The sequence below is a fragment of the Kribbella sp. CWNU-51 genome (assembly GCF_054073265.1).
Window position 1 is genome coordinate 280,294 of the sequence record NZ_JBSXMZ010000009.1, and the last position, 46,430, is coordinate 326,723.

Here is a 46,430-nt window from a genome sequence, read left to right on the forward strand (position 1 = left end):
TCTGCGAGGTCGATCCGGCGTACCTCGAGTAGGGCGTCGGGGTGCTCGGCCAGGATCTCGGCCCGGGCGGCGTCACCCTTGGCAGGAGTCCGGACCGCCATGATCACGCGCGCGCCGGCGGCGGCGAGGCGCTTGGTGGCCTCCTTGCCGGTGCCGCTGTTGGCGCCGGTGACGACGGCGAGCTTGCCGGTCTGGTCGGGGACGTTGTACATGGTCTGCTCCTCGTAAAAGACTGGTGGTCTGTTATGTCCTCGACGGTATCAGACCGCCGGTTCGATAACAACAGACCGACGGTCTGTAGAATGTGAGGGTGACGACATTCCAGCGCGCGCGGAGCGCGGAGCAGCGGGCGGTCCGGCGGCGGGCGATCCTCGAGACGGCGGCGGCCATGCTGACCGAGATGCCGGTAGCGGACCTCAGCCTCAACGAGCTGAGCCGCCGCGTCGGCCTGGCGAAGTCGAACGTGCTGAACTACTTCGAGTCCCGCGAGGCGGTCCTACTTGAGCTCTCCAGCACGGAGCTCACGGCCTGGGTGGAGGATCTGGCGGCCGCGCTCGCCGGCGTCGCACCGACGGCGCCGGTCGACGAGCGGGCGGAGCGGCTGGTGTCGGCCGCGGTCAGCACGCTGGCCGCGCGACCGGTGTTCTGCGATTTGATCAGCGCACAGGCGTCGGTGCTCGAGCGGAACATCTCGACCGAGACCGCGCTGGCGTTCAAGCGGGCGGCCGCGATCGCTTTCGAGCGGATGATCGAGGTGGTCGTCGGGGCGCTACCGGAGCTCGGCGCGGAGGGATCGGGCCGCTTCATGGCCGCCGCGAGCATGCTCGCGGGCGCGATCTGGACCCACTCCCATCCCGTCCCGGCCGTCATCGCGGCCTACGATGCGGACCCCTCGCTCGGGACGATCCGGATGGAGTTCGAGCCGGCCCTCCGCGACAACCTCTGGCTCCTCCTCCGCGGTGCGCTCCCCCGGCTCACGCAGTGATGGTCAGCCACCGAGTCGTGGATTCGGGTCGGCTTCGGCTGGCGGTGCCGACCACGATCCACGACTCGGTGGACGATCCAGCAGTTACGGCAGGTAGTAGTTCGGGTTCGGGAGCTTGAAGGTGCGGTCGGCGAAGCCACCCTTGAGGTCGGAGAACTGGTCGCCGAAGTTCGCGACGATGTCGTAGCCGAGTGACTCGATGTGCGCGCGGGTGGCCGACTTGTAGTGGATCGTCGTACAGGAGCCGTTCGGGTCGCCGGCGCAGGCCTTCTTCAGGTAGTCCGGGTAGTCGGCGACGGCCGGCTTGGTGAACAGGCCGTCCTCACCGTTCCGCAGCGTGGTCGGCTTCGGGTAGCCGGCGTCGACGCCGATACCGTCCTCGGTCAGGTTGCCCAGGGTCGCCTGCTCCTGCGCGGCACCGCGCCCGGTCAGGAAGAAGATCGCATAGCCCTCGCGCTCGGCGGTCTTCACCAGGTCGACCATGCCCGGCACGGCGGGGAACCGCTGGTTCAGCACGAAATCCGCGTTGGTCGTCGGGTTGAACGCCCAGTTGCTGAAGATCTCGTAGTTCCACGTGGCCAGCGAGGTGTCGTCGACGTCCAGCAGGATCGCCTTGGTCGTCTTGGTGTGGTGCGGCGCGGAGATCCAGCGCTTCCCCGCGGCGGCGACCGAACTGGCCTCCTTGGCGTAGTTGCCGTCCGGCGCGAACGTGCCGCTGCCGAGCGGGTCGCCGTAGTAGTTGCGCAACTGCTGGCGCAACACGTCGATGTTGGTGACCTGCTTCTCACTCCGCGGCGTCGACGTCTGAATCGCCGGCTGCGGAGACGCGGCCCCGGCCGAGTACGCGACTCCGCCGACGACCGACGCCATCGCGACAGCCGCGACGCCGGTCAGAACCAGCCGACGGGACGGCCGGCGCCAGGAACGGATGACCATGGTGACCTCTCCAAGAACGGGAAACGTGCAAAAGCAAACTAACCCCGCCCCCGCCGGATCACCGCAACCCGCTCAACAAATCCAGGGGAATCCTCCGTACGACGTCACGCCTGTGGATAACCTCCGTCCGGCAATGCCCACTCGCTGTAAGCTCAAGTCAGAAGGAAGAACACGCGAGGTGCCCGCCGCAGCACGATCCGTTAGACCGGCTTCACGTAGCGGTGGCACGGGACCGGCAAGGTGCCGGTGTCGACGTTCGCCGGGTAGTCGAAGGGGCCGTTGTCGGTCCAGCCGCTGCGCTCGTAGAACCGGCGGGCCCGGGCGTTGCCGGTGGCGACTGCGAGCCACGCTTCGCTGTGTCCTCCTGCTTTCACCTGCCGCTCGGCTTCGCTGAGTAGCGTCCCGGCTACTCCGGATCCCCGGTGATCGCGCGACACGTAGACCTGCTCGACCTCCTCCCCCACCACCATCACGAACCCGGCGACCTCGTCACCGACGACCGCGACCGTGGTGTCGGTGATCCGATTCGCCGCCCGGGTCCAGAAGGACTCCTCGGTCCGGATCGCGACCAACTCGTCCGGCACGTGACCAAGGTGTCCATCGCCCCACCCGGCGTACCAGATCGCGGCGATGGCATCGACGTCATCGGCAACCGCGGGCCGCACGTTCACAGTCATGCAGTCAGAGTAAGCAGGATGGCCCCGCCGTCAGGCAGTCACGCTGACTACGAGCGAGGCGCACGCCATGGTTAGGAAGAAGACCGCGAGGAAGAACTGCGCGGTGTAATCCCCAGCACGCACATGCGTGTACAACGCGCAGACGAAGAAGAGCACCAACCCCACCGCGGCCGCGATGATCAGCCCAGGACGCTGCACCAGCAGACCGGCGAGAAGCCCGACCGCCCCAGCGGTCTTGAGTGTCCCGATCGGAAACGTCAACCAAGACTCCGGCACCCCGGCCTTCACCATCCCGGGGAGGATCGGTTGCCAGTGCAGCAAGGCCGCGATCCCAGAGAAGCCGTTCAGGCCAATAGTCACGGCGACAACGACAACAGCGAAGGCAGTCACGTCAGTTCACCGCCACCCGAGCGAGCTTGTCCGGATTCGTGATCGCGAAGATGCCGGTCACCTGATCACCCTCGACCTCCAGCACGATCACCGCGAACGGCGTGTCCCCCGACAGCAGCAACGCCGACGGATCGCCGTTCACGGCCCGGTACCGGATGCCCAGCGACGGCACCGGCCGCCGCCGCCCGTCGCCCACGATGAGCGGCGCGATCTTGTCCCGCCCCAGCACCGGCCGCAGCCCGGCCGCCCGGGCCTTGCCGCCACCATCGGCCCACAGCGTCACGTCCGGCGCGAGCACCTCCATCAATGCGTTCAGGTCCCCACCGACCACCGCGTCGATGAACCGCTGTGTCACCTCGAGCCGCACCTGTGGATCCGCGGTGTAGCGAGGCCGCCGCGCCTGCACGTGTTCCTTGGCCCGGTGCGCGAGTTGCCGTACGGCGACCGGCGTACGGTCGACGATCTCAGCGATCTCCGGATGCGCGTAGCCGAAGACCTCATGCAGGACGAATACCGCCCGCTCCAGCGGCGTCAGCGTCTCCAGAACGACCAGCATCGCCAGCGAAACCGCCTCGGCCCGCTCGACCGGATCGATCGGCGTGACCACGGGCTCCGGCAACCACGGCCCGACGTACTCCTCCTTGCGCCGGTTGATCGTCGTACGGCGAGCAAGCGCAGCGTTCACCGCGATCCGCACGAGATACGCGCGCGGGTTCTCGACACCGGACCGGCCGGACCACGCCAGCCAGGTCTCCTGCAACACATCCTCGGTATCCGCCACCGAACCGAGCACGTTGTAGACGATCGAGAACAACAACTCCCGATGCGCAACGAACTCCTCGGTCGAACTCACTTCAGCGTGTGCCTTCACACCCGGTATGAGCGTTCCGGCCGCGGAAGTGTGACATCACTCCGGGTCGTAGGCCAGGTTCGGTCGCAGCCAGCGCTCGACGTCCTGGACGGACATGCCCCGGCGTACGGCGTAGTCCTCGATCTGATCACGGCCGAGGCGGCCGACGCTGAAGTACCGGGCGGCCGGGCTGGCGAAGATCAGGCCGCTGACGGCCGCGGCCGGCGTCATCGCGAACGACTCGGTCAGGCCCAGGCCGAGCTTGTCCGCCTCCAGCAGGTCGAACAGCTCCTGCTTCTCGGAGTGATCCGGGCTGGCCGGGTACCCGAGCGCGGGCCGGATCCCACGGAAGCGCTCCGCGTGCAGATCCGCCAGCAAGGGCTGAGCGTCCGGCTCGAACCACGCCCGCCGCGCCTCCAGGTGGATCCACTCGGCGAAGGCCTCCGCCAGCCGGTCGGCCAGCGCCTTCACCATGATCGCCCGGTAGTCGTCGTTGCGTTCCTCGTACGACGCGGCCAGCGCCTCGGCACCGTGGATCGCGACCCCGAACCCGCCGAGGTGGTCACCCGACGGCGCGACGTAGTCGGCCAGGCAGCGGTTGTGCCGTCCGGCCGGCTTCTCGGTCTGCTGCCGCAGCATCGGGAACGACACGTCCAGCCCGTCCAGCAGGATGTCGTCACCTTCGCTGTGCGCCGGCCAGAACCCGTACACGCCCTCGGCCGTGAAGGAGCCGTTGGCAATGATCTCGTCGAGCAGGGTGTTCGCGTCGTCGAACAGTTCGCGCGCGACCGGCTGGTCCAGGATCGCCGGGTATTTGCCCTTCAGCTCCCACGCCAGGAACAGGAACTGCCAGTCGATCATCGTCCGCAACGTCTCGATGCTCGGCGTGACACGGCGCAGCCCGGTGAACGCTGGCACCGGGAGTTCGCCGTACTCGACGGGTTCGGCGTTGGCCCGGGCATCGGCGATCGTCAGCAACGGGCTGCGCTGCTTGTTAGCATGCTGTTCGCGCAACCGCTCCTGGTCAATACTGTTGCTCTTGGCAAGCGCTTCGGCCCGGTCCTCGTCGAGCAGGTCGGACACCACGCCGACCACCCGGGACGCGTCCAGCACATGCACGGTCGCCCGATCGTACGCCGGAGCGATCCGGACCGCGGTGTGTTGCTTCGACGTGGTCGCGCCGCCGATCAGCAGCGGGAGCTTGAGGCCGCGCCGCTGCATTTCGGTGGCCACGGCAACCATCTCGTCCAGCGACGGCGTGATCAGCCCGGACAGGCCGACCACGTCCGCGCCCTCGGCCACCGCGGTGTCCAGAATCCTTGCCGCCGGCACCATCACCCCGAGGTCGATCACCTCGTAGTTGTTGCAGCCGAGCACCACGCCGACGATGTTCTTGCCGATGTCGTGGACGTCGCCCTTGACCGTGGCCAGCACGACCTTGCCCTGACCGCGCACCATCTCGGCGCGTCCCTCCCGCCGGGCCTGCTCCTTCTCCGCCTCCATGAACGGCTCCAGGTAGGCGACCGAGCGCTTCATCACGCGAGCGCTCTTCACCACCTGCGGAAGGAACATCTTGCCGGCGCCGAACAGGTCGCCGACGATCTTCATCCCGTCCATCAGCGGGCCCTCGATCACCTCGAGCGGCCGCTTCCGGGTCAGCCGGGCCTCCTCGGTGTCGGCCTCGATGAAGTCCACGATGCCGTGCACGAGCGCGTGCGAGAGCCGCTCCTCGACGGTGCCCTCGCGCCAGGTCAGGTCGACCTCGCGCTGGGTGCCCTTGCCCTTCACGTTCTCGGCGAAGCTGACCAGGCGGTCGGTGGCGTCGTCGCGCCGGTCGAAGATGACGTCCTCGACGAGCTCCAGCAGGTCCGCCGGGATGTCCTGGTAGACCGCGAGCTGGCCGGCGTTGACGATGCCCATGTCCAGGCCGGCCTTGCCCGCGTGGTACAGGAAGGCCGAGTGCATCGCCTCTCGCACCACGTCGTTGCCGCGGAACGAGAAGGACAGGTTCGAGATACCGCCGCTGAGGTGGACGCCCGGGCAGCGCGCCTTGATCAACGGCAAGGCGTCGATGAAGTTCTTGGCGTAGCCGTTGTGCTCGGACATGCCGGTGGCGACGGCGAGCACGTTCGGGTCGAAGATGATGTCCTCGGGCGGGAAGCCGATCTTCTGCGTGAGCAGGTCGTACGCCCGGCCGCAGATCGCCACCTTGCGCTCGACCGTGTCGGCCTGGCCCTGCTCGTCGAACGCCATCACCACCGCGCCGGCGCCGTAGTCGCGGATCCGCCGGGCGCGCTCGAGGAACTCCTCCTCGCCCTCCTTCAGGCTGATCGAGTTGACCACGCCCTTGCCCTGCACGCATTTCAGCCCGGCCTCCAGCACCGACCACTTCGAGCTGTCGATCATGATCGGGATCCGGGCCACCTCGGGCTCGGTCGCGATCAGGTTCAGGAACGTGGTCATCGCCTGCTCGCTGTCCAGCAGGTCGGCGTCCATGTTCACGTCCAGCAGGTTCGCGCCGCCGCGGACCTGCTCCAGCGCCACGTCGACCGCGGCCTGATGGTTGTCGCCCTCGATCAGCCGGCGGAACTTCGCCGACCCGGTCACGTTGGTCCGCTCACCGATCATCACGAACCCGGTGTCCGGGGCGATCTTGAACGGCTCCAGGCCGGAGAACCTGGTGGTGTCATCAGCGGGTACGACGGTCCGCGGCGGCAGGTCCTGGACAGCCTGGGCGATCCGGTTGATGTGGGCGGGCGTCGTACCGCAGCAGCCGCCGACGATGTTCACGAGTCCTGACTCGACGAACTCCTCGAGCATCCCGGCCGTCTGCTCCGGCGTCTCGTCGTACCCACCGAAGGCGTTCGGGAGGCCGGCGTTCGGGTGCGAGGCGACGTACGTGTCGGCGAAGCGGGCCAGGTCGGCCACGTGTGGGCGCATCTCGGCGGCGCCGAGGGAACAGTTGACGCCGACGACGAGTGGCTTGGCGTGCTCGATCGAACTCCAGAACGCCTCGACCGTCTGACCCGACAGCGTCCGGCCACTCAGGTCGACGATCGTCACCGAGATCCACAACGGCAGGTGCGGCGCGACCTCGCGGGCCGCGGCGACGGCGGCCTTCGCGTTCAGGGTGTCGAAGATGGTCTCGATCAGGAGGAGGTCGACCCCGCCCTCGGCCAGCGCTGCGATCTGCTCGGCGTACGCGTCCCGGACCTGCTCGAAGGTCACCGCACGGTACGACGGGTCCTCGACGCGCGGGGACAACGACAGCGTGACGTTGAGCGGGCCGATCGAACCGGCCACGAACCTGCCGCCGACCTCGTCCGCGGCCTGGCGGGCCAGCCGGGCGCCGGCGATGTTCATCTCGCGCACGTAGTCCTGCAGGCCGTAGTCGGCCTGGCCGATGCTGGTCGCGGTGAAGGTGTTCGTGGTGGTGATGTCGGCACCGGCCGCCAGGTACTGCCGGTGGACGTCGAGGATGACGTCCGGCCGGGTCAGGTTCAGCAGGTCCGGGTCGCCGGTGAGTTCGTGGGTGTGGTCGCCGAAGCGGTCGCCGACGTAGTCCTCCGGCGTCAGCTTGGCGCCCTGGAGCATCGTCCCCCACGCACCGTCGAGCACCGCGACCCGCTGATCCAGCAGTTCCCGTAGCGCGGTTTCACTCATCTGCCGTCCCCTCCAGAAAAAGATTCCGGAGGCGCCCTTCGCAGTCGGTGCACCAGGTCGAGCGTGGCGGACCTGGGTCCGTTGCAGCGCCTCTCGTCCTGGTTGCCCTATGTTAACGGCGTCACACCTCTGGCCAAGCGCCGCGTCCACATACTAAGATGCCTGTTCAACCCGTGGCACGGTCAGTGGATGAGGGCCTGGAGGGCTGGAGCGTAGAGGTCGGCGATCGCTTCCGGGTCGGTGGTGGCGACGGGGCCGGTCTTGTTGACGGAGATGGCGGCACCGAGGCCGAGGAGCTGGGCGGTGATCAGTTCGGCGCGGAGGTCGGCATCGGCGCCGGTCAGGCGGGCGGCGAAGGCGCGCGTCACCTGGTCGCGGAAGTGCTCGCGGATCAGCGCGCGTTCGTCGCCGCTGCCGGCCGCGAAGATCACCCGGACAAGCAGGTCCAGCCCGTGGTCGCGACGGTAGTTCACCAGCGTGAGTACGGCGTGCCGCCCGAGCTCCGCGTCCGGCGCGGCGAGCAGGAGCTCGGCGGCCTCGCTGAAGTCGGCGACCTGCTCGAACAGTGATTCCTTGCTGCCGAAGTGCTTCACGATCAGCGCCGCGCTGACGTTCGCGTCGGCGGCGATCCCGCGCAGGGTGACCACGTCGTACGGCTGAAGGGCGAACGCCCGCCGGGCCGCCCGGAGGATCGCGGTCCGCCCCGGGTCCGTCACGTCGTACCGACCTCGACGGGAACCGGCGCGGGCCGCCGGGCCGGGATCAGCGACACCAGGCAGGCCGCCACCACGGCCGCGAGCCCGGCGATGACGAAGACGATCAGGTACGCCGACAACGCGGGCGCGACCTGGCCGGCCCTGCTGATCGTCACACCGGCGAGCACGATCGCGACGATCGTGCTGCAGATCGCGGAGCCGATCGTGCGCATCAGGGTGTTGAGGCCGTTCGCCGCGGCCGTTTCGGTCACCGGCACAGCATGCATGATCAGGGCCGGGAGTGCCGAGTACGCCACCGCGGTTCCAGCCGACACCACGGTTGCCCCGGCCACGATCCCCGCGACATTCCCGCTGGTGAACAGCCGGACGACGTACCCGGCCGCCATCAGCACCGACGCGATCGCCAGCGTGAACCGCGGCCCGCGGGCGGACGAGATCCGGGCCGACACCGGCGACAGCAGCACCATCGCGACACCACCGGGCAGCAGACACAGGCCGCTCACGACGATCGACTCGCCCAGCCCGTACCCGGTCCACGTCGGCTCCTGCACCAGCTGCGCGGTCGACAGCGAGTTGGCGTAGAACGAGAACCCGATCAGCAGCGCGGCCAGGTTGGTGAACAGTACGGCGGGACGCGCCGACACTCGCAGATCGACGAGCGGGCTGGTGGTCCGCAGCTCGTACCAGCCCCACAACGGGACGATGGCCGCGGCAGCGACGTACAGCCCGACGATCTCCGCCGTACCCCAGCTGCTGCCCTTCGAGACGGCGAGCAGCAGGCAGACGAGGAACGCGCTCAGCCCGAGGGCGCCGATGACGTCGAAGCGCCCGCTGGTCCGGACCGCGGACTCGGGCACGATCAGCAGCACCAGGACGATGTCGAGCAGCCCGAGACCGAGGGTGATCCAGAACATCGTGTGCCAGTTCGCGTACTGCACCACGAGCGTCGCGGCCGGGATCCCGAACGCCGCACCGACGCCGAGGGTCGAGCTCATCATCGCGATCGACGGGATCACCCGGCGCGGCGGCAACTCGTCGCGCAGGATGCTGATCCCGAGCGGTACGACGGCGACCGCGGCGCCCTGGAACGCGCGGCCGACGATCAGCACCGTCAGATCGTTGCTGCTTGCGCAGAGCAACGACCCGATCACCATCGAGGACAGGGCGATCAGCAGTACGCGGCGTTTGCCGTACATGTCGCCGGCTCGTCCGAGCAGGGGCGTGAACACGGCGCCGGTGAGCAACGTCACCGTGATCAGCCAGCTGACGTCGGCGGCCGAGCTGTTGGTGATCCCCGGCAACACGGGCAGCAGCGGTACGACGATGGTCTGGCTGATCGAGACGAGGACGCCGCAGAAGGCGAGCGCGGCCAGAATCAGGCGTGGATGAGCGGCAGGGCGAAGCGTCAAGCTGGGTTCCTCACGGCGTGAACAGCTGTTTACTCAGAGACCAGCGTAAACGAGCGTTCACCCCTGCCGGAAGTGGCCCAGGAAATCGTTCACCAACTGGACCACGATCGTCGTAGGTAAGCTGCCTACCGTGATCCCATGAGGATCTTCGTCGCCGGCGCCACCGGCGTGATCGGCCGCCGTCTCGTTCCCCAATTGGTTGCCCAGGGCCATGAAGTGACCGCCCTCACCCGCCGGGACCACGCGATCGCGGAGGGCGTCCGGACCGTCGTCGGGGATGCGTACGACGCTGCCGGGTTGCGCGAGGTGGTCGCGGCGGCCCGGCCGGAGGTGGTCTTCCACCAGCTGACCGACCTGTCCTCGCGGGACTTCGCCGCCAACAGCCGCATCCGGCGTGAGGGCACCCGCAACCTGATCGACGCGGCGCTCTTCGCCGGCGTGCGCCGCGTGATCTCCCAGAGCATCGCCTGGGCCTACGAGCCGGGCGACGCACCCGCGGTGGAATCAACACCGCTGGACCTGGATGCCGCGGACGACCGCCGCCGCGCAACAGTCCGAGCCGTCGCCACCCTGGAAGACATCACTGCCGAAGCCCCCGAATGGGTCGTCCTCCGCTACGGCACGCTCTACGGCCCCGACACCTGGTACACGAAGGGCGGCGCGATGGCAGACCTCGCCGCCACCGGCAATCTCCCCACCGGCCCTGACGTCACCAGCTTCCTCCACGTCCAGGACGCCGCGGACGCCGCCCTGGCCGCCCTCGACTGGCCATCCGGCCCGGTCAACCTCGTCGACAACGAGCCAGCCCCCGCCTCCACCTGGACCCCGCTCTTCGCGGAATCCATCGGCGCGCACCCTCCCACCACATCCTCTACATCTGCCGCGGAGGCGGCCGGCGCCGGTCGGACGCCGTGGGCTCGCGGCGCGTCCAACGCGCACGCTCGGACCGACCTCGGGTGGTCCCCGGTCTATCCGACCTGGCGTACCGGCTTCTTCTCCTGAACGTGCCGATCGGGCCCGGACACTCTCCTGGGGACAAGAGTGCCGGGCCCGATCGTTCGGTCCGCCCCAGCGGAGGGGTGCGCTGGTATCACCGGACCGGGTTCAGTTGTTGTCTGTCAATCAGCGAACCGGGCCTGTGATCAGCTCGATGGTCGCCTTGTGGGTCTGACCGGACTGGTCGACCCATCCGACCTCGACCTTGTCGCCGGGGTGCTGCTTGTTCAGGAGCGCCGACAGGGTGTCCGGCGAGTCCACGGCGTGACCGTCGAACGAGGTGATCACGTCACCGGCGGTGATGCCGGCGTCGTCCGCCTTGCCGTCCGCGACCACGTCGCCGACCACGGCGCCCGTCGTACCGGGGCTCGTCTCGACCGAGATCCCGAGCATCGCCGACGCTCCGATGTGCACGGTGTCCGACGCCTTGCCGTTCTCGATCTGCTGGGCGATGTTCAGCGCGTCGTTGATCGGGATCGCATAGCCCTCGGTCGTCGTCCCGCTGCCGTTGCCGGAACCGTTCCCGTTGCCGGAACCGTTGCCCGATCCGTCGCCGTTGCCGGATCCGTCGCCGAACCCGTTCCCATTGCCGGATCCGTCGCCGAACCCGTTCCCATTGCCGGATCCGTCGCCGAACCCGTTGCCATTGCCCGATCCGTCGCCGAAGCCGTTGCCGGAGCCGTCACCGAAGCCGGAGCCCGGGCCGAAGCCGGGGTTGCCGTCGCCGTTCCCGAGTCCGTTGCCATCCGCCGTCAGCGTCGCGGTGGCGGCGGAGCCGGTGGTGGCGGCGGTCTGGCCGAATTGGCCCTGCCCGCCGTTGTTGCTGCTGGATCCGGCGGTGTCGACGCCGATGACCTCGCCGGACGCGTTCGCCAGCGGACCACCGGAGTCGCCGGCCTGGATGTTCGCGTCGGTCTGGATCAGGCCGGTGAGGTGCTCCGGGTCCTGCCCGCCCTCGTCGGTCGCGGTGATCGCCTGGTTCAGTCCGGTCACCTGACCGGCCGCGAAGCTCGGCGTACCGCCGACGCCACCCGCGTTGCCGATCCCGACCACCTGATCCCCGAGCTTCACCTTGTCCGAGTTACCGGTCTTCGCGGTCTGCAGCCCGGACGCGTCCTTCAGCTTCAGTACGGCGATGTCGTGGGAGCCGTCGTACCCGACCACACTCGCGTTGTACGTCTTCCCGTTGCCGATGTCCGTCACTGTGATCGACGTCGCACCCGCGATCACGTGGTGGTTCGTCAGCACCTCGCCGTCGGAGCTGAGCACGATGCCGGTGCCGGCCGCCCGCGCACCTTGGTAGCCGAGCACGGTGTTCACGTCGACCAGGCCGGGCGTCACCTTCGCGGCGACCGAGGCGGCATCGAACTGCTGCTGCGACAGCTGGGAGGTGTTCCCGCCATTGTGCTGGTCGATGCCCCAGGCAACCGATCCGGCGACGAGCGCCGCGGCCAGTCCCAGTCCCACAGTCCCGAACAGCCGTCGCCGCCCACGCTTGCGCGCAGACTGCTGCGGACCGAACGGGTAGTACTGCTGAGGTCCGCCGTACGGTCCGTACCACGGACCCGCCTGCAGCGCACCGCCGTACTGCACACCACTCTGCTGCTGACCGCCCTGCTGCGGCGCACCCGCCTGCTGCGGACCGTTGTACTGCGGCCCCGCCGGCTGCGCGCCTGCCTGCTGCGGACCGGCGTACTGCGGTCCGGTGGGCTGTGCGCCAGGCTGCTGCGGAGTCGGCTGGGGCACACCACCCTGCTGTGGGCCAGCGTTCTGCGGCCCTGTCGGCTGCGCGCCGGATTGGTGTGCGGCGTGCTGCTGGTGTCCTGGATCCTGCACAGGCCCTTGTTCAGCGCCCTGCCGTCCCGTGCTGTCGTTCATTGCGGTTGCCCTCTCAGCCAGTTCCCTCTGCATTCGAGTAGACCTCGCAAGGCTGAGAACTCCATCGAGCCAGCCAATGAATCAGCTGAGAATCTTCCGGACCGCCATCACAACCGCCCGGCGCCGCACGGATTCGTTCGGTACGGCGGCGATGTACTCCGGGTTCATCGACGACCAACTGGTGGCGATCGCCTGGATCAGCGACAGCAGACTGACCGCGGTGAACTCCCGCGGCACCGCCCTCCGCCGCTGACCCCGCTGCAGCTCGTCGAGCCGGCTCTGGTTGACGGCGAGGATCGCTTCCAGCGACTGACCCTCCGGCCGCTCGAGCCGGTACCAGATCGACAGCCGCAGGTGATCGGGATGCGCCTCGAAGTAGTCGAACACCCGCCCCGCGTAAGCCGGCAGGTCTTCGGCGTCGAACCCCACCTCGTCCAGATAGGCGTCCACGGACGCGGTGAACACCGCGTCGAACAGCCCGTCCTTGTTGCCGAAGTACGCATAGAGCATCGCCTTGTTGCACTCGGCGACCTCGGCGATCCGGCTCACCCGTGCGCCCGCGATCCCGCGCGCGGCGAACTCCTCTGTGGCGGCGGCGAGGATCCGCGTCCTGGTCCGGTCGGCGTTCCGCTGCTGCATGCCGCCAGCTTAGCAACCAACCGGTTGGTTGATTTCCAACCAACCGGTTGGTTAGCTGGTCGTGTATCCAACCGTTTGGTTAGTTAGGAATCCATCATGAGCAAGATCTGGCTGATCACCGGCAGTTCCCGTGGACTCGGCCGCGCCCTCACCGAGGCAGTCCTGGCCGCCGGCGACCGCGTGGTCGCCACCGCGCGCAAGCCTGAGCAGCTCGACGACCTGGTCGAGCAGTACGGCGAACAGATCCGGGCGATCGCGCTTGATGTCACGGACGCCGGCGCCGCGCGGACCGCCGTACAGACCGCGCTGGACACGTTCGGCGGGCTTGATGTGGTCGCGAACAACGCCGGCTATGCGAACAGTGCGCCGATCGAGGAGACGACCGACGCTGACTTCCGGGCACAACTGGAGACGAATCTGTTCGGGGTCGTCAACGTCACGAAGGCTGCCCTTCCGGTGTTCCGGGAGCGGCGGGCCGGGCACTTTCTGCAGTTCTCGTCGATCGGTGGGCGGGTTGGTGGGACGCCGGGGATGGGGGCGTATCAGACCGCGAAGTTCGCCGTCGAAGGGTTCTCGGAGGTGCTGAGCAACGAGGTGAAGCCGTTCGGGGTGAAGGTGACGATCATCGAGCCGGGGGCGTTCCGGACCGACTGGGGCGGTTCGTCGATGACGATCGCTCCGGTACTCCCTGACTACGACTCGACCGTCGGCGCGATGAACCGCTACCGCCTCGAAACCGACGGCAAACAGGCCGGCGATCCGGCCAAGGCCGCCCTGGCCATCCTCGAGATCGCCGACCTGGACGCGCCCCCGCTGCGCCTCCTCCTCGGCAAGGACGCCCTCGAACACGCGGGCCGCGCCTCCCACTCCCGAGCCGAAGAAGCCGCAACCTGGGCGCCGCTCACCACCTCCACCGACTTCGACTGACCAGTGCGTCAGCGCAGGTCGCGGAAGAACTCGCGGACGTCGCTGACCAGCAGATCAGGCTCCTCGAGGGCGGCGAAGTGACCGCCGTGGTCGACGTCGGTCCAGCGGGTGATGGTGTTGTCCTGTTCGGCGTAGCGGCGGATGCAGACGTCGTGGGCGAAGGCCAGGACCGCGGTCGGCACGCCGGAGTTCTCGAGCCGGGTGCCCCACGGCTCCGTCTGGGCGTAGCCGACGTACGCCGCTGAGCCCGCGGTCCCCGTGAGCCAGTAGATCATCGCGTTGGTGAGCAGCCGGTCCTTGCTGATGATTGCCTCAGGCAAGGTTTCGAGGGGGTACGTCCAGGCGCGGAACTTGTCCATGATCCAGGCCAGCTGACCGACCGGGGAGTCGACCAGGCCGTAGGCCACCGTCTGCGGCCTGGTGGACTGGATCGAGATGTAGCCGAACTCCTTCTGCAGGAATCCGCCGATCCGCGCGATCCGGTCCTGCTCGAGCGGTGTGAGCGTCACGAGCTCCTCCTCCGGCAACGGGAACGGTGGCAGCGAAGGCCCACCGTTGGTGTGGACCCCGACGACCCGGTCCCGGGCCGCACGCGCCACCGCCGGCGACACGGCCCCACCGATGTCACCGCCCTGGACGCCGTACCGCTCGTAGCCGAGCTGATCCATCAACACCGCCCAGACCTGACCGATCCGCTCCCGGCTCCAGCCGCTGTCCGACACCGGCCCGGAGAATCCGAACCCGGGCAGTGACGGGATCACCAGATGGAACGCATCCGCGGCGTCACCGCCGTGCGCGACCGGATCGGTGAGCGGACCGATCAGATCGAGGAACTCGACGATCGAGCCCGGCCACCCGTGCGTCAGCACCAGCGGCAAGGCGTCCGCCTCGGGCGACTTCACGTGCAGGAAGTGGATCCGCTGACCGTCGATCTCGGTGGTGAACTGCGGATACGCGTTGAGCTCCGCCTCCGCGGCCCGCCAGTCGTACTTGGTCCGCCAGTAGTCGACCAACTCGGCCAACCAGGAGACCGGTACGCCGGTGTCCCAGTCGTCACCGGGCAGCGGTGCGGGGAGGCGGGTGGCGGCCAGCCTGGCCGCCAGGTCGTCGAGGGCGCTCTGCGGGATGTCGATGCTGTAGGGCTTGATCATGTCTCGATTCTTTCACCTGGTTAGGACAGCTTCGGTCCTAACCAAGTGAAAGAATCGAGTCATGCTGGAAACCTCCGCGAGACTCCTCAAACTGCTGTCGCTCCTGCAGTCGCCGCGAGACTGGAGCGGCGCCGCGCTCGCCGCCGAGCTCGGCGTCGGGGTCCGCACGGTCCGCCGGGATGTCGAGAAGCTGCGCAACCTCGGCTACCCGGTCGACGCCCTGCCAGGAGTAGCCGGCTACCGGCTCGGGGCCGGAGCCGCGCTGCCGCCGCTGCTCCTGGACGACGAGGAGGCGGTGGCCGTCGCGATCGGCTTGCGCGCGGCCGCGACCGGCTCCGTGGCCGGGATCGAGGAGTCGTCCGTCCGGGCGCTGACCAAGCTCGAGCAGGTCCTGCCGTCCCGGCTGCGGCACCGGATCAAGCTCCTCCAGGCGGTCGCCGTCACCCCGTCCGGTAGCCCGCCGGTCGATCCGGACGTCCTCCTCACAACAGCCGCGGCGTCGCGCGATCACCAGCGCCTGCGCTTCGACTACCGCAACCACGACGGTACGGCGACAACCCGTACGACGGAGCCGCATCGGCTCGTGCACACGGGCCGGCGCTGGTACCTGGTCGCGTGGGACCTGGACCGCTCCGACTGGCGCACGTTCCGGCTCGACCGGCTGGAGCCGCGGATCCCGACCGGGCCGCGCTTCACTCCGCGCGAGGTGCCGGACCTGGGCACCACCGCTCGTGGCATCGCCTCCGGTGGCTACCGGTACCAGGCCCGCTTCCTCGTCCAGGCGCCGGCCGAGCAGGTGGCGGATCGGTTCGCGCCCAGCGTCGCGACGGTGACTCCGGTCGACGCGACGACGACTCTCGTCGAGGCAGGCGCCAACTCCCTCGACGAGTTGGCTCTTCATCTCGGCCTGCTCGGACACCCGTTCGAGGTCCAGTCGCCACCCGAGCTGATCGAGCACGTCCAAGGCCTGGCGACGCGCTTGGCCGCCTCGGTCGCGCCGCTATGAGCAGTAGCGCGAACAATCTGCTCATCTCGCGGGGCTGGAGTCTCCCGCGGAGGTGAACGCCCTGATCGACGATTTTCTCGCCGACCAGGGCGGTTACTGACGATCAGTGGTTGCTGACGACGGCCCCGGTCTTCGGGTCCAGGATCAGCTTCTTGTTACTCGGGTGCTGCCGGAAGTCGAACATGCCGGTCAGGCTGCCGGCACGCTGGTCGAACGAGTGGTCGCCGATCCGGCCGGTCCGCCAGTTGTCCTCGATGAACTTCAGGACCGAGCTCTGGTCGGTCAGCGAGTGGTCGACGTGGTTGCTCTTCGCGTACGGCGAGATCACCAGCAGCGGAAGGCGCGGGCCGTAGCCGCAGCGGTCGGCGTACCCGCCGGACACCGGGGCCTTGCCACACGTTGCCGCCTGGTCGAGCGCCGCGTCCTTGGAGCCGTTCACGGTCGGCGACTTCTGGTGGTCGTACCAGCCGTCGGAGTCGTCGTAGGCCAGGACGACCGCGGTCGACGCCCACTCCTTGGACTTCTGCAGCTGGTTGATCTCCTTGACCACAAAGGCCTGCTCGTCCAGCGGGTCGGAGTAGCCGGCGTGGCCGTCCTGGTACTCACCGGCCTTCAGGAAGCTGACCGCCGGCAGGTTGTTCGCCGCGACGGCCGCGTCGAAGTCCGACGTGTCGTACTGATGGTTGGCCTGGTCGGTGTATCCGATGGCCTTCACCGAGCTCGGCGGCAGGTGCTTCGGGTTCGCCGTCGACTTGTAGTACTCGAACGGCTCGTGGTGCGGGCTGTAGTCCAGCGCCGCGATGCCGCCGACGTTGGCGTGCTGCGCGCCGCAGACGGCCTTGCCGTTGGCGGAACCGGTCGGCTTGAAGCCGCCCTGGAACCAGCCCCAGGTGACATGGCGCTGGTTGAGCAGGTCGCCGATGTTCTGGCCGTGCATCACGGCCAGGTTGTTCGCCGACTTGCCGTTGCCGTTGGAGCAGTCGTCGTAGTACGGGTCGGGGTCGTTGGTGATGGTGCCGATCCCGTCCTTGTCCGGCGACTGCACTGCGTAGGCGTCAGTGGTGGGCTGGCCGGTCTTCGGGTCGACGGCCTGCCCGCCGTGGGTCTGCCCGGAGATCAGGTTCAGCGCGCCCGGGGTCGACGGGCCGTACACCGTGTCGAACGAGTTGTCGCTCAGCGCGTAGTGCTGGGCGTAGTTCCACATCGCGGTGACGGTGTTGCCGTCGTAGTAGTCCATCACCAGGCCCGGCTCGCCGAACAGCACGGGCTGGCCGGTGCACTTGTCCGTCTCGGTGTTCTCGACGAACTTGTCCATCTTGCCGCCGTTGACGGCCTTCTGCTCCGGGCCGTAGCCGTGGTTCTGGTCGCAGGTCAGCGCCTGCGAGGGCGCCAGCCGCTTCGGGTCGTAGGCGTTCGGGTTGTTGGTCAGCAACTGCTTCGACAGGCCGTTCACCTTGGGCGTGTGCCGATCCGCCGTGAACGGCGTGCCGTTCTCGTTGGTGGCCTTCGGGTACGTGCCGAAGTAGTGGTCGAACGAGATGTTCTCGCCGAAGATCACCACCACATGCTGGATCGGCGTGGTCGGGCGGACCACCTTGTACGAATAGGCGGCGTTGGCCACCTGATGGGTGTCGCCGCCGCTACAGCCGGCCAGCAACAAACCCGTCGCGGCCACAGCGGCCGTGGCTGCGACACGGAGTCTTGCACGCATGCCTTCTCCTTCTGAGTGACTCATGCAAGCAACGACCGCCCAAGGTGGTCGTTGCCGTCCCGTACACCGGGAAGCGCAAAGAAGTAGCCGCCGCCGACCGGCCGGATGTAGTCGACGAGGGGCTCGTCGATCAGCCGGGTCTGCACGGCCTCGAACTGCCGGGCGATGTCCTGCTGGTAGGCGCAGAACAACAGCCCCAGGTCCAGGTCCCCGACCGAGTCGGTGCCCTTGTCGTAGTTGTAGCCGCGGCGCAGGAACTGGCTGGCCGCGGTCTCCGCGGTGCGCGGGTTCGCGACGCGGATGTGGCTGGTCAGCGGGATCGCCCCGCCGGTCGGGTCGGCCGGGTAGTCGGGGAGATCGGTCTCGCTGTTGCCGTCCAGCGGTGCGCCGGAGTCCCGCCGCCGTCCGAACATGTTCTCCTGCTCGCCGACCGACACCCGGTCCCAGAACTCGACCAGCATCCGGATCTGGCGCAGCACCTGGTAGCTGCCGCCCGCGGTCCACGCCGGCTCGCTGTTGCCTGTGTCCTTGCCCACCCACACGAGCTTGTCGTGGTCGGCCGACGCCGGCTTGACGATGCCGTCCTTGAAGCCCATCAGGTTGCGCTGGGCGCCGGACGGCCGCGGCGGGTTCTGGAAGCCGTCGACGCGCCAGCGCAGCTGCATCGCGCCGCGGGTGTGCCGGGCGATGTCGCGCAGTGCGTGCAGCACGGTGTCGGTCTCCGACGCGCAGAGCTGCAGGCTCAGATCCCCGTGGCACTGGCTGTCGTCCAGGCTGTCGTTGGGGAACTCCTTCATCGCCGTCAGCTTCGCCGGCTTGCGGTCCTTGATGCCGTACCGGTCGTCGAACAGCGACGCGCCGACGCCGACCGTGACCGTGAGGTCGTCGCCGGGCATGTCCGGGCCGAGTACGCCGGAGTCGGCCGGCGGGGCGGTGATGCCCAGCGGTGGCAGCGCGCCACCAGCGGTCAGCAGCCGGGCCCGGTCGGTCAGCGTCTTGAACAGCTCGGTGAGCTCGCCCTTGTCCGCCGCGATCACGTCGAACGACGCGAAGATGGCCTGCTTCTGTGGGTCGGTGGTGATGCCGGCCTGGTGCACGCCGTGGAACGCCACGGACGTCGACGTCGCCGCGTCGGCGGACACCGAGAGCCCGGTCACCGCCGCCGCGCCCGCGCCGGCCAGCGCCCCGCGCAGGAAGGACCGACGCCCGACGCCACTCATGAGCTCCTCCGGACTTCGCAGATGGCGGCGACGGGGGCGAGCAGTTCCAGCAGTTGGCCGACCGCGCCGTTGAGCTGTTCCCGGGTGGTCCGGTCCAACTGGTCGACCGGGGTGTTCTGATGCGCGGTCAGCAACGCGCGCACCCGGCCTTCCCACTTCTGCACCTGGGCCAGGTCGGGGTAACGCGGCTTGAGCACCGGGTTGAGGATGGCGAGCACCTTCGCCGTGCCATCCAGGTTGGCCAGCGCGGTCTTCTGCGACGTACCGCTGCCCTGGTCGTTCTCGCCGGTCAGCTCGAACTGGAGGGCGTTCTCCATGACCTCGTGGGCGCGCAGCCCGAGATCGTTCGGGTCCACCTGGTCGTTGGGCAGGTCATGCTGCAAACCGTGCACGTCGACGGCCAGCTGGTCCGCAATCGGCTTCAGCCCGGCGACGGAAGCGTTGTGCCACAGGCCCTTCTCCAGCGGATGGAAGCCGGCATCGGATCCGTCGATCTTGTCGGCGAAGTCGCCGAACGCGTCGTAGGCCGCGCCGAGCGAGTTGTACGCCAGGTGCGCGGGCAGCCAGTCGGCCCGGGCGGCATCCAGGTTGCCCGCGTCCACATCGCGGCGCAGCTTGTCCGTCTTCGCGGCCAGGTCGGCGACGCCGGCAGCGACCCCGGCCTCATACTGCTTCACCAGCGGCAACATGTCGTTCTTGGTGACGGCGACCGCGGCCGGGCCACCCTTCGCGTCGCCCGCAACAGTGACACTCGGGCCGGTGATGGCCTCGGTGTCCTCGATCAGGCAGCGGATCGCGTACCGGCCGGCGCCGAGCTGCACGTCCATCGGCGCACTCGTGTTCGGGCCCAGGCCCTCCACCTCGCCGTACACCTTGTTGCTGGTGACCTCGACGAGGTCGACCTCGGCGGCCGCGTCGCCGGTGTTGTGCACGATGATCGTCTGCCGACCGGTCGTCGGGTCGGTCCAGCCCTGGCCGCACTGGCTGCGGGACACGGTGATCTGGGGCGGGCCACTGGCCGCGTCGGCGGCGCCGGCCCAGGGCCGCCACACCGCAACCGCCACCAACGCGCCAACACCGACCAGTGCGATCGCCGCCGGCAGCGGACGGGGAGTGCGCACGACTGGTCGCTCCTGATGATCGGCGATTTACATTCGTGGGTGATGTTAATTGGGCTGTGACGGAACTCAAGCACTGTTGGCCCACTCGTCACGCACTGTTCGCCTTAGCGGCGGGACGGGACCGGGGTGCGGGTCAGGTCGGCGGCTACGACGATCTCGCCGGAGAACTCGGCGGCGGCTTCTTCGTGGAAGCGTTCAGGTTCGAGGTAGCGCTGGGAGAAGTGGGTGAGGACGAGTTTGCGGACGCCGCATTCCTGGGCGACGCGGGCCGCCTGGCGGGCGGTCAGATGACCGAAGCGGCGGGCCAACTCGGACTCCGGCGACAGGTAGGTGGACTCGATCACGAGCAGGTCGGCGCCGGCTGCCAGGCGGAGCACGTTCTCGCACAGCCGGGTATCCATGACGAAGGCGAACCGCTGACCTGGACGAGGTTCGCTGACGTCCTCGATCCGCACCGTCCGGCCGTCGGTCTCGAGCGAGCCGGCCTGCTGGAGCCGACCGATGGCCGGACCAACGATGCCGAGGGCAGCGAGTTTGTCCGGCAGCATCCGGCGACCGTCGGGCTCGATCACCTGGTAGCCGAAGGACTCGATCGGGTGTTCCAGCCGACGTGCCCACAGCTGACCGAAGGAGCCGACGGAGAGCAGACCGTCCTCCTCGACCGGCTCCTCGACCAACTCGGCTCGCTCGAAGAAGGACGCGGCGTACCGCAGGCGGGTGAAGTATTTCTGACCCGACGCCGGATAGTGCGCCCAGACGGGATGCGGTACGTCGTCCAGCGACAGGCGCTGCACGATCCCAGGTACTCCGAGGCAGTGGTCGCCGTGGAAGTGCGTCACGCACAGCCGGGTGATCGCCCCGGCCGCGACCCCGGCGTACAGCATCTGCCGTTGCGTGCCCTCACCCGGATCGAACAGGAAACCCTCGGTGTCCCACCGCAGGAAGTACCCGTTCTGCGTGCGTTCACGAGACGGCACCTGACTACCGGTGCCCAGCACAACGAGTTCGCGCACAGACCTCAGGCTAATGCAGGCGCCTGCGGACGACGCGTCTACGGGAGCGCGGCGACCAAGGCTGCTAGGAACTGCTCCACATGTTCGTGCCCCCAGATCAGTGGCGGGCGGATCTTGAGCACACTCCCGCCGGGACCGGTCGTCCCGACAAGCACGCCCTGGACGCGTAGTCGCTCCGCGAGCTCCGCCGCCGTCAGCGGCAGGTCCGCAGGAATCGCGACGCCGGCCATCAGCCCCTGGCCGCGGACCCGCGCGGCTGGGTGCAGCTTCGCCACGAGCGGCGCCAGCCCGACCGCGAGCTCGCTGCCGATCCGGCCGGATCGTTCGACCAGGCCGGCCTGCTCGATCACGTCGAGCACGGTCAGCGCGGCGACGCACGACACCGGGTTGCCCGCGAACGTACTGAAGAACTCGTCGACCGCGGCGAACTGCTCCGCGATCTCGCGGCGCGTGATCAGCGCGGCGATCGGATGACCGTTGCCCATCGGCTTGCCGAGCGTGACGAAGTCCGGCGTCAGCCCGAAATCGCTGAACCGCCACAGATTGCGTCCGCCGCGTCCGAAGCCGGCCTGTACTTCGTCCGCGAGGAAGAGACCGCCGAGCGCGTGGGTCTCGTCCTGCAGTCCGCGCATGAACTGTCCGGTGGGCGTGAGGATGCCGGCACTGCTGAACACCGAGTCGACCGCGAGCAGCGTCACGTCGTGGCCGGCTCGACGCAGGTCGTCGTACGCGAGCCGGACCCGCCGGCTGGCCTCCACTCCGCTTGGCTGCTGACCGTCCGCATCCAGCCGTGGGGCCTCGAAGGTCGCGACGTGGGCTGGACGCTGCTCGGGTGGGTAGGTGTTGGTCGACCAAGCGGCGGTTGCCTCGCTGACCCCGTGGTACGCGAGATCCGCGACGACGACACCGGAGCGGCCCGTGACGACCCGCGCCATCCGCCAGGCCAGGTCGTTGGCCTCGCTACCGGAGTTGACGAACACGCAGGTGTCCAGGCCGGCGGGCATGGTGGCCGTGAGTCGCTCGGCCAGTTCGACCGCATGCGGATGCAGGTACCGCGAGTTGATGTTGAGCGTCGCGGCCTGTCGGGAGATCGCCTGGACCACCGCGGGATGCGCGTGCCCGACAACGGGAACGTTGTTATAGGCATCGAGATAGCGACGGCCGTCGGCGGTGTGGACCCAGGCCCCGGCAGCCCGCACGACCTGCAACGGTTCGCGATAGAACAGGGGCGAGAGTTGGCCACCCATCGCGGCCGATCGCCGATCGCCGATGGTCGGATCCGGGAGCTGGGACGACGCGACTCGCGACGTCCCGCACAGGCGGTGGAAGCGAGCCGCCAGCTCGGCCGGGTCGAGACCGGCCAGCAGGTCGAGCCCGTGCCAACTGCCCGCCACCAGACTGGTGAGGTACTCCTCGTTGTCCGGATACAGCGGCGCCCGCCAGGCCGACATGAGCACACTCGCGGCGAGCCGGGCGAGCACGAGCTCACCGACCAGCTCCACCTCGTCGGGCTCCAACGGCAGCACTCGCTGGTACGCGTCCAGGAACGCGCCGGCCGCGGGCCACGGGTCGGCGGACTCTCGCAGCAACGAGGTCAGGCTGATCGCGAGGTCGCACACCCGGGCGGTGTGGTGCATGTCGCCGAAGTCGATCACCCCCGAGATGCGCCCGGCCTCGATCAGGACGTTGCTCAAGGTCAGGTCACCATGTGCCACGAACGCGGGCAGCCGGCGGGTCGCCGCCGCCAACCGCTCGAAGCGATCGAGCAGCTCCTCCATCGGTTCCCGGCGGGCCGGGTCGGGCAACTGCTGCGCGAACGGCCGCAACGCGGTGACGAGCCGTGGATCCCAGTCCAGCCGGCGATCCGCCGCCCGGTGGATGAATCCCTGCATCGCCCGCGTCAGTCGCGCGCACACCGCACCGAAGTCGGCCGCGAAGTCGTCGGGCAGCGCCGTGAGATCACCGACCGCGCCCGGCATCACGGTCATCACCCGCACCTGGTGCACCCGGCCGTCCGCAGCCCGCAGGGTCACCGTCCGCGCGCCGTCGACCGCGTCCACGATGCGCGGAATCGGCAGCTCCGGGTCGACCTCGGCGACATGCCGCATCGCCGCGCTCTCCATCGCGATCTGCGCCGGATCGTCGCCGGAGTTCGACACCTTGACGACGAACTGGCGACCGTCGGCGGTCGCCAGGAAGTTCAGGTCGCGCTCGCTGCGCAGGGCCTCGAGCTCGGCGGCGATCCCGTAGCGGGTGCGCAGGAAGTCCGTGGCCGTGGCCAGGTCGACCGCCGGTGGCTCCTCGACCAGGCTGGCCGTCTGTCCGGTGATCAGGTTCATCGCGACCTCTCCGCACGGGTGACCCGGAAGGACTTGTCATGACCAGGGTGAACGACATCGGCCAGCTCGGCGACCCGCTCGATCGATGCGCGGGCCCGACCCGAGTCGAAAGCCCGGCCCAGCGACTCACCGGAGAGCAGCACCCCGGCAGCGGGAACAGCGTCCCCGGTCAGGACAGCGGTCCCCTCATCGGTGTCGACAGCAAGGCCGATCGACCCCGGCGTGTGGCCCGGCAACTCGACCACACGCACCCCGGACGCGAGTTGCTCACCCTCGCTCGCCTCCTGGACGTCGAGTCCGTCGAGGACGGCCGACGTCCAAGGCGGCGTACCCAGGTCGCGGCGCGACGGTGCTTTGAGGTAGCGCAGTTCGTGAGGATGCATGACCACTCGCTGGAACAGGTCGACGTTCTGCAGGTGGTCCCAGTGTCCGTGCGACACCACGACAGTGGCGATGTCGCCCGGGCTCAGGCCCCGCTCGCAGAGCGCGGCCAGCAACGCCTTGCGGCGACCGACGTGGCCGCAGTCGAACACGATCCGGCCGTCGTCGCTCTCGATCAGGTAGACGGCACAGAAGGCGGGATTGCCCTGATCGGTCGGCATCAGGTAGCCGTTGAGCAGCGTGTGCACCGAGGGTGTGGCCATGATCTGCCTCGCTGGGGTGGAGCAGCAGCGCCCCGCGGCGGTGATGAGCACGCGATGCACGGGGCGCTGCTGGTTTCAGGGGAGGACGAGCGGACCGGCATCGATCAGCAGTGACGGTACGACGACGCTCTCCATGAAGGTCTGGTCACACCGCTCCCGCACGGAGCCGACGCCCAGAATGGCGTTCATCACCTCGTCCATCCGGAACGTGAACCGCAGTTGCGGATGCCAGGCGACGAGCTTGCCGTCCTCGGCCCAGTACGTCGCGTCACGGGTGGTCCCAGTGACGAGCGTCTCTTTCGGATGCAGCACCCGCAGGTAGTCGAGCCGATTCACCACCAGACCGCTCCCGCACTCGGCGAGCAACTCGTCCTCGGTGGACTCGCCGGCCTCCAGCAACAGGTGCGACGGAACCGGATCGCCACCGAACCGCCAACCATCCGGTACGGCGTGACCGGTCGGCACCCCGCCCGTGACGCCGGCCCGGCGCTGGTCGGAGACGACACCGGTCAGCACGCCGTGCTCGATCAACGTGGTCCGACGCCGAACGTTGCCCTCAGCATCGAATCCGCTGGGCAGTCCGTCCGCGTCGCAGCCGTCGTCGACCAGCGTGATCAGCTCGCTCGCGACCTGCTCGCCGAGCCGGCCGGCCACCGCGGACCGCCCGGTCGCATAGGCGTTCGCGCCGAGGACCGCGTACCCGTAGGTGGCGATCAGGGCGTTGGCCGCCTGCGGCTTCAGCAGCACCCGGCAGGTGCCGTGGTGCGCCTCGCCCATCGGCAGCGGCGTCAGCGCCTCGCGGAGCCGGCCCGGGATCTCCTCGATCGGGATCTGGTCGGCGTCGCGGTGCATGAACCTGACACTGGCCGACCGGCCGTCCTGCTTCGCGATCGCCTGGATCGATGCCTTGGTCAACGTCTCGGACCGGAACAGCCCGGTGGAGTCCGCGACCACCCGGTCCAGCACGTCGTACCGGATCGCGCCGCCGAGCTTCATGTCCGGGGCGAGGCCGTCGCGGACGGTGGTGAACCAATGGTGGCGGACCGCGGGGTCGGACTCGAGCACCGAGCCGGACGCGGGGATCACGGGCGTCTCGGCGGAGTGGTCAGCCGGGACGGCGCTGCTCACCGGGCCGTCGGGCAGCTCGGCGAGGGCCGCGCTCAGCCGGTCGGCGAGGACGCGAACCGCCTCTGGGTCGAGGGTCTCCAGCGAACCGGCGACCGCACGGCCGTCGCGGTTGATCCGGACCCGGACCCGCATCCGGCGCTCACTGTGCTGGGCGGTGATCTCGGACTCGGCGTACCGCAACAGGTCGGCGTTCTCGCCGAGGATGTCGAGCCGGGTGCCGTCGCCGAGGATCTCCAGCGCCTGCTGGACCTCTGCCTGATCGATACTCATCGTCCCACCTGCACATTCTGGAAACGTCCGGGCACGGTGCCGTGGCCGACGTGGGCCACCTGCAGGGGCTCGCCCTTGTTGCAGGACGGGACGCCGTGCAGCTTCCACTCGTCCGGTCCGCCGAGGGCGTCGAGGCTGCCCCAGAAGGTCGGGGTGTCACTCTGGTAGGTGCAGTTCTTCAGCATCCGGCCGACCTTGCCGTCGCGGATCTCCCAGCCGATCTCGGTCTGGAAGCGGAAGTTCATCCGCTGGTCGTCGATCGAGAAGCCGCGGTTGGTGTCCACCAGGATGCCGCGCCTGGTGCCGGCGATCATCTCGGCCAGCGACGACTCGCCCGGCTCGAGGCAGATGTTGGTCATCCGGACCAGCGGCAGCCGCTGCCAGCCGTCCGCCCGGGAGGCGCCGCTCGGCTCGTCACCGAGGGCGGCCGCGGACTCGCGTCCGGACATGTAGCCGAGGAAGATGCCGTCCTTCACCAGCTGGGTGCGCTGCGCCGGCACGCCTTCGTCGTCGTACGCGAAGGAGCCGAGCCCGCCGGGGATGGTCGCATCCGCGTAGGCCGAGACGATCGGCGTACCCCAGCGGAAGGTGCCGCGCCGCTCCGGGGTGGCGTAGGTGCCACCGGCCAGGCTGGCCTCGGTGCCGAGCGCGCGGTCGGCCTCCATCGGGTGGCCCGCGCACTCGTGCAGGACCATCGCCAGTTGGTTGCTACCAGCAACAAGGGTGGTGATTTCGTCCGGACACTGCGGCGCGGTCAGCAACGCGACCGCCTCCGACGCGACCCGGGCCGCGTTCTCCGGCAGGCCGAGCGACAGCACGTGCTCGAAACCGGCCGTGGCGAAGTCGCCGCGCTGGCCGCGGATCTGCCGCGGCACACCCTGCGGGAAGGATCGGCGCTGGACGTCGTTCCCGTCGCCGGCGTTGACCATCAGGCCACCGCCGCTCTCGGTCAGCGTCTGCTCGATCAGCGCGCCCTCGGTGTTGGCGAACACCTTCTCGTCGCGGTAGAAGTCCACCGACGCCTCGATCTGCTGGACCAGCGGTCCCGCGGTTGTCGCCTCCTTCACGGTGGCCGACAGCAGGTCCAGCTTGGTGGACAGCGGGACGGTGAACGGGTCCATCTCCATCGGCGACGACCAGTTGTCGCGCGTTGTCACAGGCTGTCCGAGCGCGACGTGACCACCGCCGCCCGCGGCGCGGGCCTGACCGACCGCCTGGGCGATGACCGCGTCGATGCCGTCCGGGTCCAGCCGGTGGGTGGCCGCGAAACCCCAGTGGCCACCGATCACGACCCGCAGTCCGAGTCCCAGGGAGTCGTCGTAGTTCACCTCCCCCGGGCCGTCGAGCTCGACCAGAACCTGCTCGTGGGTCCGGCGGACCACGCGGATATCGCCGTACTGAACGTCGGACGGCAGGAGCGCGAGCACGGTTTCGGCGGTATCTCGCATCTGGATCCTCCGATGTCGTGGGGGTGAAAGGTGCTTCTTCCGGCACTGTAGCAGATACTACGAGATTCTGAGAAGACGTGGTGTTTGCTACAGAGCGGCAGAAAAGAGAACGGCCCCGCACAGCTGGGTGCGGGGCCGTTCCGTCAAGCAGGACAGGGAAATCCGGGCGTCACCGCCGCTTCGGGCGGACGTCGATGGCGAGGCTGATGCTGAACGCCACCACCACCAGCGCGCCGCCGAGCAGGGTCAGTCCGGTGTCGCCGAACAGCCCGATCGTCATCGCGGCGAACAGCACCAGCAGCGCGAGGACGACCGCGACGGCGATCTTCCAGTCGTCGCCGATGATGAAGTCGTACCAGAACTGCCCGAAGGCCTTGAGGAACTTCACTTCTTCACCTCCACAGGAACGCCGGCGGCGGCCGGCGCCGCGGCGACCGGCTTGCGCAGCACGGCGATGAAGATCCGGCTGAGCAGCAACCAGGCCGCCAGCAGGACCAGGATCATCAGGTCGTGACCGGGCCAGTTCAGGCTCTCCCGGCCGTCGCGGAAGATGCCGATGCCCTCGACCGCCCAGTAGGTCCCGAAGGATGCCAACAGCAGGCCGACGCCGTACTTGAGCAGATTCTCGTTGATCATCGACAGTGGCCGGCGCAGCGCGACGGCGATACCGAGCACGATCACCACGGCGGCGATCGCGCCGAGGCTGGCGGCCGGGATGTTGTTCGCGTTCAGGCCGAAGGTCAGCACGATGAAGACGACCTCCATGCCCTCCAGGAAGACGCCCTTGAAGGAGACCATGAAGGCGAACATGTCCAGGCCCTGCTTGGTCTCACCGGCCGCCTTGGCCGCCTCGACCTCCTCGCGGTAGATCGCGTCCTCGTCGTGCACCGCCTTGCGCCCGGACGATCTCAGGATCGCCTTGCGCAACCACTGCAGGCCGAAGATCAGCAGCAGACCGCCGATCGCGAGCTGCAGCGCCGACTCCGGCAGCCAGTTCGCCAGCGCGTAGCCGGCCGCCAGCGTGACCACCGCGAGCGCACCGAGCGCCGCGAAGGTGCCGACCAGCGCCGACCGCCAGTTCCGGGTGTAGCCCATCGCCATCACGATCGTCGTGGCTTCCACCATCTCCACGAAACACGCGACGAACGTCGCGATGATGAGTCCCCACGTTGCCGCGTCCATCTCTCACTTCCTCACGTCAGATGAAACATATGCTGCACGAAACGATAGTTACATAGATCTCCGGGTGTCAATGACGGGTGCACACCCGCTGAGACGGCCGGATGCGGGCATGCCGAGGCACCCGAGACGATCAGGGAGTCGCCTCGGGTGCCACGGCCGGGGAGGGGGTCAGGCCAGCGCGGCCGCCAGCGTGCTCGACGAGATGTTGCCGCCACACGACACGACCACGACGCGTTGTCCTTCCAGTTCGGTCCGCCGGGCCCGCGCGGCCGCGAACGCCATCGCGGCGGACCCTTCGATCAGCTGGTGCTCGGTGTCGATCACCATCCGTAGCGCGGCGCTGATCGCGTCCTCGCTGACCAGGACCCAGTCGTCGACCAGCTCGCGACACAGGTCGAAGGTGATGCTGCCCGGTTCGACGCTGCCCGCCGTACCGTCGGACAAGGTCTCCTGCGCGTCGATCTGGATGATCTCGCCGGCCCGCACCGACGCGGCCATCGCGTCGTCGCGCACCGGTGAGGCGCCGTACACGCGAATCCCCGGCAGGTGCTGTTTGAGCACCGACGCGACCCCGCTGATCAGCCCACCGCCACCGACCGCGACGATCACCGCATCGAGCCGCCGGTCACCGAGCTGCTCGAGGATCTCCACCCCGACCGTGCCCTGCCCGGCGATGATGTCCGGGTCGTTGTACGGCGGCACGTAGGTCAGGTCGTGCTCGGCGGCGTACGCGCGGGCCTTCGGCTCCAGTACGCCGGAATCGTTGCCCTCGGCCCGTAGTTCGAGGCCGAGCCGGCGCAGTGCCGCGACCTTGCTCGGCGACGCGTTCTCCGGCAGGTAGACGATGCCGTGACCACCGAGCGTGGCCAAGGCGTTGCCGACGCCCAGACCGTGGTTGCCGGTCGAGGCGGTCACGACGCCGCGCTCCCGTTGCTCGTCGGTCAGCGTGAGGATCTTCGCCATCGAGCCGCGCGCCTTGAACGAGCCGGTGCGCTGCAGGTGCTCGGACTTCACCAGCACCTCCGCGCCGAGTTCCTCGCTGAACACGTCGTACTTCACCAACGGGGTGAGGACGAGGTGCTCGCGCAGCTGTGGCGCGACCTGCTCCGAGCGGGCGGCACTCGCCGCCGGGGTGATCTGTTCGATCTGTGTCATGCGCGCCCCTTCATCGGGTTCATCCGGTCGCCACCGCCAGGTTGGCACGGTCCAGCAGGCCGGCCCGCAGCGGGATGCACATCGGCTTGCCACTGACCGGATGCGGGACGACCTTCGACTCCACCCCGAACACGTCCCGGATGATGTCGCAGGTGAACACGTCTTCCGGTGTGCCCTCGGTGACCAGCGTCCCGGACTTCATCACGAACACGTGGTCGGCGTACTCGGCCGCCATGTTGAAGTCGTGCAGCACCATCGCGACCGTCTTGCCCTGCTCCTGGTTGAGCTGGTGCAACAGGTCGAGCACCTCGAGCTGGTAGGCGACATCCAGGTACGTCGTGGGTTCGTCGAGCAGGATCAGATCGGTGCCCTGGGCCAGGCAGAGCGCGATCCACACCCGCTGGCGCTGGCCACCGGACAACTGGTCGACGTGCTGGTGCCGCAACTCCGCCGTACTGGTCACCTTCATCGCCCACTCGACGGCCTCCTTGTCGGCCGCGCTCGGGGTCTTCAGCGACGTACGGTGCGGATGCCGGCCGAACCAGACCAGGTCCTCCACCGAGATCGACTCCGGCGTGACCAGGACCTGTGGCAGGATTGCCAGCAGCCGGGCCACGTCTTTGGTGGGCGTGTCCTGGATCGACTTCCCGTCCAGGATCACGCTGCCCTTGGCCGGTGGCAGCAACCGGGCCAACGCACGCAGCGCGGTGCTCTTGCCCGAGCCGTTCGGACCGATCAGCACGCTGACCTTGCCGTCCGGGATGGTCAGCGTCAGGTCCCTGGCGATGACGGTGCGGTCATAGGCCAGTTCGACAGCTTCTGCCTGCAGACGCATGGCTCTCCTACTTTCCGGTCTTCACGAGCAGGTACAGGAAGTACGGGCCCCCGACCACGGCTGTCACCAGGCCGGCGGGGATCTCCAGCGGCGGCGCGAGTCCGCGCCCGATCATGTCGGCGATCAGCATCAGCAGTACGCCGAAGAGCGCGGCGGCCGGGATCGACGCCATGTGCTTGCCGCCGAACACCCGGCGTGCCATGTGCGGGGCGATCAGGCCGACGAAGCCGATCGTGCCGGAGACTGCCACCGCCGCGGCCGCCAGTGCGACGGCGAAGAACAGCAGCAGCCGGCGGGTCTTCTCGACCGGTTCGCCGAGTCCCGCGGCCAGGTCGTCGCCCAGTCCGAGGACGTCGAGCTTGCGGCTCCACACCACGATCAACGGGACCAGCACGAGGACCCACGGCAGGATCTCCAGCACCGAGGTCATCGACCGGCCGAACAGGCTACCCGTCAGCCAGATCAGTGAGGCGCTGACGTCCAGCGGGTTGCGCACCAGCAGGAACCGGATGCCAGCTTCGAACGCCGCACTGACCGCGATGCCGACCAGCGCGATGCGCACCGGCGTGGCCCCGCGGCGGTAAGCCAGCAGGTAGACGAGCCCAGCCGCCGCCACACCACCCAGGAAGGCGGCGGGTACGACGGCCACCACGGGCAGACCGGGGATCGCGAGCAGCATCAACATCCCCGCGAAGCCCGCGCCCTTGGTGACACCGATGATGTCCGGCGCCGCCAGCGGGTTGCGGATCACGCCTTGCATGACCGCGCCCGACACCGCCAGCGCGGTGCCGACCAGCCAGCACAGCAGGACTCGCGGCAACTGGAAGTCGACCACGATCTGCGACGCCTGCGTCGAGGTGTCACCGACCAGCGCCCGCAGAACGTCGCCCAGGGACACCTCGGTGGCCCCCACGCTGAGACCGTAGAAGCTCAGCAGAATCGCAAGCGCTCCCAGTGATCCCATGAGGATGGCAGGATGCCGCCTCGCCAGCGATGTGCGCCGGATGCCCTGCGCAACAATCGTCGTACTACTCATCGTCGTCCTCGCTTCGCTCCGGGCGCCGATGAGGCACAAGTGGACTGTATTGAATGATGAACTCGCTTCGCTCGTTCATGACGTCACCTTCTGTCGGCGGGCGAGGTAGACGAAGATCGGCGCACCGATCAGAGCCGTGACGACTCCGGCCGGCACCTCGAACGGCGGTTTGACGTACCGGGAGACAGTGTCCGCGTAGAGCACGAGGGCGCCACCGCCCAGGGCGCACAGTGGGAGCAGCACCACGTAGCTGGATCCCACCAGCCGCCGGACGATGTGCGGCACGATCAGCCCGATGAACGCGACCGGACCGGCCACGGCCACGGCTGCACCGCAGAGCACAACCACCAGGACCGACCCGAACAGCCGGGTGCGTTCGACATTCTGGCCCAATCCGCGGGCCATATCGTCACCGAGCGCGAGGAGGTTCAGCGGCCGGGCCATCGCGAACGCACCGGCCAGGCCGATCACCAGCCACGGAAACAGGTCCCGGATATCGTTCCACCCGGCGTAGTTGACACCGCCGACCAGCCAGAACAGCACACTGTCGGTCGAGTTCTCGTCGAAGATGATCAGCACCTGGGTCAGCGAGATGAGCAGGCTGCTCGCCGTGACGCCGGCCAGTGCGAGGCGGACCGGACTGACCCGGCCACGCCCCGATCCGGCCAGCAACATCACCGAGACGCCGGCGGCTGCCGCGCCGCCGAAGGCCAGCAGGATCGTCGGCGCACCGGACAGCGACGGAACCACGGTGACCGCCAGGACGACGACCAGAACCGCACCCGCGTTGACGCCCATGATCTCGGGAGCGGCCAGCGGGTTCGCCGCGACCGCCTGCATCAGCGCACCGGCCACCGCCAGGGCGGCGCCGACGCAGAGCGCCAGCACCACCCTGGGCAGCCGGATCGAGTGCACGATCAACTCGTCGGTGGTCCGGGCGTGGAACATCGCGCCCGGCAACTTGCTCAGATCGATGTGCTGACTGCCGATCGACAGGCTCCAGGCGGCCCCGACGACGAGCAGCACCAGCATCGCCGCAGTCACCCAGGTGACGCGCTGCCGGTTGGTGGTGACCCGCGGACGCCGGTGGGCGGCGTCCGCGGTGTCAGCCGGTGGGGGCAGGGTGCCCGTGGAGAGCGACATGTCACTTCCCGTAGAGGTTCTCGATCGCCTGCTGGGCGATCAGCTCGGAGGCCAGCAACCCGCGCGACCTCGACCAGATGTTCTGGTCGACCTTGTACGTCGCGTTGTTCTTCACCGCGGGCACCTCTTTCCACAGCGGACTCTTGGCCCAGGTCTCGGCCAGCGTCTTGTCGGTCCAGCCGGCGATGAACATCGAGTCGGGCTTGGTGGCGACCAGCGTCTCCAGGGTGAGCGAGACCGAGGCGTCACCGCCCTCGTCGGACAGCGGCGAGTCGATGCCGAGGAGCTTCAGCACGCCGGCGGTGTAGGACTTCGGCGGGAAGCCGGTGAAGCCCTTGTCCGACGTGACCACGAACGTCGCCTTGCGCTTGTCGTCGGCCGGCACCTTGGCCTTCAGTTCGGCCATCACCTTCTCGTGCTCGGCCAGCCGGGTCTTCATCTGGTCGCACTTGTTCAGTGCGATCGCCGTCGACATCTCGCTGTCGACCACCTGCTGGTAGTTGCCGTTCAGGCTGGGAAAGGCGACCGTCGGGGCGATCTTGGACAGCTGGTCGTAGATCGCCTTGTGCCGGCCGGTCTCGGCCAGGATCAGGTCCGGCTTCAGCGCGGTGATCACCTGGATGTTCGGCGTGGCCCGCAGGCCGACCGACTTGTACTCACCCATCTTGCTGCGGATCCCGGGAATGATCCGGTCGGGCTTGTCGTCGTCGGCGACGCCGACCGGGGACATCCCGACCGAGACCAGCGCGTCGACGAAGGAGTACTCCAGCGCCACCACCCGGGTCGGGTTGCCGGTGATCGTGGTGGTGCCGAGGTCGTGCTTGATCGTGCGCGTCGGCTTGCCGCACTGTTCCAGGTTGACGTCCGAGCTGACGCCCTGGGCGGCAGCAGCACGATCGGCGTTCGGGGCGGCACCAGTGGCCGGGGAGGCGGACGAGCCGCAGCCGGCCAAGGCGACCGCGGCGAGGGTCAGGGCGAGCGCGGCGACGGAGCACCGCATTCTCGTGGCGGAGACAGACATGGCATTCGCTCCTCGAGTCGAAGATGCCTTGCAGGGGTAGTGGGGATCACCTGGCGGCGGCGAGGGAGTGCGCCGGGCCGGGGACGTGCGGACGGTCCTCGGAACCGGGACCGTCGTACAAGTTCCAGGGGGCCTGCTGGTAGCTGTTGCCACACGGGAGGCCGGGGGTGAGCCGATACGTGCCGGTGGTCAGATCGACCAGGCTGGACACGATCGTGGAATAGCGGTCGAGCTCGTGCCGGCGCGGATCGACGTGCTGGCAGACGGCGTTGGGGTGGCCGAAGTGGTCGCTCATCGTGGTCCGCACGATGGTCTCGACCGCTTCCTCGGTGGTGCCGTCGACGCGGACCCGGGACAGGCCCTCCTCGACGCGCGGTGTCCGGTAGAGCGAGTCCACCGAGAAGGGCTTGTAGGACTGTTCGATCTGCGGCGGGACGAAGGACTGGAAGTGGTTGCCGTGCACCAGCAACCCCTCGGTCGGGTACATCCAGCCGTGCCGGCCGGGAGTGGTCTCGACATCGATGGCGAAACCGTCGGCATGGGTGAGCAACAGGTTGCTGGACAGGCTCTGCCGGACGCTGAAGATCGCGTCCAGCGCGTCGTGCATGTCCCAGCTCTCGAGCACCTTGCGGCGGACGAAGGTACCGGGAACCCCCAGTCCGGTACCGAATCCGGCGCCGAGACCGTTGGCGTTCAACGCGATCCCGGCGGAGTTGGCGCCGTGCCGGCCGACCTGGCCGGCCTCGACGTGGCAGATGATGGTGGGCTTGCCCGGCTGGGCGATGCGCAGCACGACGACGGTGTCGGCGATCGCGTCCCAGAGGTCCCAGTTCTGGCCGGCCCAGACCCGGCCGAGCGCGTTGGCCTGCTGGAGCATCGCGAACGAGGTGCAGCCCTCGTCCTCGGACCGGCGATCCGTGAACGGATTGCCCTTGGTCAGCTCGCCGCGGCTGTTCAGCGCGAGGATCGTCTCGAAGCTGTGGCCGGAACCCTCCGCGATCCCGCGGAGCTCCTCGACGATGTCTGGCAGGTAGCCCTCGATCACCGGCACCCAGGCGGGGGCGCGGTCGAGGATCTCCGGCCAGGACAGGCCGGTCTTCCGGGCCGTCGACTCGGCGTAGAAGGCCACTGACCGGGCGATCGGCGCCCGCGCGGCCTCGCCGTACTGGCGGCCCCGCTCGCGCGGGTCGGCCGCGGTGAGGTCGATGCTGAGGAGCTCGGTCACGGGAATCTCCAGTGAAATCGGAGGGAAATCCAGGGTTCGTTGTGTTTGCTACGAAGTTTCAGACGACGGTAGTGACTGCTACAGTGACTGTCAACGAGTCAGCCGATCGTTTACCTGCCGGTGATCTTGACCAAGCGGATGACATGATCGGCGGATACGGGTAGTAGTCCTGCGAGGCGAAGGAGCCGTCGTGACTGTTGCGGAACCCAAGCCACCCAGCCTGCAGGAGCGGGTCGCCGCCCGGATCGGGACGCTCACCGCGACCGAGCGCAGGGTGGCCGAGTACCTGTCCACCCATCCTCAGGAGGCAGCCTTCTCCTCCGCCGAGGAGCTCGGCCGGGCCACCGGGACCAGCGACGCCAGCGTCGTCCGCACCGCGAAGGCTCTCGGCTTCGACGGCCTGCCCGGCCTGAAGCGTTCGCTGCAGGGCCATCTGCAGAGCCTGCTGACTCCCGCGAACCGGTTGAGCGCCAGCCTGGAGACGGTCGGCGACGGCCCGGAGGCCGTGCTGAGCGCGACCCTGCGCGACCACATCGAGCGCCTGACCCAGGCCGAGCGGTCCATCGACGCCGCCGAGTTCCGGCGGGCGGTCGAGCTGATCGACAACGCCCGGGAGACGGTGATCTGCGGATTCGCCGGCCTCGACGGGGTCTCGGAGTACATCGCCACCCATCTGACCCGGATCGGGCACCGGGCCCGGGCCGCGTCGGACACCGGCTACCGGCTGGCGGACCGGCTGCTGCTGATCACCGCCGAGGACGTGGTGATCGTGATCGGGCACAACCGGATCACCCGCGAGACCCGCGTGATCCTGGATCACTGCACCGCGACCGGCGTACCGGTGATCCTGCTGACGGACACGCTCGGCGAGGCGTTGCGCGACGAGGTCGCCGTCGTGCTGTCCGCACCGATGAGCCGTCCGGGTACGTTCACCAGCCAGGCGACCGTACTGATCCTGCTGGAGGCGCTGACGATCGCCGTGGCCGCCGGCGACCGCGAGCAGTCGCTCGACCACACCGAACGGATGAACCAGCTGCGCGAGGACCTGAACGGCTACTCGCTCGCGGATGAAGGACTGCTGACCCTGCCCAAGGCGAAGCGCACCGCGCAACGCCGGACATAGTCTCCGGTCAGACGGTTCCCTCGGTCCGTTCGTACACATCGGCCTCGAACTCCTCCAGCAGCCGCTCGCAGTCGGCTACCTTGGATCTCGCCAAATCCTTGCCGTTGGCACCCATCCAGTCCCGGTGCTCCACCTTGGCCAGCCAGCGGCGGAGCTTCTCCAGGTCCTGACGGATCTCCTCGGCTTCCTCGAAGGTGTAGTTCTCGCGGAAGCGCTCGAACTCGATCTCCTTGACGAACTTGGTGTCGCACTCCTCGACGATCTCGGCGTACTCCTTGGCGGACTGACTCCGGAAGCCCTCGACGAACTGGTCACGGGCGTCGTCGTCGACGTCGGTGAGGGTGAGGAAGACACTCGAGCCACCGAGTTCGGCGACCCGCTCCCGTACCTTCTCCATGCCGGTCCGCAGGTTGTCGCGATCCGGCAGCACGCACACGGCCTGCTGGACATAGAACCCGCCGAGCCGCTTCAGCTCCCGCCAGACCGCCACCCGCGCCCGCGACGAGTCGCTCGGCACCTTGTAGATCAGTAGCAGCCAGGCCTCGGTCTCAGTGGTCTTCACCGCAGCCTTCGTCCGTCGGGTCGTCGCCATGCCGCACAGGCTATCTGCCGTTGCCCACCACGACGCGGAGTCGATCGACCAAGTGCGGCATCACCTCCCGCCAGTCCGCGACCAGACCGACGTCGCACTGCGCGAAGATCTCCGCCGCCGGGTCGGTGTTGATGGCCAGTACGGTCCCGGCCCGGCTCGCGCCGGCCAGGTGGTTCAAGTTGCCGGACAGGCCGACCGCGAGGTACATCCGCGGCGCGATGCTGCGTCCGGTGATGCCGACCTGGCGCCCGTGCGGCAACCAGCCCTCGTCGGTCACCTTGCGGGTGGCGGCCAGTTCGGCGCCCAGGAGCACGCGCATCGGCTCGAGTTCGGCGTACGTCTCGGGCTGTACGCCGCGGCCGATGCCGATCACCACCTCGGCCCGGTCCAGCGCATCGCCGTCGTTTCCGGTACGACGCTCGGCCCGGTGGATCGCCGGATCCGCAGGGACCTGCAGCAGGTGGTCGGTGAGTTCGCGGTCGGCACGCGGTTCGCGCAGAGGCAAGAGACCGGTCCGGAGCGTGGCGATCTGTGGTGAGCCGTGGCTGACGATCTCCGCGAGCGTTCCACCGCCTGACGGTTTCAGTCCGGCGAGGCGCGGCGTCGTACCAGGCGTGACGCTCAGGCTGACCAGGTCCGACATCAGCCCGGCCCCTGAGGCGACGGCGAGGCGGGCCAGCACCTCGCGATCCCATGGCAAGGCCGCGCCGAGCACGGCCCACGGCGACCGTTCGCCGATCCACTCGGCCAACACAGCGGCCACCGGACGCGGCTCGTCGGCACTCAACGTCACCACACTGTCGGCGCCCCACCGCGCGAGATCGTCGTCGCTCTGCACTGCTCGTACTGCGGTCACCGCACCGCCGACCTGGACCGCTAGCGCGGCGGCGGCTCCCAGTAGCGCCCGAGTGCCGGCCACTGGTCCTGGACCGACCAGCGCAACCACCTCGGTCCCCAGGGGATGTGGAGTGGGCACGACTTCCGCCGCTTGCGCCGTCGGCGTTTCGAAGCAGCCTCGGGCGAGCAGTTCGGTGACAGCCCGGCTGGCCTGGGTCTGGGGGCGACCGCGGAAGATGATCGGGTCTCGGGTCAACGGCGCCGGGTGAACCTGGGCGACCTTGGTCGGGCTGCCAGGCAGACCCCAGCGACCGGGGGCGAGGTCGGCAGTGGTGACGCGACGGACCGCGCTGGCGGGTGGCCACGACTCGGCCGGAGCCTTGGCCGGCGGGCAGGAGCGTTCGGCGACGGCCACGACGGCGGGCAGGTCGACGACTACCTGCTCGGTGCCGGTGTCGTACTGAACCGTGGTCAGCAGCTTTCGGCCGGTCTCGTCCGGCTCCAGCGAGAGAACCGGCCCGGTGAACGGGACACCGAGGAGCTCGGCGAGCATGGCGCCGACCGCGCCCGTGCTGCCGTCGACCGAGCTGGCGCCGACCAGGATCAGGTCCGGGCGATCGTCGAGCAGTCCGATCGTCGACGCGAGCGCGCGGGCGGTGACGAGGCAGTCCGAGCCGGCCAGGGCGGGATCCGTCAGGTGGAGGGCGTCGTCGACACCCCAGGCCAGCGCTTCTCGCAGTACGTCGGCAGCCGCGGGCGGACCCATGGTGATCGCCGTACTGCGACCGCCGGACTCCCCCGCCAGCCGGACCGCCTGAGCCACGGCCCGGCGGCACCACGGATTCATCTCGGCGATCGCGCCGGCCCGTTCGAGCCGGCCGTCCGCGTCGAGGCGTCCGCTGTGATCACCCTTGGGCACCTGCTTCACCAGGGCCGTGACGACGAGATTCATGACAAACCGGTCCCGACGGCCAGGCCGATCACGTAGGTGACACCGGCCGACAGCCCACCGAGGAGCAGCTGTCGTCCGCCGCCGTACCAGAACGGGCGGGCGGTGATCTTGCCGACGATGCCGCCGGTGACGACCAGACCGACCGCGCTGAGCAGCAACGCCGGCAACACGCTCGCGGCGCCGAAGATGAACGGGATCAGCGGGATCAGCGCACCGATCGCGAACGCGGCGAACGACGAACCGGCCGCGACCCACGGGGACGGCAGGTCGTTGCGGTCGACCCCGAGTTCCTCGCGGACATGGACGTCGAGCGCGACGTCCGGATTGGCGGTCAGCTCGCGGGCGACCTGGGCGGCGAGCTCGGGACGCAGGCCCTTCGCCTCGTACATCCGGGCCAGCTCGCGTTGCTCTTCCTCGGGGTGGATCCGCAGCTCGCGCCGCTCGACCTCGATCTCGGACTTCATCAACTCGGTCTGGGACGAGACCGAGGTGAACTCTCCCGAGGCCATCGAGCAGGCGCCGGCGACCAGGCCGGCCAGCCCGGTCATGATCACGACCTTGCCGGTCGCGCCGCCGCCGACCACACCGGCGACCAGGGCGAAGTTCGACACCAGGCCGTCCATCACGCCGAAGGTGGCAGGCCGCAGCCAGCCGCCGGTGACGTCGCGGTGCGAGTGGTGGATCTCGGGACTGTGCTGTTCCGCAGCTTCCGCTGTCATTCAGGGACTTCCTTCCGGAGTGAGGTGAGCGTAACCTTGGTTAATTTGCATCACCTGTTACATCAGCCTACTCGTTACTTTCTTGGCGCGGCAACGGCGCCGCGGTCCCCGGCGGAGAGGTGCGCCACGGTCACGCCGGTCGCGGTCATCGTCCGCGTCACCTCGCGTCCGCCGTACACCCAGTAGATGGTCAGTTCGCCGTCGCCGCGGTTGATGAACTGGTGCGGTACGCCGGCCGGGACCCAGGTCGCGTCACCCGCCTCCAGGTCGACCCGCTCGCCGTCGATCACCGCGGTCGCCTGGCCGGAGAACACCAGCACCGACTCCTCGACGTTGTGCGAGTGCAACGGGATTTCGGTGCCGACGGCAAACACCGTCGTACCGGTGGTGACCCGGTTCGGTCCACAGTTCCAGGCGCCGACATAAGGAACGGTGCGTACGCCGCTGCCCCGGTCGAACACCTCGACCTCGCCGGGCCGGATCACCAAGCGCGGCGCCGGCTCGGCCGACCAGACGGTCTTGGTGTTCATGAACTCGCGCATCCCGTGCACGCCCAGCTCGCGGCCGTACCCGGATCGCTTGATCCCGCCGAAGGGCAGCCGCGGATCCGAGGCGACCATCGCGTTGACGAACACCGCCCCCGCGTCCAGCCGCCGGGTCAGCTCACGGGCGCGCTCCGGCCGCGTCCACAACGACGCCGCCAGTCCGAACTCGGTCTGGTTCGCCAGCCGGATCGCCTCGTCCGCGTCGCGCACCCGCGTGATCGCCGCGACCGGTCCGAACGTCTCCTCGTCGAACGCCGCCATCCCCGGCAGCACGTGGTCGAGCACGGTCGGCTGGTAGTAGAACCCGGGCCGGTCGACCACGTCGCCGCCACGGACGAGGGTCGCGCCGGCTTCAACCGTACGGCGAACCTGCGCGTGCAACGTGTCACGCAGATTGGCCCGGGCCAGCGGGCCGATCGTGGTGGCGCCGTCGACCGGATCACCGAGGACGAGCCGGTCGACCGCCGTACCGAAACGGGCGACGAAATCGTCGGCGACGGACTCCTCGACGATGAACCGCTTCGCGTTGACGCAGCTCTGTCCGGCGTTGAGGAACCGCGCGGTGACGGCGGTCCGTGCAGCCGCGTCCAGGTCGGCGTCGGCGAGGACGATGAACGGGTCCGAGCCACCGAGTTCGAGGACCTGCTTCTTCAGCGCCCGTCCGGCCTGCGCGGCGATGACGCTACCGACCTCGGTGGAGCCGGTGAAGGTGACGGCCGCGATCCGGTCGTCCTCGATCAGACCGGCGACCTGCTCGGTCTCGACCAGGACGACCCCGATCAATCCGGCCGGCATCCCGGCGTCCCGCAGGACGGATTCGATCGCCAGCGCACACCGCGGGACCGAGTTGGCGTGCTTGAGGATCGCCCCGTTGCCCGCGGCCAGGGCCGGCGCGGCGAACCGGAAGAACTGCCAGAACGGGTAGTTCCACGGCATCACCGCGAGGACGACGCCGAGCGGCTCGAACTCGACCCGGCTGTCGGGCGTGACCGTCTCCGCGGCCAGGAAGCCCTCCGCACGTGAGGCGTAGTACTCACACGTGATCGCGCACTTCTCGATCTCGGCGACCGCCTCGGTCAGCGGCTTGCCCATCTCGCTGGTGATCAGCGCGGCGAGTTCGGGCTTCCGGCTCCGCAGCGTTTCGGCCAGGGAGGTGAGCAGGTCGGTCCGCTCGGACACCTCGGTCCACCGCCAGTTGCTTTGGGCAACCACTGCGGCGGTCAGCAGCGCGTCGACGCGGTCCGCGTCGTACGCGTCGAAGGTGACGAGTTCTTCCCCGCTGGCGGGGTTGAACGAGGCGATCACGAGGGTTGCCCTTCGCTCAGGCGGTGCAGCACGTAGGGCAGCACACCGCCGTGGTGGTAGTAGTCGACTTCGCGAGGTGTGTCGAGGCGGATCTTCAGCCGGTAGGTCCGGCCCGCGGAGCACGCGGTCGCAAAGCCGTCCATGCCGAGCCGGAGGTCGATGGGCTCTGTTCCGGTGAGGTCGTCGCCCTCTCCGGGCAGGAACTCCAGCGGCAGGATGCCGAGGCCGACCAGGTTCGATCGATGGATCCGCTCGAACGACTGCGCGAGTACCGCCCGTACTCCGAGCAGCGCCGGGCCCTTGGCCGCCCAGTCGCGCGACGACCCGGCGCCGTATTCCTTGCCGGCGACAACGACGATCGGTACGCCGGCCGCGCGATAGGCCTCGGCCGCGTCGTAGATCGAGGTCAGGACGCCGTCCGGGCCGGGCGTGACCGGGCCTTCGACGCCGTCCGCAAGCTCGTTGCGCAGCCGCAGGTTGGCGAAGGCGCCGCGGACCATCACTTGATGGTTGCCGCGTCGCGACGCATACGTGTTCAGCTGGTCCGTCCCGGCGTCGCGCAGATAGCGACCGGCCACGCTGTCCGGGGGAATCGCGCCCGCGGGCGAGAGGTGGTCCGTGGTGACCGAGTCACCGAGCCGCACCAACGCGCGAGCGCCGACCAAGTCACCCGGTGTGGGCTGCACGTCGAAGTACGGCGGCCGGCGAAGGTACGTCGAGTCCTCCCAGGCGAAGGTCTCACCCGCCGGCGCAGCAAGTTGCTGCCAGCGGTCGTCGCCGGCGAACAGATCGTCATACGCGCGATCGAATAACTCGGGCTTGAGCGTGCGGCCGATCACCGCTTCGATCTCGGCCGGCTCAGGCCAAAGGTCCTCCAGGTAGACCGGCGGTCCCTCTGAGCTGAGCGGCTCGGAGAGCAGGTCGATGTCCATCCGGCCGGCGAGGGCGTAGGCGATCACGAGCGGCGGCGACGCGAGGTAGTTCAGCCGGACGTCGGCCTGGATCCTGCCCTCGAAGTTCCGGTTCCCCGACAGCACGGCCGCGACGGTGAGGTCCTGCGTCCGGACCGCCTCGGCGACCTCGTCGATCAACGCGCCCGACGCCCCGATGCAGGTCATACAGCCGAACCCCGCCAGGTGGAAGCCGAGCTTCTCCAGGTACGGCGTGAGTCCGGCGTCGCCGAGATAGTCCATCACCACGCGCGACCCGGGAGACAGTGTCGTCTTCACCCACGGCTTGCTGGCCAAACCGCGCTCAACGGCGTTGCGGGCGAGCAGGCCGGCGGCGACCATCACCGCGGGGTTCGACGTGTTCGTGCAGGACGTGATGGCCGCGACGACGACCGCACCGTGCCCGACCGTGGTCGTGGTGCGTGGGCCGGCCGGCAGTTCACGCTCGACTGCCTGCTTGGCGGTGGACAGTTGCGTGCGTTGCTGCGGCCGACGAGGTCCGGCGATGGAGGGGACCACTGTGGTCAGGTCGATGTCCAGACACTCGTCGTACGTCAGGTCGACAGACGGGTCGTGCCACAGGCCCTGCTCTCGGGCGTAGGACTCGACCAGCGCGACCTTCTCCGGCGTACGTCCGGTGAAGAGCAGGTATTCGAGCGTGCGCTCGTCGATCGGGAAGTACGCCGCGGTCGAGCCGAACTCAGGGCTCATGTTCGCGATCGTCGCCCGGTCCGGCACCGGCAGGTCCGCCAGCGCGGGGCCGGTGAACTCGACCAGCTTGCCGACCACGCCGTGCGCCCGCAGCGTCTCGGTGATCGTCAGCACCAGGTCGGTCGCGGTCGTCCCGACCGGCAGCGCACCGGTCAGGCGTACGCCGACCACCGGCGGCAGCATCATCGACACCGACTGCCCGAGCATCGCCGCCTCGGCCTCGATCCCGCCGATCCCCCACCCGAGCACACCCAGGCCGTTGACCATCGTGGTGTGCGAGTCGGTGCCCAGGCAGAGATCTGGGAACACCCAGCCGTCGCGCTCCTCGACCACCCGGGCCAGGTGCTCCAGGTTGATCTGGTGCATGATCCCGGACCCCGGCGGCACCACCTCGAGCTGCCGGAACGTGCGCTGTCCCCAGCGCAGGAAGCGGTACCGCTCGGCGTTGCGCTCGTACTCCAGCTCGACGTTGCGCCGCAACGCGTCCGGCCGGCCGAACACGTCCGCGATCACCGAGTGGTCGACCACCAGCTCCGCCGGGATCACCGGGTCGACCAGTCCGGGGTCCTTGCCGCGGGCAACCATTGCGTCCCGCATCGCGGCCAGGTCGGCCAGCACGGGTACGCCGTTCGTGTCGTGCAGGAAGATCCGCGACGGGTAGACCTCCAGCTCGCCGGTCGCGCCCGGTTTCCAGTCGCGCAGTATGTCGCTCGCCGTGCCGTGCCGCAGTGCGTTCTCCAGAAGGATCCGGAGCGTCCGCGGCAAGTGATCGGGCGCGATGCCTCGCAGTGACTGGATGTTCATGCGAGCCCGTTGATCGACTCGACGACGGCCGCGGTGAACTCCGCCGTACCGGCCGTGCCGCCGAGGTCCGCCGTACGGATGCCTTGGGCAACCGCCGCCCGGAGACCGCGATCGATCAGCTCGGCGGCCGGCTGGTTGCCGAGCCAGTCGAGCAGCATCGCGCCGGAGGAGATCATCGCCGTCGGGTTGGCCAGGCCGCGGCCGGCGATGTCCGGGGCCGAGCCGTGCGCCGCCTGCGCCATCGCCCGCTCATGCGAGGCGTTGATGGACGGCGCGATCCCGAGCGAGCCGGCCAGTTCGCCGGTCAGGTCGGACAGGATGTCGCCGAACATGTTCTCCGTGACCAGTACGTCGAAGTCCGCCCCGTGCCGGACCAGATGGACGGTCATCGCGTCGATGTGGAAGTCGTCGACCGCGACGTCGGGGTACTCGGCGGCGATCTCCCGGCAGATCTCCAGGAAGAAGCCGGTCGTGGTCCGGAGCACGTTGGCCTTGTGGACGATGGTCAGACGCTTGCGGCGCTGGACCGCGAGCTCGAAGGCCTGCCGCGCGATCCGCTCGATCGCGGGACGGGTGAAGATGCCCATCGCGATCGCCACGTCCGCGGTCGGCATGAACTCACCGGTGCCGCGATAGGTACTGCGATCGGCGTAGAAGCCCTCGGTGTTCTCCCGGACCACGACCAGGTCGAGCCCGGGCAGCAGCGCGGGCGTCCCGTCGAAGGCCTTCGCCGGGCGGATGTTGGCGAACAGATCGAAATGCTTGCGGAGGAACCCGCTCGGGTTGAGCTGCGCGCGATGCTCCGCGGGGTACGACGCACTGTCGTGCGGGCCGAGGAGCCAGCCGTCGAGCTTGTCGAGCGTCTCGACCGTGACGTCCGGGAGGGCGCTGCCGTGCGTCTCGATCGCCGCGGCGCCGACCGGGAGCGGCACCCACTCGACGGCCGGCGCACCGACGGCGCCGAGAGCGGAATCGAGCACCTGGACGGCGGCGGGCACGATCTCGGGCCCGATGCCGTCACCCAGCAGCACACCCAACCGGAAGTTGTCAGCCATAGTGAGGAGTGTGAGTCGTTATAACGACTCGCGTCAAGTGTTTGGCAGATCTCGTCTCAAGGCATGATCTCAAGGTAGTCTGAGCCAGCCGGTCGTTATAACTAGCTGGAGGATCCCGTGACCAAGGCCGAGATCGCCTACGAACTCGTCCGCGACCAGGTGCTGCGCGGCGGGCTGGGACCCGGTGCGGTCATCCCGCAGGCCGACCTGGCCCGCGAGCTCGGCATCAGCACGACACCCCTGCGCGAGGCGTTGCGCCGGCTGATGACCGAGGGCCTGGTCGAGCTGGACGCGCACCGGGACGCGCGCGTCACCCGGCTGACCGCGGAGGAGGCGCGCGATCTGGTCGAGATCCGTCGTTCGCTCGACCCGTTGGCCGCCGGCCTGGCGGCGGAACGGCGGACCCGGGAGGATCTCGCGCTGATCCGGGAGACGGCTGACGGGCTGCGGCCGCTGCGGACCGACCCCGGGTCGGCCGAGCTGCTCACGCACCGGCGGTTCCACGTCGCGATCTACTCGGCCTCGCACAACGAGCTCCTCGTCCAGACCCTGGACGGGCTGTGGGACAAAGCCGACCGGTACCGCAGGCTTGCTCTCGAGGACGGCCGGACCGAGGACGATCTGGACCGCACCCACACCGAGCACCTCGCACTGGTCGACGCGATCGCGGCCGGAGACTCCGGCACCGCCGCCGCGGTCATGCTCGCCCATGTGAACGCCAGTCTCGGTGCGCGCGCGGTCTCGCGCCTCACGTCCGCCGCCGCGCAACCCGTCGCCCGGTCACTCCGGGGCATCCGAGGAGGGCGAACGTGAGCGAGGCCTTGTGGACCGGTTTCCAGCATCAGGAGGTCGATGCGGACGGCTGGACGACGTTCTGGCGACTCGATCCGCGGGGTCACGACTTCGGCCTGACCGACTGGACCGGATCCCCGGATCGACCAGGTCATCGTCTCTGGGAGCGCGCCGCGACCCCCGCCGGTGTGCGCGGAGCCTGGCGTACGTCGGCCTCCTCGGTCGGACTGGAGATCCGGGCGGCGCGCGGCATCGCCAGCACGATCGGGCCCGTGGACATCCTGGTCGACGGTGAACTGCACGAGCGCTGCGCAGTCCGCGAGGGTGAGCAGCGTCTGACCGTTGACCTGCCGGGCCGCGCGGTCGAGGTGGAGCTCTGGCTACCGCAAGTCGGCATGGTCGAGATCCGCGGGCTCGCGTTCGACGGTGACTCCGAGCCGCTGGCGCCGACCGGGCCACGCTGGGTCACTTACGGCAGCTCGATCACCCAGTGCGGCGGCGCCTACGGTCCGTCCGAGACCTGGCCGGCGCTGGTCGCCCGGCAGCACGGCTGGAACTGTGTCTCGCTCGGCTTCGCCGGCGAGTGCCACCTCGACCCGGTCGCCGCCCACACGATCCGCGACCTCCCGGCCCGTCTGATCTCGTTATGCCTCGGCATCAACATCTACGGCGGCGAAACCTTCAGTGGCCGCACCTTGCCCGGCCAGATCGAGGCCTTCATCTCGACAGTCCGCGCCGGCCACCCCAAGACCCCGATCGTGGTGATCACGCCCCTGTTCGCGCCCAACCGCGAGGGCAAACCGAACGCGGTCGGTCTCACGCTGGACGACGTACGCGACTGTGTGGAGCTCGGCGCGCGCAGGGATCCGGGGGTCCACCTCATCGACGGCCGTGAGGTCCTCACGATGGACGAAGCGCGAGCCCTCTACGCGGACGACGTACACCCCGGCCCCGACGGCTACCGCCTGATCGGCGAGCGTCTGGCGACCCTACTCGGTCCCCACCTCCGATAGCCCACCGCCCACCCCACTCAAGCCCTTACCCATTTCCCCCACACCGAGGGCACGGGAGCCCCATTCAGGCTCTTGTGCTGGATGTGTGGGTGGTTTCGGAGCGCGTTGGGTGGTGCTCCTGGTCGGTTCCCGCTCCGCCCTCACCCGCCGTGGGGGGCGGTGGAGACACCGGCCCCGGGGTGCGCCCCCGGTCTGTTCGGGTGGAGGGTTTTCTGCCGGTTTGGGGAGGGTTTTCCTCGGCGAGATCAGGGGGTGGTCGCAACGCGGTGTAGGTCGTCGATGAGGAGGGTAGCGAACATTTCGCGGGGGGTGTGGTAG

40 protein-coding genes (1 of these 40 running past the window's edge) are annotated in these 46,430 nt (G+C 68.9%); 7 read left to right on the plus strand and 33 right to left on the minus strand.

Annotated features, from left to right (window positions below; all coding sequences use genetic code 11):
• A protein-coding gene (locus ACXC9Q_RS15195) for an SDR family oxidoreductase (RefSeq protein WP_457057149.1) crosses the window boundary here: on the minus strand, positions 1-212 show its 5' end (the start). 730 nt of this gene lie to the left of the window's left edge; the window shows 212 of its 942 coding nt (coding positions 1-212); its start codon is at positions 210-212; its stop codon lies beyond the left edge, outside the window.
• Positions 213-310: 98 nt separating this feature from the next.
• Here ACXC9Q_RS15195 and ACXC9Q_RS15200 point away from each other — a divergent pair, with 98 nt between their 5' ends.
• Entirely contained in the window at positions 311-985 is a 675-nt protein-coding gene (locus ACXC9Q_RS15200; RefSeq protein WP_457057150.1) for a TetR family transcriptional regulator, read from the plus strand.
• Between the two features lie 84 nt (positions 986-1,069).
• Here the strand turns inward: ACXC9Q_RS15200 and ACXC9Q_RS15205 are convergent, their stop codons facing one another.
• The 7 genes from ACXC9Q_RS15205 to ACXC9Q_RS15235 all read right to left on the minus strand — a co-directional run bounded on the left by ACXC9Q_RS15205 (position 1,070) and on the right by ACXC9Q_RS15235 (position 9,626).
• Positions 1,070-1,921 (minus strand): HAD family acid phosphatase, encoded by an 852-nt coding sequence (locus ACXC9Q_RS15205; protein ID WP_457057151.1) that lies wholly within the window; start codon positions 1,919-1,921, stop codon positions 1,070-1,072.
• A gap of 200 nt (positions 1,922-2,121) precedes the next feature.
• Positions 2,122-2,598 (minus strand): N-acetyltransferase family protein, encoded by a 477-nt coding sequence (locus ACXC9Q_RS15210; RefSeq protein ID WP_457057152.1) that lies wholly within the window; start codon positions 2,596-2,598, stop codon positions 2,122-2,124.
• Between the two features lie 30 nt (positions 2,599-2,628).
• Positions 2,629-2,988 (minus strand): DoxX family protein, encoded by a 360-nt coding sequence (locus ACXC9Q_RS15215; RefSeq protein WP_457057153.1) that lies wholly within the window; start codon positions 2,986-2,988, stop codon positions 2,629-2,631.
• 1 nt (position 2,989) lies between these two features.
• Complete coding sequence (sigJ, locus tag ACXC9Q_RS15220) at positions 2,990-3,841, minus strand: RNA polymerase sigma factor SigJ (protein ID WP_457057154.1); 852 nt, start codon at positions 3,839-3,841, stop codon at positions 2,990-2,992.
• Between the two features lie 54 nt (positions 3,842-3,895).
• The gene (metH, locus tag ACXC9Q_RS15225) at positions 3,896-7,501 is read right to left on the minus strand and encodes a methionine synthase (protein WP_457057155.1); all 3,606 of its coding nucleotides are present in this window, start codon (positions 7,499-7,501) and stop codon (positions 3,896-3,898) included.
• A gap of 182 nt (positions 7,502-7,683) precedes the next feature.
• On the minus strand, positions 7,684-8,217 hold the full coding sequence (locus ACXC9Q_RS15230) for a TetR/AcrR family transcriptional regulator (RefSeq protein ID WP_457057156.1): 534 nt from the start codon (positions 8,215-8,217) through the stop codon (positions 7,684-7,686).
• The gene (locus ACXC9Q_RS15235; protein WP_457057157.1) at positions 8,214-9,626 is read right to left on the minus strand and encodes an MFS transporter; all 1,413 of its coding nucleotides are present in this window, start codon (positions 9,624-9,626) and stop codon (positions 8,214-8,216) included. Before ACXC9Q_RS15235 ends, ACXC9Q_RS15230 begins: the two co-directional genes overlap by 4 nt.
• A 138-nt stretch (positions 9,627-9,764) precedes the next feature.
• On the opposite strand from ACXC9Q_RS15235, the gene ACXC9Q_RS15240 reads away from it, so the two are divergent.
• A complete protein-coding gene (locus ACXC9Q_RS15240) occupies positions 9,765-10,628 on the plus strand; it encodes an NAD-dependent epimerase/dehydratase family protein (RefSeq protein ID WP_457057158.1) in 864 nt (287 codons plus the stop codon).
• A 120-nt stretch (positions 10,629-10,748) separates the two neighbouring features.
• Here ACXC9Q_RS15240 and ACXC9Q_RS15245 read toward each other — a convergent pair whose 3' ends face one another.
• Complete coding sequence (locus ACXC9Q_RS15245; protein WP_457057159.1) at positions 10,749-12,368, minus strand: S1C family serine protease; 1,620 nt, start codon at positions 12,366-12,368, stop codon at positions 10,749-10,751.
• 213 nt (positions 12,369-12,581) lie between these two features.
• Entirely contained in the window at positions 12,582-13,139 is a 558-nt protein-coding gene (locus ACXC9Q_RS15250; RefSeq protein ID WP_405069018.1) for a TetR family transcriptional regulator, read from the minus strand.
• 96 nt (positions 13,140-13,235) lie between these two features.
• On the opposite strand from ACXC9Q_RS15250, the gene ACXC9Q_RS15255 reads away from it, so the two are divergent.
• Positions 13,236-14,066: an oxidoreductase gene (locus ACXC9Q_RS15255; protein ID WP_457057160.1), complete on the plus strand. Its 831-nt coding sequence runs from the start codon at positions 13,236-13,238 to the stop codon at positions 14,064-14,066.
• Positions 14,067-14,074: 8 nt separating this feature from the next.
• Here ACXC9Q_RS15255 and ACXC9Q_RS15260 read toward each other — a convergent pair whose 3' ends face one another.
• Entirely contained in the window at positions 14,075-15,217 is a 1,143-nt protein-coding gene (locus ACXC9Q_RS15260) for an epoxide hydrolase family protein (RefSeq protein WP_457057161.1), read from the minus strand.
• Positions 15,218-15,278: 61 nt separating this feature from the next.
• Between ACXC9Q_RS15260 and ACXC9Q_RS15265 the strand changes: the two genes are divergently transcribed.
• A complete protein-coding gene (locus ACXC9Q_RS15265; protein WP_457057162.1) occupies positions 15,279-16,223 on the plus strand; it encodes a helix-turn-helix transcriptional regulator in 945 nt (314 codons plus the stop codon).
• Positions 16,224-16,326: 103 nt separating this feature from the next.
• Here the strand turns inward: ACXC9Q_RS15265 and ACXC9Q_RS15270 are convergent, their stop codons facing one another.
• From ACXC9Q_RS15270 to ACXC9Q_RS15345, 16 genes are all read right to left on the minus strand, one after another.
• The gene (locus tag ACXC9Q_RS15270) at positions 16,327-17,934 is read right to left on the minus strand and encodes a phospholipase C (protein WP_457057163.1); all 1,608 of its coding nucleotides are present in this window, start codon (positions 17,932-17,934) and stop codon (positions 16,327-16,329) included.
• A 20-nt stretch (positions 17,935-17,954) separates the two neighbouring features.
• On the minus strand, positions 17,955-19,154 hold the full coding sequence (gene efeB / locus ACXC9Q_RS15275) for an iron uptake transporter deferrochelatase/peroxidase subunit (RefSeq protein WP_457057164.1): 1,200 nt from the start codon (positions 19,152-19,154) through the stop codon (positions 17,955-17,957).
• On the minus strand, positions 19,151-20,275 hold the full coding sequence (locus tag ACXC9Q_RS15280; protein ID WP_457057165.1) for an EfeM/EfeO family lipoprotein: 1,125 nt from the start codon (positions 20,273-20,275) through the stop codon (positions 19,151-19,153). The genes efeB and ACXC9Q_RS15280 overlap by 4 nt, the downstream gene beginning before the upstream one ends.
• Positions 20,276-20,379: 104 nt before the next feature.
• On the minus strand, positions 20,380-21,288 hold the full coding sequence (locus ACXC9Q_RS15285; protein ID WP_457057166.1) for a ribonuclease Z: 909 nt from the start codon (positions 21,286-21,288) through the stop codon (positions 20,380-20,382).
• 38 nt (positions 21,289-21,326) lie between these two features.
• The gene (locus ACXC9Q_RS15290; RefSeq protein WP_457057167.1) at positions 21,327-23,627 is read right to left on the minus strand and encodes an aminotransferase class III-fold pyridoxal phosphate-dependent enzyme; all 2,301 of its coding nucleotides are present in this window, start codon (positions 23,625-23,627) and stop codon (positions 21,327-21,329) included.
• On the minus strand, positions 23,624-24,271 hold the full coding sequence (locus ACXC9Q_RS15295) for an MBL fold metallo-hydrolase (RefSeq protein WP_457057168.1): 648 nt from the start codon (positions 24,269-24,271) through the stop codon (positions 23,624-23,626). Before ACXC9Q_RS15295 ends, ACXC9Q_RS15290 begins: the two co-directional genes overlap by 4 nt.
• 75 nt (positions 24,272-24,346) lie before the next feature.
• On the minus strand, positions 24,347-25,669 hold the full coding sequence (locus tag ACXC9Q_RS15300; RefSeq protein ID WP_457057169.1) for a metallopeptidase TldD-related protein: 1,323 nt from the start codon (positions 25,667-25,669) through the stop codon (positions 24,347-24,349).
• Positions 25,666-27,117, minus strand: a complete 1,452-nt coding sequence (locus ACXC9Q_RS15305) for a TldD/PmbA family protein (protein WP_457057170.1) — start codon at positions 27,115-27,117, stop codon at positions 25,666-25,668. Before ACXC9Q_RS15305 ends, ACXC9Q_RS15300 begins: the two co-directional genes overlap by 4 nt.
• A 169-nt stretch (positions 27,118-27,286) precedes the next feature.
• Positions 27,287-27,505 carry a hypothetical protein gene (locus tag ACXC9Q_RS15310; protein WP_457057171.1) on the minus strand — a complete coding sequence of 73 codons (219 nt, stop codon included), beginning with the start codon at positions 27,503-27,505 and terminating at the stop codon, positions 27,287-27,289.
• Positions 27,502-28,299 (minus strand): COG4280 domain-containing protein, encoded by a 798-nt coding sequence (locus ACXC9Q_RS15315; RefSeq protein WP_457057172.1) that lies wholly within the window; start codon positions 28,297-28,299, stop codon positions 27,502-27,504. The genes ACXC9Q_RS15310 and ACXC9Q_RS15315 overlap by 4 nt, the downstream gene beginning before the upstream one ends.
• Before the next feature lie 168 nt (positions 28,300-28,467).
• A complete protein-coding gene (locus ACXC9Q_RS15320; protein WP_457057173.1) occupies positions 28,468-29,454 on the minus strand; it encodes a threonine/serine dehydratase in 987 nt (328 codons plus the stop codon).
• A 19-nt stretch (positions 29,455-29,473) separates the two neighbouring features.
• The gene (locus ACXC9Q_RS15325) at positions 29,474-30,289 is read right to left on the minus strand and encodes an ABC transporter ATP-binding protein (RefSeq protein ID WP_457057174.1); all 816 of its coding nucleotides are present in this window, start codon (positions 30,287-30,289) and stop codon (positions 29,474-29,476) included.
• 7 nt (positions 30,290-30,296) lie between these two features.
• Complete coding sequence (locus ACXC9Q_RS15330; RefSeq protein ID WP_457057175.1) at positions 30,297-31,325, minus strand: FecCD family ABC transporter permease; 1,029 nt, start codon at positions 31,323-31,325, stop codon at positions 30,297-30,299.
• Positions 31,326-31,400: 75 nt separating this feature from the next.
• Positions 31,401-32,468, minus strand: a complete 1,068-nt coding sequence (locus ACXC9Q_RS15335) for a FecCD family ABC transporter permease (protein ID WP_457057176.1) — start codon at positions 32,466-32,468, stop codon at positions 31,401-31,403.
• Position 32,469: 1 nt separating this feature from the next.
• Positions 32,470-33,489, minus strand: a complete 1,020-nt coding sequence (locus ACXC9Q_RS15340) for an ABC transporter substrate-binding protein (protein ID WP_457057177.1) — start codon at positions 33,487-33,489, stop codon at positions 32,470-32,472.
• A 46-nt stretch (positions 33,490-33,535) separates the two neighbouring features.
• Complete coding sequence (locus tag ACXC9Q_RS15345; protein WP_457057178.1) at positions 33,536-34,714, minus strand: C45 family autoproteolytic acyltransferase/hydolase; 1,179 nt, start codon at positions 34,712-34,714, stop codon at positions 33,536-33,538.
• A gap of 190 nt (positions 34,715-34,904) precedes the next feature.
• Between ACXC9Q_RS15345 and ACXC9Q_RS15350 the strand changes: the two genes are divergently transcribed.
• Positions 34,905-35,837 (plus strand): MurR/RpiR family transcriptional regulator, encoded by a 933-nt coding sequence (locus ACXC9Q_RS15350; RefSeq protein ID WP_457057179.1) that lies wholly within the window; start codon positions 34,905-34,907, stop codon positions 35,835-35,837.
• A 7-nt stretch (positions 35,838-35,844) separates the two neighbouring features.
• Here ACXC9Q_RS15350 and ACXC9Q_RS15355 read toward each other — a convergent pair whose 3' ends face one another.
• The 6 genes from ACXC9Q_RS15355 to ACXC9Q_RS15380 form a co-directional block, all read right to left on the minus strand.
• Positions 35,845-36,429 (minus strand): Chromate resistance protein ChrB, encoded by a 585-nt coding sequence (locus tag ACXC9Q_RS15355; RefSeq protein WP_457057180.1) that lies wholly within the window; start codon positions 36,427-36,429, stop codon positions 35,845-35,847.
• Between the two features lie 10 nt (positions 36,430-36,439).
• On the minus strand, positions 36,440-38,218 hold the full coding sequence (locus ACXC9Q_RS15360; protein ID WP_457057181.1) for an FAD-binding protein: 1,779 nt from the start codon (positions 38,216-38,218) through the stop codon (positions 36,440-36,442).
• A complete protein-coding gene (locus tag ACXC9Q_RS15365) occupies positions 38,215-38,937 on the minus strand; it encodes a VIT1/CCC1 transporter family protein (protein ID WP_457057182.1) in 723 nt (240 codons plus the stop codon). The genes ACXC9Q_RS15360 and ACXC9Q_RS15365 overlap by 4 nt, the downstream gene beginning before the upstream one ends.
• 74 nt (positions 38,938-39,011) lie before the next feature.
• Positions 39,012-40,787: an aldehyde dehydrogenase family protein gene (locus ACXC9Q_RS15370; RefSeq protein ID WP_457057183.1), complete on the minus strand. Its 1,776-nt coding sequence runs from the start codon at positions 40,785-40,787 to the stop codon at positions 39,012-39,014.
• On the minus strand, positions 40,784-43,252 hold the full coding sequence (acnA, locus tag ACXC9Q_RS15375) for an aconitate hydratase AcnA (RefSeq protein ID WP_457057184.1): 2,469 nt from the start codon (positions 43,250-43,252) through the stop codon (positions 40,784-40,786). Before acnA ends, ACXC9Q_RS15370 begins: the two co-directional genes overlap by 4 nt.
• Positions 43,249-44,307, minus strand: a complete 1,059-nt coding sequence (locus ACXC9Q_RS15380; RefSeq protein WP_457057185.1) for an isocitrate/isopropylmalate dehydrogenase family protein — start codon at positions 44,305-44,307, stop codon at positions 43,249-43,251. The genes acnA and ACXC9Q_RS15380 overlap by 4 nt, the downstream gene beginning before the upstream one ends.
• A gap of 117 nt (positions 44,308-44,424) precedes the next feature.
• On the opposite strand from ACXC9Q_RS15380, the gene ACXC9Q_RS15385 reads away from it, so the two are divergent.
• A complete protein-coding gene (locus ACXC9Q_RS15385) occupies positions 44,425-45,120 on the plus strand; it encodes a GntR family transcriptional regulator (protein ID WP_457057186.1) in 696 nt (231 codons plus the stop codon).
• Positions 45,117-46,112 (plus strand): GDSL-type esterase/lipase family protein, encoded by a 996-nt coding sequence (locus ACXC9Q_RS15390; protein WP_457057187.1) that lies wholly within the window; start codon positions 45,117-45,119, stop codon positions 46,110-46,112. Before ACXC9Q_RS15385 ends, ACXC9Q_RS15390 begins: the two co-directional genes overlap by 4 nt.
• The last annotated feature ends 318 nt before the right edge of the window (positions 46,113-46,430 follow it).

Coding starts and splice junctions, on each gene's coding strand:
- ACXC9Q_RS15240 (WP_457057158.1), top strand. CDS start 9,765: ATGAGGATCTTCGTCGCCGGCGCCACCGGCGTGATCGGCCGCCGTCTC.
- ACXC9Q_RS15305 (WP_457057170.1), bottom strand. CDS start 27,117: ATGCGAGATACCGCCGAAACCGTGCTCGCGCTCCTGCCGTCCGACGTT.
- ACXC9Q_RS15325 (WP_457057174.1), bottom strand. CDS start 30,289: ATGCGTCTGCAGGCAGAAGCTGTCGAACTGGCCTATGACCGCACCGTC.
- ACXC9Q_RS15250 (WP_405069018.1), bottom strand. CDS start 13,139: ATGCAGCAGCGGAACGCCGACCGGACCAGGACGCGGATCCTCGCCGCC.
- ACXC9Q_RS15260 (WP_457057161.1), bottom strand. CDS start 15,217: ATGATCAAGCCCTACAGCATCGACATCCCGCAGAGCGCCCTCGACGAC.
- ACXC9Q_RS15265 (WP_457057162.1), top strand. CDS start 15,279: ATGCTGGAAACCTCCGCGAGACTCCTCAAACTGCTGTCGCTCCTGCAG.
- ACXC9Q_RS15205 (WP_457057151.1), bottom strand. CDS start 1,921: ATGGTCATCCGTTCCTGGCGCCGGCCGTCCCGTCGGCTGGTTCTGACC.
- acnA (WP_457057184.1), bottom strand. CDS start 43,252: ATGAACATCCAGTCACTGCGAGGCATCGCGCCCGATCACTTGCCGCGG.
- ACXC9Q_RS15290 (WP_457057167.1), bottom strand. CDS start 23,627: ATGAACCTGATCACCGGACAGACGGCCAGCCTGGTCGAGGAGCCACCG.
- ACXC9Q_RS15300 (WP_457057169.1), bottom strand. CDS start 25,669: ATGAGTATCGATCAGGCAGAGGTCCAGCAGGCGCTGGAGATCCTCGGC.
- ACXC9Q_RS15360 (WP_457057181.1), bottom strand. CDS start 38,218: ATGAATCTCGTCGTCACGGCCCTGGTGAAGCAGGTGCCCAAGGGTGAT.
- ACXC9Q_RS15255 (WP_457057160.1), top strand. CDS start 13,236: ATGAGCAAGATCTGGCTGATCACCGGCAGTTCCCGTGGACTCGGCCGC.
- ACXC9Q_RS15365 (WP_457057182.1), bottom strand. CDS start 38,937: ATGACAGCGGAAGCTGCGGAACAGCACAGTCCCGAGATCCACCACTCG.
- ACXC9Q_RS15315 (WP_457057172.1), bottom strand. CDS start 28,299: ATGGACGCGGCAACGTGGGGACTCATCATCGCGACGTTCGTCGCGTGT.
- ACXC9Q_RS15295 (WP_457057168.1), bottom strand. CDS start 24,271: ATGGCCACACCCTCGGTGCACACGCTGCTCAACGGCTACCTGATGCCG.
- ACXC9Q_RS15210 (WP_457057152.1), bottom strand. CDS start 2,598: ATGACTGTGAACGTGCGGCCCGCGGTTGCCGATGACGTCGATGCCATC.
- ACXC9Q_RS15380 (WP_457057185.1), bottom strand. CDS start 44,307: ATGGCTGACAACTTCCGGTTGGGTGTGCTGCTGGGTGACGGCATCGGG.
- ACXC9Q_RS15355 (WP_457057180.1), bottom strand. CDS start 36,429: ATGGCGACGACCCGACGGACGAAGGCTGCGGTGAAGACCACTGAGACC.
- ACXC9Q_RS15335 (WP_457057176.1), bottom strand. CDS start 32,468: ATGTCGCTCTCCACGGGCACCCTGCCCCCACCGGCTGACACCGCGGAC.
- ACXC9Q_RS15340 (WP_457057177.1), bottom strand. CDS start 33,489: ATGTCTGTCTCCGCCACGAGAATGCGGTGCTCCGTCGCCGCGCTCGCC.
- ACXC9Q_RS15270 (WP_457057163.1), bottom strand. CDS start 17,934: ATGCGTGCAAGACTCCGTGTCGCAGCCACGGCCGCTGTGGCCGCGACG.
- efeB (WP_457057164.1), bottom strand. CDS start 19,154: ATGAGTGGCGTCGGGCGTCGGTCCTTCCTGCGCGGGGCGCTGGCCGGC.
- ACXC9Q_RS15320 (WP_457057173.1), bottom strand. CDS start 29,454: ATGACACAGATCGAACAGATCACCCCGGCGGCGAGTGCCGCCCGCTCG.
- ACXC9Q_RS15330 (WP_457057175.1), bottom strand. CDS start 31,325: ATGAGTAGTACGACGATTGTTGCGCAGGGCATCCGGCGCACATCGCTG.
- metH (WP_457057155.1), bottom strand. CDS start 7,501: ATGAGTGAAACCGCGCTACGGGAACTGCTGGATCAGCGGGTCGCGGTG.